General features: G+C 47.3%; 50 protein-coding genes, 1 tRNA gene, 1 rRNA gene, 1 other RNA gene and 2 riboswitches (1 of these 55 running past the window's edge). Of the genes, 39 read left to right on the plus strand and 14 right to left on the minus strand.

The genetic code is table 11. The features are described 5' to 3' along the window. The first annotated feature begins 101 nt into the window (after nt 1-101). The 11 genes from rrf (at nt 102) to DMN77_RS21955 (ending at nt 9,890) form a co-directional block, all read left to right on the plus strand. A 5S ribosomal RNA gene (gene rrf / locus DMN77_RS21905) occupies nt 102-218 on the plus strand. Nucleotides 219-400: 182 nt separating this feature from the next. After that, the gene (locus DMN77_RS21910) at nt 401-1,201 is read left to right on the plus strand and encodes an RNA polymerase sigma factor (protein ID WP_179016306.1); all 801 of its coding nucleotides are present in this window, start codon (nt 401-403) and stop codon (nt 1,199-1,201) included. 66 nt (nt 1,202-1,267) lie between these two features. After that, nucleotides 1,268-1,861: an ATP-dependent Clp endopeptidase proteolytic subunit ClpP gene (gene clpP / locus DMN77_RS21915; RefSeq protein ID WP_068778053.1), complete on the plus strand. Its 594-nt coding sequence runs from the start codon at nt 1,268-1,270 to the stop codon at nt 1,859-1,861. Nucleotides 1,862-2,215: 354 nt separating this feature from the next. Next, nucleotides 2,216-3,676: an IMP dehydrogenase gene (gene guaB, locus DMN77_RS21920; protein WP_068778054.1), complete on the plus strand. Its 1,461-nt coding sequence runs from the start codon at nt 2,216-2,218 to the stop codon at nt 3,674-3,676. 173 nt (nt 3,677-3,849) lie between these two features. Further along, a complete protein-coding gene (locus DMN77_RS21925; RefSeq protein WP_068778100.1) occupies nt 3,850-5,232 on the plus strand; it encodes a D-alanyl-D-alanine carboxypeptidase family protein in 1,383 nt (460 codons plus the stop codon). 89 nt (nt 5,233-5,321) lie between these two features. After that, nucleotides 5,322-6,203 carry a pyridoxal 5'-phosphate synthase lyase subunit PdxS gene (gene pdxS, locus DMN77_RS21930; protein ID WP_068778055.1) on the plus strand — a complete coding sequence of 294 codons (882 nt, stop codon included), beginning with the start codon at nt 5,322-5,324 and terminating at the stop codon, nt 6,201-6,203. Between the two features lie 78 nt (nt 6,204-6,281). Beyond that, nucleotides 6,282-6,866 carry a pyridoxal 5'-phosphate synthase glutaminase subunit PdxT gene (gene pdxT, locus DMN77_RS21935; RefSeq protein WP_179016307.1) on the plus strand — a complete coding sequence of 195 codons (585 nt, stop codon included), beginning with the start codon at nt 6,282-6,284 and terminating at the stop codon, nt 6,864-6,866. A 175-nt stretch (nt 6,867-7,041) separates the two neighbouring features. Next, nucleotides 7,042-8,325 (plus strand): serine--tRNA ligase, encoded by a 1,284-nt coding sequence (serS, locus tag DMN77_RS21940; protein ID WP_179016308.1) that lies wholly within the window; start codon nt 7,042-7,044, stop codon nt 8,323-8,325. A gap of 61 nt (nt 8,326-8,386) precedes the next feature. Continuing rightward, nucleotides 8,387-8,475 (plus strand) — tRNA-Ser (locus DMN77_RS21945). Between the two features lie 147 nt (nt 8,476-8,622). Further along, nucleotides 8,623-8,778, plus strand: coding sequence for a small acid-soluble spore protein P (locus DMN77_RS21950; protein WP_082789891.1), 156 nt, complete (start codon nt 8,623-8,625; stop codon nt 8,776-8,778). 245 nt (nt 8,779-9,023) lie between these two features. Further along, entirely contained in the window at nt 9,024-9,890 is an 867-nt protein-coding gene (locus DMN77_RS21955; protein WP_068778101.1) for a YitT family protein, read from the plus strand. Between the two features lie 118 nt (nt 9,891-10,008). Here the strand turns inward: DMN77_RS21955 and tadA are convergent, their stop codons facing one another. Continuing rightward, nucleotides 10,009-10,506, minus strand: coding sequence for a tRNA adenosine(34) deaminase TadA (tadA, locus tag DMN77_RS21960; RefSeq protein WP_179016309.1), 498 nt, complete (start codon nt 10,504-10,506; stop codon nt 10,009-10,011). 344 nt (nt 10,507-10,850) lie between these two features. On the opposite strand from tadA, the gene DMN77_RS21965 reads away from it, so the two are divergent. Both DMN77_RS21965 and rluF read left to right on the plus strand, forming a co-directional pair. Next, a complete protein-coding gene (locus DMN77_RS21965) occupies nt 10,851-12,755 on the plus strand; it encodes a HAMP domain-containing sensor histidine kinase (RefSeq protein WP_179016310.1) in 1,905 nt (634 codons plus the stop codon). An 18-nt stretch (nt 12,756-12,773) separates the two neighbouring features. Next, complete coding sequence (rluF, locus tag DMN77_RS21970; RefSeq protein WP_068778060.1) at nt 12,774-13,475, plus strand: 23S rRNA pseudouridine(2604) synthase RluF; 702 nt, start codon at nt 12,774-12,776, stop codon at nt 13,473-13,475. An 84-nt stretch (nt 13,476-13,559) separates the two neighbouring features. On the opposite strand, the gene motB is transcribed toward rluF, so the two are convergent. Together motB and motA are read right to left on the minus strand one after the other, a co-directional pair. After that, the gene (motB, locus tag DMN77_RS21975) at nt 13,560-14,357 is read right to left on the minus strand and encodes a flagellar motor protein MotB (RefSeq protein ID WP_068778061.1); all 798 of its coding nucleotides are present in this window, start codon (nt 14,355-14,357) and stop codon (nt 13,560-13,562) included. Beyond that, a complete protein-coding gene (gene motA, locus DMN77_RS21980; protein ID WP_068778062.1) occupies nt 14,341-15,144 on the minus strand; it encodes a flagellar motor stator protein MotA in 804 nt (267 codons plus the stop codon). The genes motB and motA overlap by 17 nt, the downstream gene beginning before the upstream one ends. A gap of 189 nt (nt 15,145-15,333) precedes the next feature. Between motA and DMN77_RS21985 the strand changes: the two genes are divergently transcribed. Both DMN77_RS21985 and DMN77_RS21990 read left to right on the plus strand, forming a co-directional pair. Next, nucleotides 15,334-15,627 (plus strand): hypothetical protein, encoded by a 294-nt coding sequence (locus DMN77_RS21985; RefSeq protein WP_068778063.1) that lies wholly within the window; start codon nt 15,334-15,336, stop codon nt 15,625-15,627. 163 nt (nt 15,628-15,790) lie between these two features. Further along, a complete protein-coding gene (locus DMN77_RS21990) occupies nt 15,791-16,090 on the plus strand; it encodes a 4a-hydroxytetrahydrobiopterin dehydratase (RefSeq protein ID WP_068778064.1) in 300 nt (99 codons plus the stop codon). A 112-nt stretch (nt 16,091-16,202) separates the two neighbouring features. On the opposite strand, the gene DMN77_RS21995 is transcribed toward DMN77_RS21990, so the two are convergent. The 6 genes from DMN77_RS21995 to DMN77_RS22020 form a co-directional block, all read right to left on the minus strand. Beyond that, a complete protein-coding gene (locus DMN77_RS21995; protein ID WP_068778065.1) occupies nt 16,203-16,559 on the minus strand; it encodes a c-type cytochrome in 357 nt (118 codons plus the stop codon). Between the two features lie 135 nt (nt 16,560-16,694). After that, a complete protein-coding gene (locus DMN77_RS22000; protein WP_179016311.1) occupies nt 16,695-17,219 on the minus strand; it encodes a GNAT family N-acetyltransferase in 525 nt (174 codons plus the stop codon). 240 nt (nt 17,220-17,459) lie between these two features. Next, complete coding sequence (locus tag DMN77_RS22005; RefSeq protein WP_068778067.1) at nt 17,460-17,930, minus strand: C40 family peptidase; 471 nt, start codon at nt 17,928-17,930, stop codon at nt 17,460-17,462. 3 nt (nt 17,931-17,933) lie between these two features. Next, a riboswitch (cyclic di-AMP (ydaO/yuaA leader) is annotated at nt 17,934-18,069 on the minus strand. 242 nt (nt 18,070-18,311) lie between these two features. After that, on the minus strand, nt 18,312-18,803 hold the full coding sequence (locus tag DMN77_RS22010; protein WP_068778069.1) for a C40 family peptidase: 492 nt from the start codon (nt 18,801-18,803) through the stop codon (nt 18,312-18,314). 3 nt (nt 18,804-18,806) lie between these two features. Further along, a riboswitch (cyclic di-AMP (ydaO/yuaA leader) is annotated at nt 18,807-18,942 on the minus strand. Between the two features lie 220 nt (nt 18,943-19,162). Further along, nucleotides 19,163-19,996: a hypothetical protein gene (locus tag DMN77_RS22015; protein WP_068778070.1), complete on the minus strand. Its 834-nt coding sequence runs from the start codon at nt 19,994-19,996 to the stop codon at nt 19,163-19,165. Between the two features lie 102 nt (nt 19,997-20,098). Beyond that, complete coding sequence (locus tag DMN77_RS22020; RefSeq protein ID WP_179016312.1) at nt 20,099-22,105, minus strand: M1 family metallopeptidase; 2,007 nt, start codon at nt 22,103-22,105, stop codon at nt 20,099-20,101. A gap of 170 nt (nt 22,106-22,275) precedes the next feature. On the opposite strand from DMN77_RS22020, the gene DMN77_RS22025 reads away from it, so the two are divergent. Further along, on the plus strand, nt 22,276-22,788 hold the full coding sequence (locus DMN77_RS22025; protein WP_068778102.1) for a YwhD family protein: 513 nt from the start codon (nt 22,276-22,278) through the stop codon (nt 22,786-22,788). Nucleotides 22,789-23,188: 400 nt separating this feature from the next. Here DMN77_RS22025 and DMN77_RS22030 read toward each other — a convergent pair whose 3' ends face one another. The 3 genes from DMN77_RS22030 to DMN77_RS22040 all read right to left on the minus strand — a co-directional run bounded on the left by DMN77_RS22030 (nt 23,189) and on the right by DMN77_RS22040 (nt 28,124). After that, nucleotides 23,189-25,471 carry a heavy metal translocating P-type ATPase gene (locus tag DMN77_RS22030; RefSeq protein ID WP_179016313.1) on the minus strand — a complete coding sequence of 761 codons (2,283 nt, stop codon included), beginning with the start codon at nt 25,469-25,471 and terminating at the stop codon, nt 23,189-23,191. Beyond that, nucleotides 25,464-25,838, minus strand: a complete 375-nt coding sequence (locus tag DMN77_RS22035) for an ArsR/SmtB family transcription factor (protein WP_068778073.1) — start codon at nt 25,836-25,838, stop codon at nt 25,464-25,466. Before DMN77_RS22035 ends, DMN77_RS22030 begins: the two co-directional genes overlap by 8 nt. A 210-nt stretch (nt 25,839-26,048) precedes the next feature. Next, entirely contained in the window at nt 26,049-28,124 is a 2,076-nt protein-coding gene (locus tag DMN77_RS22040) for a transglycosylase domain-containing protein (RefSeq protein WP_068778074.1), read from the minus strand. A 633-nt stretch (nt 28,125-28,757) separates the two neighbouring features. Between DMN77_RS22040 and speE the strand changes: the two genes are divergently transcribed. From speE to argS, 4 genes are all read left to right on the plus strand, one after another. Beyond that, entirely contained in the window at nt 28,758-29,585 is an 828-nt protein-coding gene (speE, locus tag DMN77_RS22045; protein ID WP_068778075.1) for a polyamine aminopropyltransferase, read from the plus strand. A 13-nt stretch (nt 29,586-29,598) separates the two neighbouring features. Continuing rightward, on the plus strand, nt 29,599-30,468 hold the full coding sequence (gene speB, locus DMN77_RS22050) for an agmatinase (protein WP_068778076.1): 870 nt from the start codon (nt 29,599-29,601) through the stop codon (nt 30,466-30,468). Nucleotides 30,469-30,694: 226 nt separating this feature from the next. Next, nucleotides 30,695-31,114: a YwiB family protein gene (locus DMN77_RS22055; RefSeq protein WP_068778077.1), complete on the plus strand. Its 420-nt coding sequence runs from the start codon at nt 30,695-30,697 to the stop codon at nt 31,112-31,114. A gap of 1 nt (nt 31,115) precedes the next feature. Then, nucleotides 31,116-32,795 carry an arginine--tRNA ligase gene (gene argS / locus DMN77_RS22060; protein ID WP_179016314.1) on the plus strand — a complete coding sequence of 560 codons (1,680 nt, stop codon included), beginning with the start codon at nt 31,116-31,118 and terminating at the stop codon, nt 32,793-32,795. Nucleotides 32,796-32,868: 73 nt separating this feature from the next. Here argS and DMN77_RS22065 read toward each other — a convergent pair whose 3' ends face one another. After that, a complete protein-coding gene (locus DMN77_RS22065; protein ID WP_068778079.1) occupies nt 32,869-34,014 on the minus strand; it encodes a S8 family peptidase in 1,146 nt (381 codons plus the stop codon). A gap of 441 nt (nt 34,015-34,455) precedes the next feature. Here DMN77_RS22065 and rpoE point away from each other — a divergent pair, with 441 nt between their 5' ends. The 8 genes from rpoE (at nt 34,456) to rpmE (ending at nt 43,327) form a co-directional block, all read left to right on the plus strand. Continuing rightward, nucleotides 34,456-35,022 (plus strand): DNA-directed RNA polymerase subunit delta, encoded by a 567-nt coding sequence (rpoE, locus tag DMN77_RS22070; RefSeq protein ID WP_068778080.1) that lies wholly within the window; start codon nt 34,456-34,458, stop codon nt 35,020-35,022. Nucleotides 35,023-35,430: 408 nt separating this feature from the next. Continuing rightward, nucleotides 35,431-37,032 (plus strand): CTP synthase, encoded by a 1,602-nt coding sequence (locus tag DMN77_RS22075; RefSeq protein WP_068778081.1) that lies wholly within the window; start codon nt 35,431-35,433, stop codon nt 37,030-37,032. A 162-nt stretch (nt 37,033-37,194) separates the two neighbouring features. Further along, nucleotides 37,195-37,572, plus strand: a complete 378-nt coding sequence (locus tag DMN77_RS22080; RefSeq protein WP_068778082.1) for a response regulator — start codon at nt 37,195-37,197, stop codon at nt 37,570-37,572. A gap of 199 nt (nt 37,573-37,771) precedes the next feature. Then, a complete protein-coding gene (gene fba / locus DMN77_RS22085; RefSeq protein ID WP_068778083.1) occupies nt 37,772-38,626 on the plus strand; it encodes a class II fructose-1,6-bisphosphate aldolase in 855 nt (284 codons plus the stop codon). A gap of 210 nt (nt 38,627-38,836) precedes the next feature. Then, nucleotides 38,837-40,090 (plus strand): UDP-N-acetylglucosamine 1-carboxyvinyltransferase, encoded by a 1,254-nt coding sequence (locus DMN77_RS22090; RefSeq protein ID WP_179016315.1) that lies wholly within the window; start codon nt 38,837-38,839, stop codon nt 40,088-40,090. A gap of 128 nt (nt 40,091-40,218) precedes the next feature. Continuing rightward, nucleotides 40,219-41,559, plus strand: a complete 1,341-nt coding sequence (gene rho, locus DMN77_RS22095) for a transcription termination factor Rho (RefSeq protein ID WP_068778085.1) — start codon at nt 40,219-40,221, stop codon at nt 41,557-41,559. A gap of 193 nt (nt 41,560-41,752) precedes the next feature. Beyond that, nucleotides 41,753-43,021 carry a radical SAM family protein gene (locus tag DMN77_RS22100; RefSeq protein ID WP_179016316.1) on the plus strand — a complete coding sequence of 423 codons (1,269 nt, stop codon included), beginning with the start codon at nt 41,753-41,755 and terminating at the stop codon, nt 43,019-43,021. Between the two features lie 108 nt (nt 43,022-43,129). Next, a complete protein-coding gene (rpmE, locus tag DMN77_RS22105) occupies nt 43,130-43,327 on the plus strand; it encodes a 50S ribosomal protein L31 (RefSeq protein WP_068778087.1) in 198 nt (65 codons plus the stop codon). A gap of 116 nt (nt 43,328-43,443) precedes the next feature. On the opposite strand, the gene DMN77_RS22110 is transcribed toward rpmE, so the two are convergent. Continuing rightward, on the minus strand, nt 43,444-44,697 hold the full coding sequence (locus DMN77_RS22110; protein ID WP_179016323.1) for a stalk domain-containing protein: 1,254 nt from the start codon (nt 44,695-44,697) through the stop codon (nt 43,444-43,446). Nucleotides 44,698-44,906: 209 nt separating this feature from the next. Between DMN77_RS22110 and fdrA the strand changes: the two genes are divergently transcribed. The 11 genes from fdrA to DMN77_RS22165 all read left to right on the plus strand — a co-directional run. After that, the gene (gene fdrA / locus DMN77_RS22115; RefSeq protein ID WP_179016317.1) at nt 44,907-46,658 is read left to right on the plus strand and encodes an acyl-CoA synthetase FdrA; all 1,752 of its coding nucleotides are present in this window, start codon (nt 44,907-44,909) and stop codon (nt 46,656-46,658) included. Nucleotides 46,659-46,681: 23 nt separating this feature from the next. Next, entirely contained in the window at nt 46,682-47,941 is a 1,260-nt protein-coding gene (locus DMN77_RS22120; protein ID WP_068778089.1) for a YlbE family protein, read from the plus strand. Between the two features lie 47 nt (nt 47,942-47,988). Beyond that, on the plus strand, nt 47,989-48,843 hold the full coding sequence (locus tag DMN77_RS22125) for an oxamate carbamoyltransferase subunit AllH family protein (RefSeq protein WP_179016318.1): 855 nt from the start codon (nt 47,989-47,991) through the stop codon (nt 48,841-48,843). 274 nt (nt 48,844-49,117) lie between these two features. After that, the gene (gene arcC, locus DMN77_RS22130) at nt 49,118-50,086 is read left to right on the plus strand and encodes a carbamate kinase (RefSeq protein ID WP_068778091.1); all 969 of its coding nucleotides are present in this window, start codon (nt 49,118-49,120) and stop codon (nt 50,084-50,086) included. 13 nt (nt 50,087-50,099) lie between these two features. Continuing rightward, entirely contained in the window at nt 50,100-51,467 is a 1,368-nt protein-coding gene (locus DMN77_RS22135) for a citrate transporter (RefSeq protein ID WP_179016319.1), read from the plus strand. Nucleotides 51,468-51,524: 57 nt separating this feature from the next. Then, a complete protein-coding gene (locus DMN77_RS22140; protein ID WP_179016320.1) occupies nt 51,525-52,748 on the plus strand; it encodes an amidohydrolase family protein in 1,224 nt (407 codons plus the stop codon). 131 nt (nt 52,749-52,879) lie between these two features. After that, the gene (locus DMN77_RS22145) at nt 52,880-54,343 is read left to right on the plus strand and encodes a sensor histidine kinase (RefSeq protein ID WP_179016321.1); all 1,464 of its coding nucleotides are present in this window, start codon (nt 52,880-52,882) and stop codon (nt 54,341-54,343) included. A gap of 9 nt (nt 54,344-54,352) precedes the next feature. Beyond that, complete coding sequence (locus DMN77_RS22150) at nt 54,353-55,117, plus strand: response regulator transcription factor (protein WP_069188262.1); 765 nt, start codon at nt 54,353-54,355, stop codon at nt 55,115-55,117. 81 nt (nt 55,118-55,198) lie between these two features. Continuing rightward, nucleotides 55,199-55,466, plus strand: an RNA gene (gene ffs / locus DMN77_RS22155) — signal recognition particle sRNA large type. 190 nt (nt 55,467-55,656) lie between these two features. Further along, nucleotides 55,657-57,408 carry a DNA polymerase III subunit gamma/tau gene (gene dnaX, locus DMN77_RS22160; protein WP_068778095.1) on the plus strand — a complete coding sequence of 584 codons (1,752 nt, stop codon included), beginning with the start codon at nt 55,657-55,659 and terminating at the stop codon, nt 57,406-57,408. 64 nt (nt 57,409-57,472) lie between these two features. After that, nucleotides 57,473-57,671, plus strand: the 5' portion of a protein-coding gene (locus DMN77_RS22165) for a YbaB/EbfC family nucleoid-associated protein (RefSeq protein ID WP_068778096.1). The gene runs 113 nt beyond the window's last position; only the first 199 of its 312 coding nucleotides appear in the window; its start codon is at nt 57,473-57,475; the stop codon falls past the right edge of the window.

Here is a 57,671-nt window from a genome sequence, read left to right on the forward strand (position 1 = left end):
TATGGAGCTGACAGGTACTAATCGGTCGAGGGCTTATCCAAAAAACATCTAAATATGCAAAATGAGTTTCGTATCCAGTTTTCAAGGATTAACCTTGAACGTTTGGTGGCGATGGCGGAGGGGTTCCACACGTACCCATCCCGAACACGACCGTTAAGCCCTCTAGCGCCGATGGTACTTGGACCGAAGGGTCCTGGGAGAGTAGGAAGCCGCCAAGCGATAAGAACCACTGCCGTTAATCGGTGGTGGTTCTTTTGTATATGGAATACAATAAGAACAGAATAACTTACGATAAAATTTATATCACCGTATCGATTGCGGTGATTTTTTCGTTTATTACAGTGAAGGCTCTGTAAGGAGCGAACAGAAAGATCATCAGATGGTAAGGAGGTATGGCCGAGTGGATCGAATTATTCCCATGAACCCAAAGGTTGAGGATACAGAAGCTTCTCCCGAATGGATCGAGGAGCATCATCGGGTGCTGCAGAAATATTGCCGTTCTCTGACAGGCTCGGTCTGGGAAGGGGATGATCTGGCTCAGGAGACTTGGATGAAGGTATGGGTCTATGTGCAGGAGAGGCCATTGGCACAGGCTCATATAACCCGGGCCTTCTTATATCGCGCTGCTCGTAATGCATGGATTGACCAGGGACGACGGAAGCGCCTGGATACGGTATCGTTGCCTGTGGAACCTGAGCAATTAGAAGCGCCGTTGAGTTCGTACCCGCCTTATGATCCTTCTGCTTTCCATCACATCATGGAGTTGATGATTCAGAGGTTCAATCCGGAGCAGAGGACGGTCCTTCTATTAATCGACGGCCTGAAGTTCACAGCTAGAGAAGTATCGGGGATGTTGAATATGACCGAGGGTGCGGTGAAGGCCCTGCTGCATCGTGTCCGGACCAAGCTAAAGGCCTTGGTAGACCCTAAGAGGCAGGCTGATGACTCAGGCAAGGTAAAGAGACTGTTCAGCTCTTACCCTGCCTCGCAAGTGGATGAGAGCACGGTCTATGCCTATATTAAGGCATTCCATGAACAGGATGCTGCAGCATTGCTCCTGTTAATGAACGAAGGAAGCAGGGATGTTCTTCCTGCGGTGCAATACGTGCATAAGGATAGATCCAGACAGAAGACCCATGCTGAGATGAAACCGTTTAGCCTGCTGCTCGGTCACGACCTATTCCGGAGCATGGCAGCTTAAGCTGTGGATTGAACGGTGTAGATTGACAACGCAGTTAACCAACCTTTTTAAAGGAGGCAATACAAGATGAGTACAGTGATTCCTTATGTTATTGACCAGACCTCCCATGGAGAACGATCGTATGATATTTACTCCAGACTACTGAAGGACCGGATTATCTTCTTAGGCTCGGAGATTAATGATACCGTTGCGAACAGTATTGTGGCGCAAATGCTATTTCTAGCGGCGGAGGACCCGGAGAAGGATATTCACTTCTATATCAATAGTCCCGGTGGCGCGACCTCAGCTGGCTTTGCCATCTATGACACGATGCAATATGTTAAGCCGGATGTGCAGACGATTTGTTCGGGGATGGCAGCTTCATTTGCGGCCATTTTGCTGTTAGCTGGTACAAAGGGGAAGCGGTTTGCGCTTCCGAATAGCGAGGTTATGATTCATCAGCCTCATGGTGGTGTGCAAGGGCAGGCAAGCGACATCGCGATTAGTGCCAGACGGATTATTAGCATTCGCAGTCGACTTAATGAAATTGCAGCGGAGCGAACGGGGCAGCCGCTGGAGCGGATTGAGAAGGATATGGACCGTGACTTCTTCATGACCGCGGAGGAAGCGAAGCAATATGGGGTTATCGATGAAATCATTCAAGGGCAGCATCATATATAGTTCTGAGGCAGATAATTTGCATACTTAAAATTGAGGGATTGTTCTAATGTAGCTTTCGCTGCAGAGGGGCAGTCCCTGTTTCGTCTAAAGCTATCCATCCAATAATCGGAATCAAAATGAAGCGTTTGGGGCAGTATTATGATCATAAAATGTTCGAAATTGCAGATATGTACACCGCTGATGGACAGTCGTGTGTGCTGAGGAGCCTAACCTTTTTTCCTGACACATTTTCTTGACAGCCTATAGGGGCTTTGCTAAGATTGCAATTAATATATTTTCGTAAGTAAGGAATTGGCCTTGATTTATACGGGAATCGGTCGAATGGTAGTTCAAACTAAAGGAGGAAATTTCAAGGTGTGGGAAAGCAAATTTAACAAAGAAGGCTTAACATTTGATGATGTACTACTAATCCCTCGCAAATCAGAAACATTGCCTAAGGAAGTTGATGTATCGACTAAGCTCAGCGATCGTGTGAAGTTGAATGTGCCTTTGATCAGTGCGGGCATGGATACGGTAACTGAATCAGCTCTGGCAATTGCAATTGCTCGCGAAGGCGGTATTGGTATTATTCATAAAAACATGCCAATTGAACAGCAGGCAGAGGAAGTGGACCGGGTTAAACGTTCGGAAAGTGGTGTAATTACGAACCCGTTCTCCTTGACGGCTGATCATCTTGTCTCTGATGCAGAGACAGTAATGGGTAAATTCCGGATTTCCGGCGTACCGATCGTAGATGAGAATAATAAGCTAATTGGCATTTTGACGAACCGTGACTTGCGTTTCGTGCATGATTACAGCATCAAGATCAGTGAAGTTATGACTCATGAGAATTTGGTGACTGCACCTGTAGGTACAACCCTCCAACAGGCAGAGGTTATTCTGCAGAAACACAAAATTGAGAAGCTGCCATTAGTGGATGACAATAATATTCTCAAAGGACTTATTACAATTAAAGATATTGAGAAGGCGATCCAATTCCCGAATGCGGCTAAGGATTCCCAAGGTAGGCTGCTGGTTGGAGCGGCTGTAGGTATTTCCAAGGATATGTTTGAACGGACTGAGGCATTGGTGGGTGCTGGTGCGGATGTCATCGTGCTCGACTCTGCACATGGTCATCATATTAATATTATTGAAGCGGTGTCTGATATCCGTAAAAAATATCCTGAGTTGACGATTATCGCAGGTAATGTGGCAACAGGTGAAGCTACGCGTGAACTGATTAAGGCGGGCGCTTCAGTCGTTAAGGTGGGTATCGGGCCAGGTTCGATTTGTACGACCCGGGTAATTGCCGGAATCGGTGTACCGCAAATCACAGCGATCTATGACTGTGCTACGGTAGCTCGTGAATACGGCATTCCGATTATTGCCGATGGCGGTATCAAATATTCTGGCGAGATTACCAAGGCCTTGGCTGCAGGTGGACATGCTGTAATGTTGGGAAGCATGTTTGCAGGTACCGAAGAGAGCCCTGGCGAGTCTGAAATTTACCAAGGGCGCCGCTACAAAGTATACAGAGGTATGGGTTCTATGGCTGCGATGAAGCAAGGCAGCAAGGACCGCTACTTCCAGGACGATGACAAGAAGCTGGTTCCCGAGGGAATTGAAGGCCGCGTAGCTTATAAAGGGCCGCTTGCCGATACGATTCACCAGTTGCTTGGCGGACTTCGCTCAGGTATGGGCTACTGTGGAGCCAAGAATCTGGACGAGCTTCGTAACGATACAGAATTTGTACGAATTACAGGCGCGGGACTTCGTGAGAGTCATCCGCATGATATCCAAATTACGAAGGAAGCACCTAACTATTCTATTAGTTAATAGAAGAAAGAGATTGGAGAAAGACAGGCCAGGCGGAAATCGCTGGGCCTGTCTTTTTTTGCAGGGTGCCCTGTGATAGAATAGACTAAGCAATAATCGAGAATATGAGGGGAGCTTAAGGAACATTGAAACTGAAAAGAAAACAACGCGCAATTCCGACTTCCAAGCAAACTATGAAACCGCATTTTATTCGTAAAAGTGCTGCTTCTATATTGGTTTTGAATATGTTGTGCTTCTCTCTGGTTCCAGCGATGGCGCTGGCTGAGACTGGAACGCAGCAAACGACGCAAAAAGAATCGACAACAACGACGAAATCAACCACTCCTGCAAAAGGAGCGGCTATACCATCCGTAGAATCTCTCGATTTGAAGGTAGGATCGGCTATTCTGATGGATGCGGAGACCGGGCAAGTTCTGCTTGACGTAAATGGTGAAGAAGCATTGCCACCTGCAAGCATGACCAAGATGATGTCTGAGTACATCGTGGCGGAGTATGTGAAGCAAGGTAAGACCAGTTGGGATACCGTAGTAACTACAGGTAAAAATGCTTCTTTGACTAAAGGATCACGGATTTTCCTGGCTGAAGGGGATCAGCATACAGTTAAGGACCTCTATGCCGCCATGGCAATTGGCTCAGCCAACGATGCAACGGTTGCTTTGGCCGAATTTGTGGCCGGCTCCGAGCAGGAATTCGTGCAATTAATGAATGATGAAGCGAAGCGTATGGGGATGACTACAGCTCATTTCGCCAATTCTACAGGTCTTGATATTAAGGATATGCCGGAGGAGTTTCGTACTCCTGGGGATCAGGAGACAGTGATGTCGGCCAAGGATGCGGCTATTTTGGCTCGATATATTGTAACTGACCATCCGGATTTTAACCAATTTACTTCGCTGCAGACATACCAATTCAGAGAGCGCGATAAGACACCAATCGTCAATTTGAACTGGATGCTTGAAGCTAATAAGAACATAACCAATTTCAAAAAATATGCTTATGAAGGTCTTGACGGCCTGAAGACAGGCCATACGCAAAATGCAGGCAACTGCTTTACGGGAACCGCCGTTCGTGATGGTCATCGTCTGATCAGCGTCGTGATGGGCACCTCCAGTGATTCGGCGCGCTTTGTTGAAACGCGCAAAGTGCTCGACTACGGCTTTAACAACTTCGAGACCAAACAGGTCGTTGCTCCTAATGCGACGGTAACTGGATCTGAGACAATTACGGTGAAGAAGGCGAAGAACACTGAGGTTCCGCTTGTAAGCAGCCAAGAAGTGGCCTTTGTTATTCCAAAGGGTGCGGACATCAGTAAGGTGGAGTCCAAAGTCACGATGACGCCGGAAAGCGCATCTCTGACAGCTCCGCTTCCAAAGGGAACCAAGGTTGGAACAGTGACTTACACCTTGAAGCCAGATGGAATGAATCAGACATTGGAGAAGACGGTTGACCTAATTACTTCCCAGGATGCAGAGAAGGCCAACTGGTTCAAGCTTTTCATGCGGGCAATCGGTGACTTCTTTAGCGATTTGTTCAACGGCATTAAGAATTTGTTCTAGAACGAATAAATTCCGAGTGAATGGGTTGTATATTTTAGGCGACTGATGTAAAATATCAAGTTAGATTATTATCGGGAGGCGTGGAATTTATGGAAACTGGAACATCGAGAGTTAAAAGAGGTATGGCTGAGATGCAAAAAGGCGGCGTCATTATGGACGTTATGAATGCCGAGCAAGCTAAGATCGCTGAAGCAGCTGGTGCGACCGCTGTTATGGCTTTGGAGCGGGTTCCTTCCGATATTCGTGCAGCTGGCGGCGTAGCCCGCATGGCTGACCCAACCATCGTTGAAGAAGTCATGAAAGTAGTATCTATTCCGGTTATGGCCAAAGCACGGATCGGTCATTATGTGGAAGCTAAAGTTTTGGAATCGCTTGGGGTAGACTATCTGGATGAGAGTGAAGTTCTGACTCCGGCAGATGAAGTCTTCCATATTGATAAACGTGATTTTACCGTTCCGTTTGTCTGCGGTGCGAAGGATCTGGGTGAAGCGCTTCGCCGTATTAGCGAAGGCGCATCGATGATTCGTACAAAAGGTGAACCAGGAACGGGGAACATTGTTGAAGCTGTGCGTCATATGCGTCTGATCAATAGCCAAATTCGCAAAGTACAGAACATGTCCAAGGACGAATTGTATGCTGAAGCCAAAAATCTGGGCGTGGCTTATGATCTGCTGTTTGAAGTCCATGAGGCTGGCAAGCTTCCGGTTGTAAACTTTGCCGCTGGCGGAGTGGCTACTCCTGCAGACGCTGCCCTGATGATGCATTTGGGTGCTGACGGCGTATTCGTCGGTTCCGGGATTTTCAAATCGGATAGTCCTGAGAAGTTCGCTCGGGCGATTGTAGAAGCGACTACCCATTATACAGATTACAAATTGATTGCGGAAGTATCCAAGAACCTGGGTACGCCGATGAAAGGTATCGAAATTTCGAAATTGTCCGCCGCTGAGCGTATGTCCGATCGCGGTTGGTAAGATGACTCCGAGGCGCGCTTCATGGTTCATGAATCGCGTCTTAAGTCGATAGCTTGGATAGAGAAAGAAGGTTTGGCCATGAAGGTAGGAGTATTGGCGTTGCAAGGTGCTGTAACAGAGCATATCCGCAGCATAGAGCTAGCGGGAGCAGAGGGCGTCGCTGTGAAGCATACTGAGCAGCTTGAAGAGCTGGATGGATTGATTATTCCGGGCGGCGAGAGTACAACGATCGGCAAATTGATGCGGAAATACGAATTTATTGAAGCTATTCGGGCGTTCTCGGAGCAAGGAAAGCCGATATTTGGCACTTGTGCCGGACTGATCGTAATGGCCAAAGAAATAGAAAGCGGAGAAGAAGCGCATCTCGGGCTGATGGATATCAAAGTCTCCCGAAATGCCTTTGGGCGCCAGCGTGAGAGCTTCGAGACGAATCTTGATGTGAAGGGACTTCAAGAGCCGCTCAGAGCTGTATTTATTCGCGCACCCTTAATTACAGCGGTGGGAAATGAAGTTGATATTCTGTCGACCTACAATGATGAGATTGTAGCGGCCCGGCAAGGACATCTTCTCGTTTCTTCCTTCCATCCGGAGCTTACGGATGATTATTCCCTGCATACTTATTTTACAGAGATGATTAAGACTTACCAAGCGGCCGTACAATAAGTTTGAGTTCATTTGAACAACTTCTATAAAGCTGATATTAAAGACACCTTTGACTCTTACCAAGGGTCAAGGTTGTTTTTTTGATTGATTCTTGTCGTTTAAGCGATCCCGGCGTCTATTGTTCAGCTTGTAATCGGCACGGCCTGCTACGGGATGATTCTAGGAGGGACTATCCATGTTAGATGTAAAAATATTAAGAAATGACTACGCTCGTGTCGAACAAGCTCTTCAGAACCGGGGTAAATCATTGGAGATGATCTCGGATTTTTTACCGCTTGATGAGAAGCGCCGGGAGCTGCTCCAGGAGAGTGAAGCGCTGAAGAACCGTCGTAACACAGTATCTGCTGAGGTGGCCAAGCGTAAGAAGAACAAAGAGGATGCGGATGATCTCATTACGGAAATGCGCGAGGTTGGTGATCGTATCAAGGCTCTGGATGAAGAAGTTCGTGAGCTCGAAGTGAAGATCGACAATCTAACGATGAGCATTCCGAACATTCCGCATAGCAGCGTACCGATCGGGGCTTCTGAGGATGATAATGTGGAGGTGCGCCGTATTGGCGAGCCGCGTTCGTTCTCATTCGAGCCGAAGGCGCATTGGGATATCGCGACGGACCTGGACATTCTTGATTTCGAAGCAGGTGCCAAAGTAACCGGATCGCGCTTCACTTTCTATAAGGGTCTGGGAGCGCGCCTGGAACGGGCCTTGATTAACTTTATGATGGATTTGCACAGCAATGAACACGGCTATGTAGAAATGCTGCCCCCATATATCGTTAATCGCGACAGTTTGTACGGCACAGGACAGCTTCCGAAGTTTGAAGAGGATGTATTCAAGCTGACGGAGGAAGGTTATTACTTGATTCCGACCGCAGAGGTTCCTGTAACGAACTATCATCGGGAAGAAATTCTGAATGCTGAGGATCTGCCGAAGAAATATGTGGCATACAGTTCTTGCTTCCGTTCTGAGGCAGGTGCGTCTGGACGGGATACGCGCGGATTGATCCGCCAGCATCAATTCAACAAGGTAGAGATGATCAAGGTTGTCCATCCGGAGACATCCTATGACGAATTGGAGCAAATGACGGCGAATGCAGAGCGCGTGCTGCAGCTCCTGGACCTGCCTTACCGCGTATTGGCTCTATGTACGGCTGATCTTGGCTTTACAGCGGCTAAGACGTATGATCTTGAGGTCTGGCTGCCACAGAGCAATATGTACCGTGAGATTTCCTCCTGCTCGAATGTAGAGGATTTCCAGGCACGTCGGGCTAATATTCGTTTCCGTCCGGAACCAAAGGCAAAACCGGAATTTGTCCACACCTTGAACGGCTCTGGTTTGGCTGTAGGGCGTACTGTTGCTGCTATTCTGGAGAATTATCAGCAAGAGGATGGCAATGTGGTCATTCCTGAGGTGCTTCGTCCATATATGGGCGGCGTAGAAAAGATCACAACAAAAAAATAACTTGATCATGCAAAAAAAATATGTTAGAATCTGATTTGTTACGCGAATCAGATTCATACTTGGAGAGGTACCGAAGCGGTCATAACGGGGCGGTCTTGAAAACCGTTAGGGTGCAAGCCCACATGGGTTCGAATCCCATCCTCTCCGCCAGATTATTTTTCATTAACCTTGATCAAGGCAGTATATAGAAGCAAACCGAAATGAGGATGAGAATCCTCATTTTTTTGTTGTATAAAGCGGGTCGTTTCTTCACAAGTTACAGGGGGATATATCAATGGAATTGGAGGGAATTACGACATGACCAAGCCTAAAGGATATACAACCCCAGGAACGCAGACAGACCAGAATAACCGTCGTAGGGATGACAGGGAACATGATGGTCCAGAGCCGCTGTCTGGCTCTAAGAAGGTCAAGAACCGCAACCATGTGAGTCATCATAATCCACAGGGCTAATGTATCAAAATAAGATGGATTGGATGCTTCAAACTTCCGGCAAATCGCCGGATTTTTTTTATCTTAAATTGAAATAAACAAGACATGAGACAAAGAAAATGTCATAATATAAGTAGGGCCTTGACCATGCGAGACGCTCACGAGTGGGAGAGAAACTCTAAAATTATACTAAAGAAAATGAAAGGAACGTGATGCGTTTGAACTCTGTCAACTTGGATACGATCTCTGAGGCAGCGAAATCCCAAATGATTAGACAGCATAAGCAGAAGTCTATAGGGAATATCCTGATGAGATCCATCTTTATTGTTGTAGGTGCCATTATTGTCTCAGTAGCGCTGGAGCTATTCCTAGTCCCGAACAAGATTACGGACGGCGGAATTACCGGTATCTCCGTAATGTCCTCTTATTTATCTGAATTACCGCTTGGTATCTTTTTGTTCCTTTTTAACCTTCCATTCCTGATTGTTGGCTATAAGCAAATTGGCAAGACCTTTGCGATTTCTACCTTGCTAGGAATCTCGGTTATGTCTCTTGGTACGACATTGCTTCACCCGGTTGACCCCTTTGTCAGCGACACGCTGCTTGCTTTTGTATTCGGTGGAATTTTGCTCGGTTTAGGGACAGGTATGGTTATTCGGTTTGGGGGATCATTGGACGGAACAGAGATTGTAGCTATTCTGATTTCACGCAGAACGCCATTTTCCGTGGGCGAGATTATTATGTTCTTTAACTTCTTCATACTGTTAAGTGCAGGGTTTGTATTCAGCTGGGAGCGTGCTTTGTTCTCATTGTTAGCTTATTATATCGCTTATAAATCAATTGATATCGTAGTGGATGGTCTCAATGAATCCAAATCGGTTTGGATCATTAGCGATCAAATCGATGAGATCGGATCTGCTATATTGAGCCGCTTGGGTCGTGGCGTTACTTATTTGTCCGGTGAGGGCGGATTTTCGGGTGATCCGAAACGGGTTATATTTTGTGTAATTACTCGCTTGGAAGAAGCCAAGCTTAAAGAAATCGTTAATCATTACGATGAGAATGCTTTTATGGCTGTAGGAAATATCCATGACGTAAAAGGCGGGCGCTTCAAGAAAAAAGCTATTCATTAGTAGCTTTGAAGACGGTCTTACTGCGTTGGTTAATAATATGTTTAAATAGGCTGGCTCGGATCAATTCCGAGCCAGCCTAGCTATATAAGGGGGGTGAACTTTCCTCTCTTATGCTGCGTCATTTTTGGCGCAATTGCTTGAAAAATTGCTTGAGCAGGTCCGCACACTCTTCTTCCAGCACACCTGCAGTTAATTCTGTGCGGTGATTAAACCTCGGTTCCTGCAGCAGATTCATAATGGTTCCACCACAGCCTGCCTTCGGATCTGCGGCACCGTAGATGACATGCGGCACTCGGCATTGGACGATAGCTCCCGCACACATCGGGCAGGGCTCGAGGGTTACATATAGACGGCAATGCAACAGCCGCCAAGCATCCAGATATACACTAGCCTCACGAATCGCGATCATTTCAGCATGGGCTGTTCCATCCCGTGAACTTTCTCTTAGATTATATCCTCGTCCTATAATTTCATCTCCACGAACAATAACAGCACCGATAGGCACTTCGCTAATCGCTTCGGCTTTACGCGCTTCGGCGATCGCTTCACGCATCCAGTAGTCGTGGGGAAAAGTTGATGCAGGGGGTTCGTGCATTAAGGGTAATGACATGACCATTCAGCTCCATTCGCGGTTGTTCAGATCAAAAATTCAGTATTTTGTCCAACGAACAAATATTCGTTGTTAACATGTTGTGGATAACACTGTTCATAACTGCTTATTTATCCCCATTATTATACACATATTAGACTTTTTCCTTGTGTATATGTTCATAACTTGTGCATAACTTTTGCGGTTTCGGGAAATAAAACGCAGAAAATAGATATTTTTTCTTAATTGTAGATAAAGGAAATAGGAATTTCAACGTCTTTGCAAAATCTTACAATACGGTTATGATGAGGGTAGTATCAAAGCAAGATTCGACATTAACCTCAATGTCCTGCAAGAGGTGAGAAGATCATTTGTCCATTAAATTCAAATTATCTATAGTGATGTCTCTTTTTGCTCTGGCCCTATTAACGGTTAACATTGTTCTTAGTTTTCTGTCAACTCGTGACAATCTTCGCAGAGACAGTGAAGCTAATATGATGTTAATCGCTAAGCAAATTGCTCTGGCAGTGGAACAATCCCGTTCCATATATGATTATGTGAAGAGAAATGAAATCGGCCAACAAATGGGGAACGGCTCTTCTTTTGGCGGAATGTTAGACATGACAAGTCCGGAAAGAATTGTGAATGAATCTCTCCGGTCCAACCAGCATCTATTGGAGATCACAGGTTTCTTCCCCGATGAACTTCGTGATCATCGCAGCATCCTATTTGGCACGTATAAGTATAAGAATGAGACTGATATCTTTGAGAAATCCGCAGAATCCGCCGAGAAGGGGACAAGCCTACTCAAGGATACAATCATTAACGGCAAACGCGTACTAGAGTGTCTTATCCCCATTCAACCGAGCAATCAACAGCCTTACATGATTCGAATTATCTCCAGCTATGAACCTATTTCAGCAGCGATCACCAAGCAGGTGATTAACGAAATTTCAATCTCCATTATATTGTTGCAAATCGTCGTGTTCTCAAGTTATATTCTTGCCGGAGAACTGATTCGGCCGATTCAAGACATTTTGTATAAGGTGAACCGGTTATCCTCGGGAGATTTCCAGGCCAAAATCGAGATAAAGCGCCAAGATGAGCTTGGTCTTCTGGGACAACAGATCAACAGGATGGCGGATTATATGGGGCATCATACAGAAGAGCTGAAGCTGAAGAACGACGAGAACCAGGTAATCAAGGAACGGCTGGAGTCGATTATTAATCAGATGGCGGATGCGATTCATGTAACAGATCTAAGCGACAGGATATTGGAAGTAAATCGGGCGTTCGAACAGCTGTATGGCTGGAATAGCGAGGAGATCGTCGGCACCAGGCTTGATTTTGTGCCCTATTCTTATCAAGAGGAGAGAGAATCCTGGCTGAAGGAGCTTAGGGAGGGGCGTCCTTATGTCCTGGCTGAGACAACTCGCATTTGCAAGGATGGGCGATTAGTTAATGTAAGCATTAGCGTCTCTCCGATATTCGATGAAGACGGTGAGATCGTATCACTGATCAACATCTCAAGGGATATGACGGAGCATAATAAAATGGAGGAACTGCTCAGGCGCGCGGAGAAGCTGCGGACGGTGGGGCAGCTGGCGGCTGGTGTAGCGCATGAGATACGCAATCCGTTGACTACGCTCAGAGGATTCCTGCAATTGCAGCAGCGCACGCGCACCGTCAATGACACACATACAGATATCATGCTCTCTGAACTGGAGCGGATTAATATGATTGTGAGTGAATTTCTAATTCTAGCTAAGCCGCAGGCAGTTCAGTTCGAAATTAAGGATGTCAGATATACCGTCGGCGATGTGATATCGCTGCTGGATAGTGAAGCGCATTTACATAATATTGTGTTCGAGCACCATTTCTCTACTTCCCCTCTTCTGGTACACTGTGAAGAGAATCAATTAAAGCAGGTGTTCATTAATGTGTTGAAGAATGCAATGGAGGCGATGCCCGGAGGAGGAAGGATCACGCTCCAGGTCGCTGACAATGACGAGCATTACATTGCGATTCGGTTCATTGATGAAGGGGAAGGGATATCGAAGGAACGGCTGGATAAGCTGGGAGAACCTTTCTATACGAGCAAGGAGAAGGGGACAGGCCTCGGACTAATGATCAGTCAGCGTATCATAGAAGGCCATAAGGGAATGTTTGAAATCGATAGTGAGCTGGGTAAGGGAACGACCGTGACGATTACCCTGCCGCGAATCAAGGAAGTTCAAGAGCCAGTTGCGACCACAACGGGCGAAGAAATAGCATAACGGGGTGACCATACAACGGTGAGAATCAATAAATTTATCAGCGAGACAGGCTATTGCTCCAGACGGGAGGCAGACAAGCTGGTCGAGTCCGGCAAGGTAACGATTAACGGTGTAACCGCTCAGCTGGGAAGTCAGGCCGAGCCAGGAGATGATGTGAGGATTAATGGGGCTCCTCTTCAGGAGAAGCCGTCTAAGCACGTCTACATCGCTCTGAATAAGCCTGTCGGGATTACGAGTACGACAGAGCATCATATCAAAGGCAACATCGTCGATTTTATTGGACATGAAGAACGTATTTTCCCAATCGGACGCTTGGATAAGGATTCCGAAGGATTGATTCTGCTAACCAGCGATGGCGACATAGTCAACAAGATCCTGCGGTCTGAAGGCAAGCATGAGAAGGAATATATCGTTACAGTAAACCGCCCGATTACGCCTTCGTTCCTGAAAGCGATGGGGGAGGGCGTTAGAATCCTGGGCGCCATGACCTTGCCTTGCCAAATTACAAGAATCTCTGATCGAACCTTCCGGATTATACTTGTCGAGGGCAAGAATCGCCAGATTCGCCGTATGTGCAGTGCGCTTGGGTATGAAGTACAGAAGCTGCAGCGGATTCGTATTATGAATATCCAGCTTGGATCATTGAAGGTTGGAACGTGGCGGGATTTGAACGAGCAGGAGAAAAGAGAGCTTGGTGGGATGTTGAATTATAAGCTGTAACAAGCTTGGTAATTATATGAGACCTTCATGAACAGCACGAGGTAATAAAAAAGATGGAGCCAGAGTTCTGGTCTCCATCTTTTTTTATTCATGAGCCGTGGTTACACCTAGCTTCTGATCCGGATCGACATACTTGCGAATAATCGATACTTCGACGCGGCGGTTCTGTGCTCTGCCGACTGCTGAGTCGTTGGTGGATACCGGATGATACTCGCCGTATCCAATCGCACTGAACTTCTGTGGATCAAGCTGTGTATTCAGCATCAATATCTTCATAAAATTCAATGCCCGGGCGGAGCTAAGATCCCAGTTTGAAGGGAATTCTTTATTGGATATCGGTACATTGTCAGTATGACCGGAGACGATAACCTCATAGTCCGGGAACTGCTCTAGCATGTCCGAGATGGCTTTGGCCAGCTTACGGGCATCCGGCTTCACCTCGGCTTCTCCTGAAGGGAACAGCGCTTTGTCGCTGATCGTAATCATCAGCTGGGACTGATTGAGCTTCGTATCAAGATCATTGGTCAGCCCATTCTGCTTAATATAGTTATCCAATTGTTTCTTAAGCCCTTCCAGGTTTTCCTGCTCCCTACGCTTAAGCTCGTTTACACTCGCTTTTACTTCGTCCGGCTTAGGCTGTGCTTTGAAGGATTGCATGTCGTTACTATTGAATGAGCTCTGATCCAGAATCCCCGATCCGCCGCTGAGCACGTTGTTAAAGGCATCGCTGACCGCTTTGAATTTCTCCGCGTTCACGGAGCTCATTCCGAACAGGACGATGAACATGGCAAGCAGAAGGGTCATAAGGTCAGAATAAGGGAGCAGCCAGCTCTCGTCTGCATGCTCTTCATGCTCTTGATTGCGTTTATTCCGTTTGCGCACCTTCACCCGCCCCCTTTTCTAGGATTTGAGCGCGTTCGGCAGGGGTTAAGAATACAGCAAGCTTTTGTTGAATTGCGATTGTAGACACCCCGGATTGAATGGATAACAGGCCTTCTACCATCATGAGTCGAATCTCTATTTCTTTCTTTGAGAGACGTTTAAGTTTATTGGCAATGGGATGCCACAGTACGTAACCGGTGAAAATACCGAACACGGTTGCGATAAATGCACCTGAGATCGCATGGGAGAGAACATCGACATCGCTCATATCTGACAATGCTGCAATCAGACCGACAACGGCACCGAGTACACCGAGCGTAGGAGCATACATTCCGGCTTGTGAGAAGATCTGCGCCCCTGCCTTGTGTCTTTCTTCCGTAGCGGCGATGTCCTCTGTCAGGACATCCTGTACAAATTCCTGATCATTGCCGTCAATGATCATCCGCATTCCGTTCCGCAAGAAATCGTCATTAATTTCTTCTACCTTGGCTTCCAGAGCGAGCAGCCCTTCACGGCGGGTAATTGTGGCCCACTCCGCAAACAGCGCAATCAGTTCACCCTTCGTAATAATTTTTGGCTTGACGACCGTCATTTTGAGCAATTTCGGAAATTTCTTCAGCTCAGATAGCGGGAACGCCATGAATAGAGTCGCAGCGGTACCCACGAAGATAATGACAAAGGCCGCGGGGTTGGAGACCAAGCTTTCGATCGGCGCACCTTTTAGGAACATTCCCCAAATGAGTGCTACGAGTCCAAGAATAAGTCCAATAATCGTTGAGATTTCCATTGCACACCTCGTCCTTGAGATAATTATTCCATAATTCTGCCACCCGCATCCTTGCAGAACGGCATTTCTGATTTTATGGAAATGGCTTATCTTTTTTATCGACAGAATTCCCTTTTTTTTTAAGGGCGATTTTCCGGTATAATGGGACTACGATTGAATATTCGTTAGAGTGAAGGGAGAAGAATCATCGTGGGCGTAAAGCATGGCAGAGATTATGAATATATTTTGGCAGATCTCACGAAGGCGGTAGGCCAGATATCTGATAGCTATATTTTCTTTGAGATGGAGGCTTCTGAATGGGAGATCCTCTCGAAGGAGGAGAAGCTGGAGGTCCAGGAGGCGCTGGCCGAGGACTTGTTCTTTGCGTTAGGCACGGAGCCGGTTATTTCCGTTGGCAGCGCAGTAGTGATTTATGATGCGGACAACCATCGCATCAATTTCCTAATCGGAGAGGATGAACTGGATTTCGTTGCATTGATTTAATATTTATTCCCTTATTTTGTTTATACAGTAAACGCTATGGTAATATATTGGATAGCATGATCGTTGAATAGAAGAATATAATGAATTAATATCTCATGTACGGTTCAGATGCAAGAATGATATGGGGATATTTTTTGAGAACGAACGGGAGGTAGAAATAAAAATGCCGTTTACACCGCAGGAAATAGAAGCGCATTTAGAGAGACTGGAAGGATGGGAGCTAGAGGAAGGACGATGGATCGTTCGCAAATATACCTTCTCTAATTATATGAAGGGAATCGCTTTTGTCGATGAGGTTGCAGCCATATCAGAGGCGTTCAATCATCACCCTTTTATAACCATTGACCATAAAACAGTGACGCTTCGGCTGACATCATGGGAGGAAGGCGGTATAACGGCCGTTGATATTAAGGAAGCACAGCAGTACAACGAGGCTTTCGAGAAGGCGCGTTCTGTAGGCTGATGCATCGATAGGCTTCTACCCCGGCTGGAAGTGGAACTCAATGTTATACAGCCGGCTCGTATAGAAGAACGCCCACCAGGGATCCCCTTGGCGGGCGTTCTTTGTGCTGCGATTATTTTTGCTCCGCAAGCCAGAGGGCTACGTTCGCAATTTCTTCGTCCTTCAGCCTATCCTTAAAGGTCGGCATTTGTCCTTTGCCTTTCTTGATGATGCCGTAGAGCTGATCCGCTGTTAATTGAGCTCCGATTTTCTGCAAATTCGGACCAACTTGACCTTGCAGTTGATCGCCATGGCAACTGATACAGTTTGCCTTGATCGTAGCATCGGCCTGATCAACATTGAGAGTAATTTCAGGCATGGTTGGCTTGGCCTCTTTGGCCACTTCCTCTTTACCAGGTAAGGTGAAAATTAACACGATGGCCATAATGAATGCCACGCCGAGTAATCCGCTCATGATCCATTTCTGCACACGAATCGCCCCTTTTATGTAAGCTATCCATTCCATTATACCGGAACATTGCAGTGGATCATAGCGTTTGTGACAAAAAAAGTAATGATAATTTAGTGTTTTCTTGAAAATATATGCAAATCATCACAGACAACATTAAAGTTCAATATGACCAGACTCTCCCTCTTTAGGGAATCCGCGAAATACCATACAATAGTATGGTTTGGAAATGCCGCCGGGCGTCATCTTCTCATATAGATCAGTAATCACGAAGCCCGATTTCTGGTAGGCTCGGATCGCTCTTTTGTTCCAGGTCAGAACCTCAAGATCCACCTCATTATCAGGCTTACGACGCAGCGCTTCCTCCACGATCGCGATGACAAATGATTTACCGTAACCATGGCCGCATAAATCAGGTCTCATCCCGACCCCAATACGGGTTACTCCTTTGAGGGGAAAGTATTGGGCAAAGCCCGCGAGCCCGCCGTTTTCATCCAATAGGGAGGCGTATTGTTCGGCCCGTAGTGCAGGATTGCCGAATTCTACATCGAGCGCCTTCATCTGCTCCCAAGGGAGCCAGCTATATACGTCATAGGGAGAATCGTAGCGCCAGGTGCAGATGTCTGCGCCATGGTCTTCTTCCATAGGTACAATAAGAAATTTCGGAATATACTTTTCCATATTTACGCCTCCTTGCTTATTGCATGATACGATGCTAGATACCTTTTTAAACTCACTCTAACGGGAATTCTATTCCTTGTAAAGGTGTTAGTGCGATTTTAGAATATTTTGCTTGCACGATGCGCTACAGGATCGGAGATAAAAAAATGCAATTGATTCCGGGCGTGGAATCAATTGCATTATATAGTTATAAATGATGATAAATGAATGAATGAAAGTTAAATGGTTGAACGCTGAAGATTAGGCTTGGGCATACAGAGAATAAGTATATTGGCTAAGGATACGCTTGGCGCCTACATAACGCGTTTTGTAGTAGCTATTGCTCAAGCTGTCGATCCGAACGCCTTTAGAGGAGGAAGAATGTGCAAATTCTCCATTACCCACATAAATGCCTACATGGGAGACGCCTTTACCCGTCGTATTGAAGAAGACGAGATCGCCAGGCTTCAGCTGGCTCTTGCTTACTGCAGTGCCTTGCTTGAACTGATCTGTTGATACGCGAGGTAGGGTTACGCCCATTTTCTGATATACGTATTTGGTGAAGCCTGAGCAGTCAAAGCCGCTGCTGGCGCTAATTCCACCAAGTCTGTAAGGTGTACCGTATACCGAGTCAACAACATTAGTAAGAGTGGTACTCGCAAAAGCATTGCCGCTTTGCATGGTGAAGAAGATGGCTAGGCTTGCAGCGGCTGCGATGATTGTTTTTCTCAAGATGTAAGCTCCTTCCAAGGCCTGCGAGGTTAGCTTGCGGATTCGGTTGAAGGTTCCCTATGGCGGCAGGATTGCGGCCAATTCACCCTAAATGGTTCTCCCGTTTCCCGGGTGCTGGGGAATTCGGCTGTTCTTAGTTGATGCACCCAAAAGTTACGATAGTTACAACAAAGATTACAAACTTGTTACTATTACATTGGTCATTTTACCAAACCCGCCCAGGTTTGACAAGCTTGTCGATAGATTTGATCTGCAAGTCGGTGTTTCTATCCAGGCAGATAGGCATAAAGGGCCAGAAGCGGGGAAAAAGCAGGCCCTTAGACAAATAAAAAACCCACGGTTATGATTCCAAATGAATCTCCGTGGGTTTAAAATTCGTTATTATTCTACATCATCGTGGTCTGTAACTTCTCCAGTAACATCTTCGTACTTATCAGAACTCATAACGCGCTTAGCTCCAACATAACGATCTACATAATATTTCTCGCTCAATTTGCTGATTACAACGCCCTTGGAAGAGGATGCATGAGCAAATTTGCCTTCACCTACATAAATACCTACATGGGATATGCCTTTGCCTGAAGTGTTAAAGAACACCAGGTCGCCAGCGATTAGTTCATCCTTGGATACGGATTCGCCCATTTTATATTGCGATCCCGATTGGTGAGGAAGCTTGACCCCGATCTTGGAGAATACATACATCGTGAACCCTGAGCAGTCAAACCCGGAAGTCGTTGTCCCACCGGATACATATTTCGTTCCTAACGCTCCATCAATAGCAGAGTCTAATTTGGAATCAGCGAAAGCGCTACCAGTTCCGATGGAGAAAAGCAATGTAACACCAAGAGCTAATGTAGTTAACTGTTTCTTCAAGAAAAATACTCCTTCCGATTGCCTACGAGGTTAGCTTAAGGATTCGGTTGAAGGTTCCCTATGATCCCTCTCTAGCGAGATCAATTCACCCAAAGTGGTTCCCCCGTTCCCCGTGGAGGGAATTCGGCCATGATTTCGTAAATAATTGTTATAATTACACTCGCAATTGCTATTACTTGACTTATTATGACAAGAATGATTACAAAACTGTTACTGAATTTCTGCTGTTGTTATTGTAACAAAGAGAAGTATATTTTGGCAATGCCTAATTCACAAGATTCAGAGACAAAAACAAAGAACAAGACCTCCGATTCTGGCGGAGGCCTTGTGGTATAAGGGATTATAATGGTAAAAATAATTTAACTTTTCTGTGACTTCATTTCCCATAGTTGATATTGAGAGGTTACCTCCCAAACTCGGAACAAACTTCGTATGAAAGGATAGCTTTGCTGCAGAATAAGAGCGAGTATTCCGGTCCAAATCCACGATACTGAACCAAAGATGAAGAACAGGATCAGGGCAAAAATGCCGAGTAAGAGAGAGATGCCCGCTCCAGGAAGCACATATCGAACACCTATCAGAATAGAACCCCATAGCCCCTTTTTGAAAAGATAGCCAAATTGTGCGAACAGCAAGCATTGGTCAATAAGCCAGCAATAGATCAACCAAGCGAGCAGAACGGCCGACATCTTCAGCATGGGAGCAATCTGTACCGAGCCTGAGCGAAGCAGGTCTGGCAGAATTCCCTGGACGTGAGGGAGAATCCATAATAGCGGCAGACTGATTAATATAAGCTCAATAAATAGGAACAAGAATACCGGCTTTCCAAACTCCTTCATGCCGCGGAATAGCGGAAGTCCGCTCTTTCGCTCCTCCTTGGGCATTAAGCCATACAGGACTCCCGCCTGGAGCAGAGGCGTCACTAGTAGTCGGATGAGAGCCATACCGAGCAGCAACCCCAGATAGAGACGGATGTCGGGGCTATGCTTGAGCTCGTATTGGCCTTCCAGGAGGAATAGAGCCTGGCTGAGCATGTTGGGCGGGGGATCTGGGTATCTAACCAGGACCTCCGTAACTACTGAATTGACGAGCCTGTATAAAAATAGTCCCCATAGCAGCTGATATAGAAACAGGATGATAATAGAGGGAAGCTGGTTTTTTATAAGACTCCATCCACTACGTATATAGATCATACTTTTCCCCCTCAAAGTTTTGTTAAGGTATGCCTCCGTAGAATAAGCCGCGGACAAAAACTTGCTACGGAAGCATATACAGCATTTATAAAGGTTGGGTACCTACCATAATAACGAGCCGAGTACGGTTTCCAGCAATTTGACAATCGTTAAGGTGGAGCGGGTTCCCACAGGCTCCTGAATCTCCGCCTTCAGGTAGTTGTTAATGTGTTTATTCTCAAGAACGAGCGCATAATCAGGATCGATTTGTACCCAATCCACAGGCTCTTTGTATTGAACCTTGATCTGGAGGGTGTCGTTATCCACTTTCCAAGTCTTGCGCAGAGTATGTCCATCCTTGAACGAGAGCAATATGGTTACCTCTGGATAGTCGGCGCCCTTACGGCTTATATCAATGATGGACTCATAGATCGATCCGTTGCCGCTGCTTGAATCGGAGGGATGAATTTGAATTCGATCCACTGAAAAATCAGCCATTTTGTCGCTATATACGTATTGGTTGAAGTAATCCTTCCACGATCGGCCCGTGATTTGCTCGACGGTCCGCTGGAAATCTTTTGTTGTCGGATGCTTGAAGCGGTATTTTAGGCTGTAGCTGGACATAATTCGCTTCATCGTCTTGGCGCCTACTTGCTTCTCAATATCAAGCAGGACCAGCTTTCCTCTATAATAAGCATTCTGTGCGTATACATCGCTATCCCCATATTTCCAGGCATTCTGGGTTAGGGAAGCTGGAGAAGTGATGATGGCGGATTGGACCGGAAGCGGAAGGTTAGTAGCGAATTCTTGCTCCATCAGCTTATCCTCGGCATAGGAGGCGAATCCTTCATCCAGCCAGGCCTCTTCGAACTCATTACTTGCGATCATTCCGTAGAAATACTGGTGAGCGATCTCATGGATAACGGTACGTTCCAGCTCATTGTAATCCGGGGAATCGCTCTTTGCTCCGAAGGAGGTGACCAGCGTTGGATACTCCATGCCCCCCGCGCCGTTTGCCTCGGCAGGCGGGACTACAATCGATAACGTAGAGTATGGGTATCGTCCATACCACTTGCTGAAGTTGGCTAAGGCTACCTTGGCGGCATAGAAATAACGCTCCTTCAAATCCTTATGGGCAGGATCAAGATATAGCTTAATCCTTACGCCAGGAATCGTGTCAGAAGAGAAGGGCTCTTCTGCATAGATGAAGTCTGGTGAAGCAGCCCAAGCGAAATCATGCACATCATCGGCATAGTAATGGACGAGCTTCCGTCCGTTCTGGATGTTAGCTGCTTTGGTCGGGAAGCCGGTGGCGGCAACGGTATAGTTGTCGGGGACATCGATCTCCACACTGTATATACTGAAATTGGAATAGAATTCTGAATTGCCATGGTATTGATGCAGATTCCAACCTTCAGTGGCTCGTCCCCTGGTTCCGGCAGGCTCGTACACGCTGATCTTGGGGAACCATTGGCCAGCCATAACAAAATCGCCAGCGGCGCCCATGCGGGCAAAGATCTTCGGCAGCTTCACGGTGAAGCTGATCTTTAGGGTAATGCTCTCCCCGCCTTGGACGGAGACAGGCAGACGAACTCTAACCAGCGTCTTGTCCTTGGCATTGCCGTCATCGGGTTGGACATATTGAATCCGATGAAGCAGGGAGATCCCATCGGTTGTCCGAATTTCGGTCAGCTCCATCGATCCCCAGCCATCCTTGGGCATGGCGTCGTTTCGCAGCTTGCCGCCCGATTCCTTCATAAATGTACTGTCTGCCGAGGCAAAGGCATTCGGATATAAATGAAAGTAGAGCTCGTTGACCGATTTCTTGCCAGGATGCGTCCAGGTAATCGTCTCAGAACCTGTCAGCGTATTCTCTTGTTCATCCAGCTTAACGTTGATATGATATTCCGTTACACGGTTGCTGAGCACCTCAGCGGTTGGCTGCTGGATGCTCTCGCTCTGAGGCGCGGAGGATACATGCTCTATCCCAGCTATTTGCCCAGGCTTGTTCTTATCTAAGGTGAAGGCAGCCTGATGAGTTTGGCTCTGTTGGTAGAAATACAGGGCCGTTCCGGCGACGAGGCATAGAGCGACGAAGGAAAGGCCAAAGATCAAAATTCTTCGGGTCATACAATGGATACCTCCCGTTGACAAGCATCTACAGCATGTATATGTTTGCATTTGGAAGATTATTAGCTAAAATTAAATTAAGTTGAGGAAACCGTTCCGACTGCAGCTTGATGGCGTTGTTCGCTTTGAAATACACAGAGTATGAACGAAAAGGGGAATTGGAGGATAATATGGACCAATCACAGAAGACGGGGAAGAAGATTTTCGCCCTTAATATTATTAGTAATGAAGAGAAGAGCAAGCATAAGGGTTTTGGGGCGGGTTCAATTGATCTGAACAGTATGTCCCCGGTTATTATCGATGTTGATGAGACGTATATTGATATCGGAGCCATGCATGCGAAGAGTAAAGTGGAGAAGGGGATTAAATTCTCTGTAAATCGGGAGGACGTACCAAATGGTCGTCAGGTTTGGATCGTTTGGGTAGCGGTTGACCGAACTCCGGAGGGGCAATTTTACGGCGGGATGACGGCTTGTGAAATGCTTATTGATAAGGAAGCGCGCCGTGGCTGGAAGATTCTCGCTGATCACGTGAACAAGATGGATTATGCTCTGAAGCGAAAAGTAATTCTCGACGGCTTGTCGCCGGAACAGAAAGCTTCGCTTAAGCAATTGCTGATAGACACGAATGCAGAATGGTGGGAGAATTCTCCGGAAGAGCTGAAGGCGGCGCTGGAAGCATAGGCACGGACCATTCGAATAAATAATGAATAAGCACCCCATAGAGTTATGAGCAGGTCATACCTGTTTGCTCTCTATGGGGTGCTTATTTGCATTATATTAGTTCGTCTTCAGATCATCCGGCTTACAGTACCGTGGAAGGTTGAACGGAGCTAGGACTGAGGAGCGAAGCGTATATTAGTTTGCGTATGAGTATCTGAGACGTTTCCGAAGGAAACCTGACTTCATAAGCATCCACTTAGGCCGGTGTTCAAGACTCAATGTCGATACAACTCCCAGTGTTACTATTATAAGTTGTCAACGAAGTTGATGAAATTCTATTTTTGCAAGAAAACCACCCGTTGAATCGCGGTCGCTCAGGCCTTCAACTGGCCTTGATTGGTTTCCTTATCCAAGGCGGGCTTTATTCGTCCTTACCTAACAGGACGGTGAGGCCTAGCAAGGTTACGACGATGGTTGCTCCCATATCGGACAAGACAGCGATCCAGAGGGTCAACCAGCCCGGTATCGTAAGCAAGAGAGCAATTAACTTCAAGCTAAGGGAGATGCCGATATTCCACTTGATGATTCGGCTCGCCTGTCTGGCGATCTTGATCGCACCCGGCAATTTGCCCAGATGATCCTGCATCAGTACGATATCGGCTGTCTCAACCGCGCTGTCGGTTCCTTTGCCCATAGCGATGCCAAGCCGCGAAGCTGCCAGTGCCGGTGCGTCGTTAATGCCATCGCCAACCATCGCGACATTCCAGCGAGTGGCCATTTCCTTCACTTGTTCAACCTTTTGTTCCGGAAGCAGTCCAGCGTGCCAATCGGTGACCCCTGTCTTCATGGCAACCGAACGAGCTGAATAAGAGTGGTCTCCGGTAAGCATAACGGTATGTTCGATGCCGTAACGATGGAGCTGGGCGATGACGTCCGGACTTTCCGCTCTGAGTTGGTCGGCGAGTCCAAACAATCCGAGTACCTGGTGTTCGGCGGCAATGATTACAACCGTTAGTCCTTCTTGCTTAAGTTGATTCAGCTCTGCTTTGACTTGCTTGCGGGTCTCTTCACGAATTGAGATTTGCTCAAGTATTTCTTCACTGCCAGCCCAGTAGCGGGCCCCATCGACATCGGCAGCAAGCCCTACACCCGGCAAGGTAACCATTCCGGAGACGGAAGGAAGTCTTGATTTGTCGATGCCTTGGCTAGCAACCTGCCGGACGATAGCTTGCGCGAGCGGATGCAGCGACCCGGCTTCGAGAGCCCCGGCAATAGCATGGAAGCGCTCGGGTTCATAGACAACCTCGCGAATAACAGCAGGACGGCCTTCGGTTAAAGTTCCGGTCTTGTCAAAAGCGATAGCATTGATCTTGCCAAGCTGTTCCAGATGCACACCGCCTTTGACCAGGACACCGTTGCGGGCACTTCTTGTCATGCCGCTAACAAGGGCAATTGGCGATGACAGCACAAGCGCACATGGACAACCTACAATCAGAATGGCCAAACCTTCGTAGACCCATTTCATCCATGGCTGACCTAACAGCAGTGGCGGGATCAGTACGACTAGCGCGGCGATGATCATGATAGCCGGTGTGTAGTATTTAGCGAATTTATCAATAAATAATTCAGTTGGCGTCTTCGTATCTTGAGCCTCTTGCACCAGATGCATGATCTTGGCCAAGGACGAATCTTCATAGGCTTTGCTGATCTTGATCTTCAATAAGCCTTCACTATTCACACTGCCTCCAAATACATTGGAGCCAGGCTTTTTCGTCACAGGGATCGACTCGCCGGTTATCGCCGCTTCATTCACAGCACTATGGCCTTCAGCGACTACACCATCGGAAGGGATCTTCTCACCAGGGCGAACAAGCACGGTGTCGCCGACCTGCAGGCTGGCGATCGGTACGATAATTTCCTCTGTTCCACGAATCAGGACGGCTTGCTTTGGTGCTGCATCAAGCAGCGCCTCCATGGATTTCCGCGCACGGCTCATGCCATAGCCTTCCAGAATTTCGTTAAGCCCGAACAGGATAGCGACCAGGGTAGCTTCCTTCCATTCGCCGATAATAACGGCTCCTGCCAAAGCGACGGTCATCAGGGTATCCATATTAAACCGGAAACGCGTCAGGTTCCGCAGACCACGCAGGAAGGTCGGGTATCCGCTGAGTACGATAGCGACCAGATACATCCCTACGAGGACGCTCTTGGGAAGTACACTCCCCAATACAAAAGTTAAAATATATATAATGGCGGAAATACTGAGGAACCATTTCTCCCGCTTGCTTTCGCCTTCACCATGACTATGTCCGTGACTGTGATCATGACCATGGCTATGGCCTTCCGCATGATTATGGTCCTTGGAATGGCCGTGGTCGTGGGAGTGAGAATGATGCTTGCCAGGATTTATGATGATAGTGGAGTCCAGAGCGGTGGACGCCTCTGCCTCGGCTCGGCTGGCCTCCGGATGAATGAGTGAGGCGCCGTCGCTTTTCAGGATTTTCTCTACCTTTTGGACATTAATCCCAGGCTGCATGAGCAGGCGACCGCTATTGTACATTAGGGCGGCATCATGCCCGTACTCCAGCTTGCGGATTTGATCCTGCATCTCGCGTGCACAGTTGGCGCAGGACAATCCTTGAACGCGATATTCAACTCTTGTGTCAGAAGCAGCTGCTTGGTGACGATCGTCGGATCTACTCATGATCGTTCCTCTCCTTATGATGCTCCAGAGTCATAGTAATCAGCGTCTGGATATGATGGTCTTTCAAGGAATAGAAGACATGCTTGCCGTCCTTGCGGGACTTTGTGATGTTCATTAACTTTAATTGCCGCAGGTGATGGGATGCGGTGGCTACGGAGGTTCCGAGGATAACAGAGATGTCATACACACATAACTCCTGATTCTGTAGCAGATAAGCGATTTTCATTCGATTTGAATCGGATAAGGCTTTGAAAATTTGCGTCATGCCCTCAATATCCTCTTCACATAACGTGTGCCGCAGAACCTCGGCTCTAGTGGGGTCGCCGCACACATGCTCATAAGTCTCTTTGGCTAATTGGTCTCCCATCGTATCCCCTCCATTAAACTCATAATGATTAAGATATATATTCAAACGTTTATTTGATTGTTTGAGTATAGTATATACCCTCTCCAAAGAATATTCAAATGAACATTTGAATGAATGGGCCGTTTCTTCATTTTATTAATGTAAAAATCAAAGCCAGCCGGATTATCCGGCCGGCTTGAGCTTTGCTGAAATAGGGACGGGTGCTTCTTGTCAATCTTGCTTCGAGTTCATCCACCAGTTCTTCAGGTCCTTCCACCATGATTTGCTCTCAGGTTTGTCTGAGGTAGGTATTGGCTCTGGAGGAGGCTCGTTGCTGTTATGGGCAGAACAGAACTCCGTCGGTTCAGTGCCTTGAATAAATACTTCCAGCTTCTTATTAGGGCAATCAGCCGTGGCTAATTTACCGGAAACGGGATCAATATAGACGCTGACGACACTGTCGGGAATCGGGAATATTTTTGGCGGGACCTTTTCCAGCGCCTTCTCTGTGAACTTGGCGAAGATCGGGGCTGCTTTTCGCGATTCGGTGGTATCCAGCGTCTTGCCTTTGTCATACCCCACCCAGACAGCCGTGGATAATTCGGGCGTGAAGCCGACAAGCCAAGCGTCAGTACTTGTTGTGCCTGTCTTTCCGGCGACCGGACGCTTAATATCAGAGGATACCCGGTTACCCGTTCCGCCTGTCTCAAATACGCTCTCCATTAACTGGGTCAGGACGTAGGCTGCAGCGGGCTCCACGATGGTCTCTTCTTTAGCCGGCGGCGCTTCATACAGTACTTTTCCGTCTTCATCAGTGATGCGAAGTACGGCGACTGGCTTAACGCTTCGTCCCTGATTGCTGATAACCGCAAAGGCAGTTGCCATTTCAAAGGGACTGATGGGAGAGGTCCCCAGTGCAAGGGAAGGCACGGCTTGCATCGGGCTGGTAATGCCCATTTTCCGAGCCATCTCTATGACTTGATCGGCGCCGATCTTGAGTATGGTATTCACGGCATAAATATTATCCGAAGCAGCGATAGCCTGACGCATATCAATTTCTCCCAAATATTTGCCCCCGAAGTTTTTAGGACTATAGGTCTTGCGATTATCGTCATAATGGAACAAGGTCGGCTGGCTGTTGAACTGGCTGGCGCTAGTCATCTTCGCTGAAGCCAGCGCTGACAAGTACATAATCGGTTTGAAGCTTGATCCGGGCTGACGGGTTGTAGCGAATACATGATTATATTGGCTCTTGGTATAGTCCGTCCCACCGACGAGCGCTCTAATCTGGCCGTTGCGTGGATCGATGGAGACAAGCGCGGCCTCCAGATCCCCGGAATTGCTCAGTTCAGACTTAACTGCATTTTCTGCCGCCTGCTGGGCCCCTAGATCAAGGGTTGTGTAGATTTTAAGTCCGCCATGCTCCAATTCGTTCTCATCAAAGCCCAATTCATTAACGACGATACTCCGTACGTAATCGCGGAAATAAGGGGCAATGCTTAAGGCAGCACGCTCCTGGCGCGTCTGGAAGGACAGCATCTCTTCATAGGCCTGATCGGCTTGCTGCTGCGTAATATCACCGGTAACCACCATCGCGGAGAGTACGGTCTTCTGTCTGTCCTTGGCGTTCTTCATGTGATTATACGGGGAGTAATAGGTAGGACCCTTGGGCACGCCAGCCAGCATAGCGCTCTCCGCCAGATCGAGATCTTTAGCATGCTTGCCGAAGTACATCTGCGCGGCTGTCTCAATTCCATATGCCCCGTGGCCATAGTAAATTTCGTTCAGATACATCTGCAGAATATCTTCTTTGCTGTACTTCATTTCCAGTTGTGCCGTGTACATAGCCTCTTTGATTTTTCGTGACCAGGTGCGTTCATGAGAGAGATAGAGATTACGGGCGAGCTGTTGCGTCAGTGTGCTTGCTCCCTGCACTTTTTCCATCTCTTTTAAATTTACGAACATGGCTCGGGCCATTCCTTTGACATCAAAGCCGAAATGATCATAAAATTGCCGGTCTTCCGTTGCAAGCGTAGCCTGGATCAGCCATGGCGAGATCTCGGCCAGCTTAACGCTGGCACGGTTCTTTCCCCCATCGGAGAAGACGGCGATGGTCTCGCCGTTTCGACTGAAGAGCTCGGAGCCCTGTTCGGAATAGGATAGCGGAAGATTGGTTTGATATAGGTAGATCAGCAGGATACCGGCAGCAAGCACGCCAAGCAGTCCGGTGGATATGATGAGCTTAAGAAACAACCGCCTTTTGCGCGGTGATTTGCGTTGATTGCCGCTGCGTACGAGCCTTTGCATGACTGTACGCCTCCCTCCTGTGAATGTATCAAATGTTTGTTTTAATGCCGCGAAAGGCCATTAGTTCGTATAGGTCCTTGTAATAAATAACGATTAATTTGCAGAGCAATTTTCATAGCCTATGGGCACTGGTGAACACTGGCGGGCATAGGTTATGTACTCTTAGTATGGGAAAGTTTGGAGGAGATATTCACAGGTGAAACAGCAAAGCGGGGAGTTTACATTTTTGCAGAATAGAGACTGTTGCAATTTTACCTTGTTTTAATATAATCTTTCTTATGTTTGGTGCAATATATTAGGAAGTGAAACTTTGCGAGAAGTCGAGAAGTGAAGCTGGAGGCCCCGAAAATCCGCTCGTGGGTGTAATATGGCGGCTAGACAACTATTCTATTGGAGAAGGTAATTCAAAAAGACCGCATTCGGTAAGAAAACCGATCGAGAGTCTTGCTTTCTGCGGAAACATATCAGGTGCTAGCATGTACCCACTACAAACGAATGCTTACCAGGTTTGTTTTCTATGGAAATGTGCAGCAGCGCTGCTGCATCCAACTGAAGTATTTTAGAAAGGAAGTATAAGCTTCGGCGCTGAAAAGCAGGCCCTTTTTGAATATTTACTGGAAGGAATGATGTACGATGGAATTGTGGTTTACGGAGAAGCAAACTCCCGTCTTTGGCATTACCGCAAAAATAAAGGAAACGTTAGTTACAGAGAAGACGGATTTTCAGGATTTGTCGATCATTGATACGGAAGAGTTCGGGCGAATGCTCGTCTTGGATGGAATGGTCATGACAACGGTTAAGGATGAGTTTGTGTATCATGAGATGGTTGCTCATCCAGCTCTCTTTACGCACCCGAATCCGAAGCATGTGTTGGTGGTAGGAGGCGGTGATGGCGGTGTGATTCGCGAGGTGCTGAAGCATCCTGAAGTGGAGAAGGCGATCCTCGTCGATATCGATGGCAAAGTTATAGAATATTCGAAGAAGTTCTTGCCGGAGATTGCCGGAGAATTGGACAATCCCCGCGTTGAGGTTCAAGTGAATGACGGGTACATGCATATTGTCGAGAGCAAGAATAAATATGATGTGATCATGGTCGATTCCACAGAACCGGTGGGTCCCGCTGTACAATTGTTCGAACGTGGATTCTATCAAGGTATTTATGAAGCGTTAAAGGAAGATGGTATCTTCGTTGCGCAGACGGACAACCCTTGGTTCAAGGCGGATTTGATCCAGAAGGTGAATCAGGACGTGAAGGAGATCTTCCCGATCGTACGCGTATATGGGGCTAACATTCCAACCTATCCAAGCGGTCTTTGGACATTTACGCTAGGCAGCAAAACCTATGATCCGCTTCAAGTCGATGAGGCGAAAATACCTGAGATCGCTACGAAATATTATACGCCGCGCCTGCACAAGGCCGCATTCGTACTACCCAAGTTCGTAGAAGACCTTGTAAAATAGGAGGAAAAGCAAAATGAAATTAGATCAGGCTTATTCGGGTAATGTATTTATTTGTAGTTCGGAGGATTATGCTGCTTCGAAAGCGGTCATTTACGGGATGCCAATGGATTATACGGTTAGCTTCCGTCCAGGCTCTCGCTTTGGTCCGGGACGAATTCGCGAGGCCTCCGTTGGTCTAGAGGAATACAGCCCTTATTTGGATAAAAGTATTTTGGACCTCGATTATTTTGATGCTGGAGATTTGCTGCTCCCCTTCGGGAACGCATCCCGCAGTCTTGAAGTGATTGGCGAATATGTACGCGGCCTGCTGGCTGACGGTAAATTCCCGATCGGTCTGGGTGGGGAGCATCTTGTCACTTGGCCTGTAATCCAGGCAATGTATGAGAAGTATCCTGATCTGGCCCTCATTCATATCGATGCACATGCAGATTTGCGCGAGCAGTATGAAGGCGAGGTTCTCTCGCACTCGACTCCGGTTCGTAAAGCGGCCGCTCTGATGGGCGGAGAGAATGTATATCAATTTGGCATTCGATCAGGCTCCAAGGAGGAGTTCCTGTTCGGACGCGAGAATACGAATTTCTACCCATTTGATGTTGCTGCTCCGCTCAAGAGCGCTCTGCCGAAGCTGGGAAGCCGTCCGGTATATGTGACGATCGATATCGATGTGCTCGATCCTTCATGTGCGCCAGGAACAGGAACTGCCGAAGCTGGTGGCATCACTTCTAGAGAATTGCTGGAAGCGATTCATATGATCGCTGGCTCTGATGTTCATGTTGTGGGCTGTGACCTGGTTGAAGTGGCGCCGATCTATGATCCAACAGAACAGACGCCTATCGTGGCTGCCAAGCTGATTCGTGAAATGCTGCTCGGTTTTGTAAAATAATATAGCTATAGTCGAAGCCGCCGGTATTTTTACCCGGCGGTTTTTGCTTGGATATTTTGTTAGCATCCCAAGGGAAGGGAATGCTAGGGCTGGTGAATGTTTGCCAATACCGATTGAATTGCGGGAATGAACTGGATATAGTAGTACAGTGGGATACAATGTAATATTATAGAGGTTGTTCGACCGGACTTGTTGAACACTCATATATAGAATGGAGATTTGCGTTATGTCCGATAAGAACGGAGCCAAAATTGTAATCAGGAGCCGTCAGGGGCAAGAGGAGACGCTCCAGGAGCTGACTGGCGAAGTTATGATGCGTGGCGACGTTATCTATATTCGCTATGAAGAAGCGGAGAAAGGGCCGACCGGCGGAATAACCCGGGCGCTTGTTAAAATCTCGGGAGATGAGGTTAAAATTATGCGCCACGGTGAGGTGGAATCCGAGCAAACCTTCCGCGCCGGACATAAATTACCCGGATTTTATTTCTCTCCGTTCACGAAATTCCATTTGTCCACGGTAACCCATCGGCTGGAATCCAAGCTTTCAGGTGCTTTTGGACAAGTCGCCTGGAATTACGATCTGTATGTTTACGATGAGCTATCAGGGAATTTTAATATTAGTCTACTTATTCAGGAGGAAGCGTAAGATGACACTCAATCCATTAGAACAGGTGAATCAGAATTTAAAAGAAGCCATATTCGAGGCGATTAGCGCCGCTGGTCTGGCAGCGGGGGAGGATATTCCGGCAATTGTACTGGAAGTTCCGAAGGATAAGGCCCATGGCGATCTGGCAACGAATGCTGCGATGCAATTGACTCGAATTGCCAAGCGGAACCCTCGCCAAATTGCTGAGGCAATTATCGAGCATTTGGATCATGACAAGGCGGGAATTGTCAAGGCAGATATTGCGGGCCCGGGCTTTATCAATTTCACGTTGAGCAAGAGCTATCTGTTCCCGATTATTGAACAGGTCTACCGTCAAGGTGAGGGTTATGGTCGTACGGATAAAGGGGTGGGGCAGAACATTCAAATGGAGTTTGTCAGCGCCAATCCGACAGGCAGTTTGCATCTGGGACATGCCCGCGGAGCTGCTGTAGGCGATGCGCTCTGTAATGTACTCGATTTCGCCGGATATAGGGTGACTCGGGAATATTATATTAATGATGCCGGGAACCAGGTTGTTAATCTGTGCAAGTCGATCGAAGCAAGATATCTGCAGGAGCTTGGACAGGATGCAGAAATGCCGGAGGACGGCTATTATGGTGAGGATATTAAGGGTTTCGCTAAAGAGCTGGTTGCCGAACAAGGTGATGCCTTAATGTCGATGTCCGCGGAGGAACGTACGCAGTTCTTGCGCAAATATGGCTTAAATAAAGAGTTGGACAAGATCAAGCGCGACCTGGAGCGCTTCCGCGTCAGCTTCGATGAGTGGTTCAGCGAGACTTCGCTCTATGCGGACGGACAGGTTGAAGCTGCGCTGGATGAACTTCGCTCCAAAGGCATGACATATGAGCAGGAAGGTGCTACATGGCTGAAGACGACGCCATATGGCGACGATAAGGATCGCGTGCTTGTGAAGAATGACGGCACCTATACCTACCTGACTCCTGATATCGCCTACCATCGCAACAAGTATGATCGCGGCTACGACCGGATGATTAATATTTGGGGCGCCGATCACCATGGTTATATTCCGCGGGTCAAAGCGGCTATGCAGGCGCTGGGCAAGGACCCTGAGAAGCTGACGGTGTTGATTGCCCAGATGGTCAGCCTGTTCCAGGACGGCGAGAAAGTGAAGATGTCCAAGCGGACCGGCAAAGCGGTCACTATGGTTGACCTGATGGATGAAGTGGGCGTAGATGCAATACGTTACTTCTTTACTATGCGCAGTATGGATTCCCATCTCGATTTTGATATGGATCTGGCTATTTCCACCTCCAATGAGAATCCGGTGTATTATGTGCAATACGCTCATGCGCGGATTTGCAGCATCTTCCGCCAGGCTGAAGAGCAGGGGATTGCGCTTCCGACACCAGATTCGGCAAATCTGAACAAGCTGACGTCGGAGCATGAGTATGATTTGCTGCGGAAGATTGGCGAATTGCCAGAGGAGATCGGAATCGCTGCCGATAATTTCGCCCCGCACCGTCTCGTTCGCTACGTGTACGAGCTCGCTGCGCAGCTTCACAGCTATTACAGAGCGGAACGCGTAATTACGGAGGACGGCGAGCAAACAGCAGCACGGCTTGCCCTGCTCGGCGCTGTACGGACAACGCTGGCTAATGTGCTTCGTCTGCTCGGTGTGTCCGCGCCGGAACGGATGTAATATAGAAGGCGATGCTGACTTTGATTGGGAGTCAGTATCGCCTTTTTTTAGATTTTAACGGGAATCACAGTCTTCAGGAAGACTTGCTGCGACTCTTATTGCGAAGCATTCGCGCTGCGTTGAGCTCCCCGGCAGCGGGCTTCGCCCTGGACGCCGTGGCAGGGATCGGACGCGCGGTGCGGCGCAGCCTTCTCTTAATCTCCGACAGCTTCAGTCCGGGACGGGCCGCAAGCAGCAGGGCAACAGCACCGCTGACATGAGAAGTGGCCATAGAAGTCCCATTCATCTCATGATAGCCTCCGCCCAGCCAGCATGAGCTAACCTTCTCCCCGGGAGCATAGATGTCAATATAAGGGCCGTGATTGCTGAAGGAAGCGATGCGTCCGTCCTTTCCGGTTGCTCCAACGGAGATGGTATTTGGATACCGCGCCGGATAATCGATCCTGCGAGTTTTCTTGTCATTGCCTGAAGAGGCAACGACGATGATGCCTGACGCGTGGGCTTTGCTAATAATATTTTGTAAGGATTGACTCTTATTCTTCATTCCAAAGCTCATGTTTATAATGTGCATGCGGTTTCTGATGCACCAGTCGATTCCGAGGATAATATCGGAGACGTAGGCGGAGCCGTTATGGTCGAATGCTTTCACGGGATAGACGAGCGAGCGTGGGGCCACGCCCATCATTCCTCTCGAGCCGCCGGAAGCGGCGATCGTGCCGGCGATGTGGGTGCCATGTCCATTATCATCGTAAGGAAGCATTCCACGGTTGAACAGATTAATTCCTCTGCCCAGGCTGTATCTGAGATCGGGGTGGCTGAAGTCAGCACCTGTATCAATGACCCCAATGCGGATTTGATTACCGGTGGAGACAGACCAGGCGTCTTGCGCACCGATACGCTTCACCCCCCAGGGCTGGGGAATTTTCTTGTCTTTGTCCGTGGAAGCAGAATGAACGCGAATTCGGGTGTCTTCTTCTAGCATCAAACCGAATCTCGTGTCGACGCTTCCACTATTATGGGATAAAGGGCAGAAAAAGGCCTGCAGTAGCGGTGAGACGCGAACTCTCCGCAAGGCCGGGAATTGACGTTTGTAATCCTGCAGCTGGCGCAAGCATTCTTTATACTGCAATTTCTGGGCAAAGCGGAGAATGTACCGCCCGCCTGTTCCAGAGGTGTCCAGGTGTTCGCTCAGATATCGCAGGAATTTGGAGTAGTCCATTAGTTAGCCCCTCCTGACGAAGCGTGTTGCAGTATATTATGACAACGCATCAGGACTCGAATGGGGAAGGGGCCCTGTTTCCAGGAAATGGGCAGCTGAATGAAAAATGAGTCAAGTTAAGATGATTTTTCTAACTTAGGCGTAGGTGCGGCGTGTCAATGCAGCAATCTGGACATAGGATAAAGTGAAGGCCCTCTGCGGCCTTCAGGGCCATCGGGGAGGAGATAAGGGTCTCCTTTTCGAACGGATACAGTCAATTGGCAGGGTAATCGCCCTGCCTCTTTTTATGTTTGGGTGGTCACTTTATGAACACATTTTAAAACTTGCAATTTGACATTAAATAAGGTTTACTATTTTGTGATATGGATAAGTTAGATTAAGAAATCGATAATTTAAGCTCGATTTTTTGGTGAACATTGCGTGAGAGGATGTGTCCGTAACGTGAGTAATTCGCTCAATTTGAAAATTGACCCGGAGAAAGCTCAGGAAATCCCGATGGTGGACCTGGCTTTTATGGTACTGAAGGCGGCAAATACGCCGTATTATTATCGTGACCTGATGAAAGAGGTTGCTAAGATTCGTGGGATGTCTGAGGACGAAATTAGCGACGTTATTGCACAACTGTATACGGAGATTAATATCGATGGCCGTTTCGCTTGTGTTGGCACCAATCTGTGGGGTCTGAAGCGCTGGTATCCGCTTGAGAAGTCCGAGGATGCAGTTAGCAGCGGCAAACGCCCTCGTATCATCAATGACGAAGATGACGATCTGGATGACGACTTCGTTGAAGAGGAAGAGGATAGCTACAGCTCCGAGGATGACGAAGATTATGATGCAGTTGACGAGGATTCTGACGATGACTTGTTTGCAGATGATGATGAGGAAGAAGAAGTCGAGGGTGTAGAAGATGACTCGCTTCTGGATGAGGAAGATCTGGATGAAGAAGAAGAAGAGGACGATCTTGCGGATGACGAGTCTGAGGAAGAAGAATATAGCGACGAAGACTAAGAGCGCGTGATCCAGAGGAGTTTTTTGAACTACCTCCTACAGAGAGAGAAACTTCAAATATTTTACCTTCCTCCTTCTCTTGACAGGGGCTATGGTAACGAGTAAACTATTGCATGGGCTTATGATTCAACCATAAATAATGTATTTTATATAAAAGTGCCCCGACGTTGTTCGGGTGTCACTTTTTTGTTTTTTTATGCCCATTTGGCTATGTTTTTACGCTAAATGGGTTACGCTATATTGATCTATAGTCGCCAGGGATTGTGAGTAAATGTTCAAAGGTTGTTCAAAGGTCATTTTCATCGTTATACGTACCTGGTCGCTGATTTCCAATCATCATGAATTCAGCCCGGACTTCTAATATGACTGACTTTTTGAACCCGTACAAATTTAGGAGGTTTTTGGACTGTGACAAAATATATTTTCGTGACAGGTGGGGTCGTTTCTTCATTAGGTAAAGGGATTACGGCTGCATCATTGGGAAGACTGCTCAAGAACAGAGGATTGAAAGTAACGATTCAGAAATTTGACCCTTATATCAACGTGGACCCGGGAACAATGAGCCCATATCAGCACGGTGAAGTATTCGTTACCGATGACGGCGCCGAGACCGACCTTGATCTGGGCCATTATGAACGGTTTATTGATATTAACCTGTCGAAGAACAGCAATGTTACGACCGGTAAAATCTATTCTTCTGTTATTGGTAAGGAACGCCGCGGCGAATATTTGGGCGGCACGGTACAGGTCATCCCACACATCACGAATGAGATCAAAGAACGGGTATTCCGCGCTGGACGTGAAGCGGGCTCGGACGTAGTTATTACCGAAATCGGGGGTACAGTAGGCGATATCGAGAGTCTGCCATTCCTGGAGGCGATTCGTCAGATTAAGAGTGAAATCGGCCGTGAGAATGTGATGTATATCCATGTTACGCTGATTCCTTATATCAAAGCTGCCGGTGAAGTGAAGACCAAGCCAACTCAGCATAGTGTAAAAGAATTGCGCAGCATCGGCATTCAGCCTAATGTGATCGTATGCCGTACTGAGCATGAGCTGTCCGAAGATATGAAGGCGAAGATCGCCCTGTTCTGCGATATTGATGCTAGCGCCGTGGTAGAATGCCGCGATGCAAATACTTTGTACGAAGTGCCTTTGAATTTGCGTGAGGAAGGCCTAGATGAGATTGTCGTTAATCATCTGAAGCTGACCACTCCTGCACCGGATATGAGCGAATGGGAGCATCTGGTTGACCGTATCAGCAAGCTGGAGAAGAAGGTAGAGATCGCGATTGTAGGGAAATATGTTGCTCTGCATGATGCTTATTTGAGCGTTGTAGAATCCCTCTCCCATGCCGGATTTGATGCGAATGCTGATGTATCGATTCGTTGGGTCAATGCTGAGGAAGTCACTGAAGACAATGTTGAGCAAATGCTGAAAGGCATAGGCGGGATTCTCGTACCGGGCGGCTTCGGCGATCGGGGAATCGAAGGCAAGATTACGACGATCCGTTATGCGCGTGAGAACAACATTCCGTTCTTTGGAATTTGCTTGGGCATGCAGGTTGCTGTTATCGAATATGCACGTGCACTTGCCGGCCTTGAAGGAGCTAACAGTTCTGAGATCAATCCATCTACTGAATTCCCTGTAATCGATCTGCTTCCGGAGCAGAAGGATATTGAAGATCTGGGCGGCACGATGCGTCTTGGTCTGTATCCTTGTAAGCTGCAAGAGGGTTCTTTGGCTATGCTATGCTATAATGATGAACTGGTCTATGAAAGACACCGTCATCGTTATGAATTCAATAATACTTACCGCGAGGCTATTGAAGCAGCCGGCCTGAAAATTTCCGGTTCTTCGCCAGACGGCAGATTGGTCGAGATCGTGGAGCTTCCGAGCCACCCTTGGTTCCTGGCTGTACAATTCCATCCGGAATTCACGTCCCGTCCGAATCGTCCACAGCCATTGTTCCGCGAGTTCGTGAAGGCGGCAATCACTCATATATCCTAAATTGAACGTTTAGCTTAGGCAGTACGAACCATACGATCTATCCCAAATATTCGCCTCAAATGATTTTTATAGTATCTTTTTTCCATTTTAGAAGGGATATACAAATTTGAAGCGAATATAGTCATTCAGTATGAAATGGGTGGATCGTAGGAGGTCTGTTTTGTGGATGAGAAGAAGGTATTGATTGTTGATGATCAGAATGGTATCCGCATCTTACTGATGGAAGTATTCAGCAGTGAGGGATACATGACGTTTCAAGCACCGAATGGCAAAATTGCCTTGGAGATTGTACGTGCGGAGTCGCCGGATCTAGTTCTGCTTGATATGAAGATTCCGGGAATGGACGGACTTGAGATTCTGAAGCATATCAAGGAAGTGAATCCCGAGATCAAAGTGATCATGATGACGGCTTATGGCGAGCTGGACATGATTAAGGAAGCGACCGAGCTCGGAGCACTGATGCACTTCACCAAACCTTTCGACATCGATGAGATTCGCACAGCGGTAAATATGCACTTAAAGGGCGGGGCCGTCCTTTAAGAGTCAGAAGGAACCTCGGCAAGCAATCGGCGGGGTTCCTTCTTCCATTTAGCTGATTTCACCATTATTTACATGATATTTTGTGTATTTTGTATACAAAAGCATGAATAGTATTTTTGCCTCGATGTGGTATAATAAAACATGTGTGAATGTCGGCTAGAAATCTAGATAATCCAACATCCTTAGGAGGATTGAAACCATGCCATTAGTATCCATGACTGACATGTTGAACAAAGCGCTTGAGGGGAAATACGCCGTAGGTCAATTTAACATTAACAACCTCGAGTGGACTCAAGGAATTCTTGCTGCTGCTGAAGAAGAGAAATCCCCAGTAATTCTGGGCGTATCCGAAGGCGCAGCGCGTCACATGAGCGGCTTCTATACCGTTGTTAAGATGGTAGAAGGTCTTATTCATGACATGAAAATTACGGTTCCAGTTGCGATCCATCTGGACCATGGTTCCAGCTTCGAAAAATGTAAAGAAGCCATCGATGCTGGCTTTACTTCCGTGATGATCGACGGTTCCCATCATCCAATCGATGAGAACATCGAAATGACGAAGAAAGTAGTAGAATATGCTCACGCTAAAGGCGTCTCCGTTGAAGCTGAAGTAGGAACAGTAGGCGGACAAGAAGACGACGTGATCGGTGGCATCCAATATGCTGACCTTCAAGAGTGCGTGCGCATCGTTAACGAATCAGGTATCGATACTCTTGCTCCTGCGCTTGGTTCTGTTCATGGACCTTATCATGGTGAGCCTAACCTTGGATTCAAGGAAATGGAAGAAATTCGTGATGCAGTGAAGCTTCCGCTCGTTCTTCATGGCGGCACAGGCATCCCTACACACGACATTCAAAAGGCCATCTCCCTGGGTACTTCGAAGATCAACGTAAATACGGAGAACCAAATCTCCTTCACGAAGAAGGTTCGCGAAGTTTTGGCAGCAAAACCAAACGAATATGATCCTCGTAAATATATCGTTCCAGGCCGTGACGAGATCAAAGCTACCGTTGTTGGCAAGATCCGTGAATTCGGTTCTAGCAACAAAGCGTAACTAACGGTTAAGTTAGTCTGGCTTGATGCTGTGATGATAGATAACCTTTGTTAACAAATAGGACAGCCTTTGACAAGAAGGCTGTCCGGTTATATATATGGAAACGATGAGTACACCGCGCTTGCCGGTGTCTTTCCATTTCCATTACTTTATTATGTGGGGCGCTCATGTCGTCCCGCCTGCAAAATACGTGGGGGGACCCTTAAACTTATGGAGAAATTAATGATTAGCGGCGGACGCCCGTTGCGCGGTACGGTTTCGATCAGCGGTGCCAAGAACAGTGCGATTGCCCTGATTCCGGCTGCGTTGTTGGCGGAGTCCGAAGTCGTGTTGGACAACTTGCCGCATTTGAGTGATGTTGCGGTCTATTCAGAAATTTTGGAGGAGCTGGGGGCCCGCGTATCGTGGGAAGGCAATTATATGAAGATTGACCCTTCCAATGTAGTATCTATCCCAATGCCTAACGGGCCTGTGAAGAAGCTGCGCGCTTCCTATTATTTAATGGGGGCTCTGCTAGGCCGGTTTAATGAAGCAACGATCGGTTTGCCAGGGGGCTGCAATTTCGAGCCTCGTCCAATTGACCAGCATATCAAAGGATTCGAAGCGCTCGGCGCTACTGTAACGAATGAACACGGTTCCATACATTTATATGCCAAAGAGCTGCGGGGAGCCAAGATTTACTTGGATGTCAGCAGCGTAGGCGCAACTATTAATATTATGCTGGCGGCCACACGGGCCAAAGGCTCCACAATTATTGAAAATGCGGCTAAAGAGCCTGAAATTATAGATGTAGCTACATTATTGAACTCCATGGGTGCGAGTATTAAGGGAGCCGGCACGGAGACGATTCGGATTGAAGGCGTGTCCAAGCTGAAAGGTTGCCGGCATTCTATCATTCCTGACCGTATTCAAGCAGGTACCTATATGATCGCCGCGGCAGCGACTCGTGGTGATGTAGTGATAGATGGCGTTATTCCTAAGCACCTTGAGGCACTTACTGCTAAATTGCTAGAAATGGGCGTAACTGTGGAGGAATTGGATGAATCCATTCGCGTCATCGGTTCCGATAAATATGAGCATGTTGACGTCAAAGCGCTCGTATACCCCGGATTCCCGACAGATTTGCAGTCGCCTATGACTAGTCTGCTTACGCAGGCCGAAGGGGTTAGTGTATTGAGTGATTTCGTATACAGCAACCGTTTCAAGCATGTTCCGGAGCTGGTACGAATGGGAGCCAAAATCCGTGTAGAGGGCCGATCGGCTGTCATCGAAGGCGGGGCGCTCAATGCAGCTAAGGTGAAGGCATCCGATTTGCGCGCTGGCGCTGCCCTGGTCATTGCCGGATTAACGGTGAAAGAAGGAATTACCGAAGTATCTGGAGTAGAATATATTGACCGCGGATATGATAATTTGGTTACGAATCTCAGGTCCTTGGGGGCCGATGTATGGCGGCAGGTGGAATAACATCCCTGCTGCCCGCATAAGTTGCCTGAGAACAGGAGATAATATAGTATGGTGTCAACAAAATATGCTCTCATAGATTTCAAAATTATATGATAGTAAATGATTAAAATTGAATAGGTGGTTTTTACATGGATCTTCAAATTGCCGACTTGGAAGGGATGAAGCTGACGGAGCTGTACAAGCTGGCCAAACAGTATCAGATTCCATATTACGGCCAATTAAAAAAGAAAGAACTGATTTTTGCGATTCTAAGAGCTCAGGCAGAGCAGAGCGGACTTATGTTTATGGAAGGCGTTCTAGAGATCTTGCCGGAGGGCTACGGCTTCCTCAGGCCGATCAACTATTTACCTAGCACGGAGGACATTTACATCTCCGCCTCGCAGATTCGCAAGTTTGACCTTAGAACCGGCGATCTGGTCTCAGGTAAATGCAGAGCGCCGAAGGAGAATGAACGCTACTTTGGACTTCTGCAAGTAAATGCCGTAAATGGAGAGAACCCTAATATTGCTGCAGAACGTTTGCATTTCCCGGCACTTACTCCACTTTACCCACAAGAAAAAGTCGTACTAGAAACATCCCCAACACATTTATCCACGCGAATTATGGATTTGCTAGCTCCCGTTGGACTAGGACAGCGCGGTCTGATCGTCGCGCCGCCTAAAGCGGGAAAGACGCTGCTGCTTAAAGAAATTGCCCACAGCATATCCACTAATTATCCAGAGGTTGAGCTATTCGTATTGTTGATTGATGAACGTCCTGAAGAAGTAACGGACATGCAACGCTCCGTGAAGGGGGAAGTTATCGCTTCAACTTTTGATGAGCTGCCGGAGAATCATATCAAAGTAGCTGAGCTTGTATTGCAGCGTGCTTTACGTTTGGTGGAGCACAAGAAGGATGTTGTTATTTTATTGGACAGTATCACCCGTCTGGCACGGGCATATAATCTGGTTGTACCACCATCAGGTCGAACTCTAAGCGGGGGGATTGACCCGGCGGCTTTCCATCGTCCTAAGCGATTCTTCGGCTCAGCCCGGAATGTGGAGGAAGGCGGAAGCTTGACGATTCTGGCGACTGCGCTGGTGGACACCGGTTCTCGTATGGACGATATTATTTATGAGGAATTTAAGGGTACTGGCAATATGGAGCTGCATCTTGATCGTAAATTGGCGGAGAGAAGAATTTTCCCGGCTATCGATATCCGTCGTTCCGGTACACGGCGTGAAGAAGTTCTGCTGAATAAAGAGGAGCTGGATACCATCTGGGCGATCCGTAAAAGCATGAATGATTCCTATGATTTTGTCGAAGGTTTCTTGAAGAAGCTGCGCGATTCTAAGACAAATCAAGAGTTTCTCGCTTCTTTTGATACATCGGCATCGGGAAATAACACTTCGTCTGGTGGAACCAGCGCACGCCGTTCTGTACGCAACGGGACGCAAGCCTCTGGTTCAGGGTCCAATTCCGGGTCTTAATAAACGCGGTTGCGTGATGCCCTAATCCTTGATAAATAATCAACAGGTCTGAACCAAAGTTTATGTTTATGATATGTTTTTTTATGGCGCTTTAGTTGAATAAAGCTGAGAAGCGGAGCTATATATTATCATTGAAAACAGCCTCGTAAGCATTGAACTTCCCCAAGAGAGATATTCTGAAGAGGAGAACAACATGTATTTAGTATATGCTGATGCGCAAGGACAGGTTTACGATCACCCGTCATTGTATGGCTTGGCCCGCAGTGCTGATATGATCGTAGAGATCATGGAGGATGAGTTGATTCCACTGCCGGAAGGGGCTACACTAGTAGGTCTTCCTTGTACTCGTCCGATCGGAATGGACCCGGATACGGGTGAGATGCTTCCGCTCCAGGGAGATGTTCAAGCCGTGGGGGCGTTGCTTCCCCAGGGATATACAAGGCTATGTCTTCCCGGTTATGTGAAGACAGACAAAGAATACAAGCTGCCGCTATTTGGCTATTCGGCTGTAGTGTGGAATGATGGGCAGTTTTATGTAACGGCTCGGCGATCAGATGATCCTGAGAAATGGAATCCACTGAATTGTGATCCGCTGGAGTTAAAACAGAATGTGAAGGCGCTGCAAGCGAAGTATCCGGATAATCGTCTCTACGAGCATCTCTCAAATTGCGCTTTAGGATATGAGTGTTTGACTGCTTCCAATACTTTTCTGAATCGTTGGGAGGGGGCAGTTCCTGTCTCTTATTCTTGCAATGCTGGCTGCTTTGGCTGCATTTCGGAGCAACCGGATGATAGCGGATTTGTCTCCCCGCAGACGCGAATGAATTTCCGTCCGCGTGTGGATGAATTGGTAGAAATTATGCTAGAACATTTAAAGACGCCGGAATCGATTATTAGCTTTGGACAGGGCTGCGAAGGAGAACCATCCACACAGGCTAAGCTGATTATTGAAGCCATCCGTGAAGTGCGGCGCCAGACCGATATGGGCTATATTAATATTAATACGAACGCAGGGTTGTCCGACCATATTCGTGGTATTGTTGATGCTGGATTGGACCTGATGCGAGTCAGTACCATTAGCGCTCTGGACGATCATTACAATGCATACTATAAGCCGCGGGGCTACACACTAGCCAATGTAGAGAAATCGCTGAAATATGCAGCCAGTCAAGGGGTCTATACTTCCATCAACTATTTGATTTTCCCCGGGGTAACTGACCGGGAGGAAGAGATTGAGGCGATGGTTGAACTTGCCCGCCGTACGGATTTGAAGCTGATTCAACTGCGGAATTTAAACATTGATCCGGAGAGTTATCTGGAGCTTATCCCTAAGGCACAAGGCGATATCCTTAGTATGAAGCAGGCCATCGAGATATTCCAGGCGGAGCTGCCCGATGTGGTCATCGGATCTTATACGCATGTACCCCCTGCTGAACTAACAAGGGCAAAGGTAAGATGGTAATTCACATTTATTGTGATTGCATAGTGAACAGCAGCATGCTATAATTTTTTTTGTTGCCATTATAACTCTGTACACGCATGAGGTGCAGGGCGGAAAGAGGTGAAAGTCATGAACGAAGCAATTCAACCCAAATACCACGTGACTACGGTAACTTGCGCTTGCGGCAATACCTTTGAAACTGGTTCCGTAAAACAAGATCTGCGCGTTGAAATTTGCTCCAACTGCCATCCATTCTTCACAGGTAAGCAAAAATTTGTGGATGCTGGTGGTCGTGTGGATAAATTCAAAAAGAAATACGGCTTGTAAGAGTAAAGCTGCTTAGCAGCGAATTGCATAAATGCAAATCCCCTGTCCATAATATAGGACAGGGGATTTTTCTTTAACAAAGAAATGAAATAAGTGCCCGAATAGATATGTATTTCCTACGATTTAAATTCAACTGTGTTATAAATGGAGTTCCACTCATTCTTATTAACAATACCGAGCCGCCAAATGGCGATGCCCTTCAGATCATAACGTTTGGCAAGTCCAATCAAAGTGTTGACGGAGTTCTCATCCTCATTATCCATATTCAGTCCAAGGATCAGTTTGGATTTATCGGTCTCTTTCAGAGCCAACGTAACCGCCTCGTTCACTTTATCAACCGGCTCTGGCTTCTTGGAGCTGCCGCCTTCATAATTGTACGCCATAATAACCAGTTCATCCGCCAATTGACCCAGTGTCTTATAGTCATATCCCTTATAGGAAGAATTGAGTGGATGGAGGGCCAGCGATAACTTCAAGTTAGCCGCTTTTGTTGCTGTGGCAAGCTGCTTGACGAAGGCGTTGAAGGAGGAGCGGGTTAATTCTTTGTCTGTGGTTAGTCCTAAACCCTCAAAATCAAGCATGATTCCTTGGAAATTGTAATCGGCAGCCGCTTGAACCATATCTGCTATCGCTTGTTCTCTGTAGGTCTGATCCTCAATGATCTTTGTTAACTCCCCTTTGACATCACTCGAGTAGACCATCAGATAAGGAATTGTATCTGCCTGGGCTGCATCGTTAACCAGAACTTCAGGGGTGATATCACCGGCTGCCGAAGGGATTTGAAATACATTTCCTTTCGTAGTAAACTTCCCGTTCTCATCGATTCTGCTCCATCCATAAGATACAGCGCTAAAGTCAGGAACTGTATTTATATCGGAGAAGGAAGAGATTGCATAGAAGCCAAGCGTATACATCTTCTTTGGTGGTGAAATGATTGAGACGGTACGGCTGGCCTGATTCCAGCCTACTTTGGCGCCAAATTGTTGGCTGAAGAAGCTAAGCGGAATCAATGTAGTGCCGTTTTGCGATATAGGGCCTACAGCCAGTTTGACGGAAGAGTCGTTCACGATGGCTTCCTGATTGTTCAGTGTAAGTACAACCTGAACTGAATTATCTCCCGCCCCTTTTATTGCTGTAATGGTTTTTTGTGCCTGATTCCAGGTCACCTCGATACCCAACGCTTCGGAGATCGAGCGGAAAGGCACCATAGTGGTTCCCTTCACGACTAAAGGTTCTCCAGAGAAAGACAATGGATAGCCGTCAAGCAGAATTTGAACCGATGATGCCGCCTCTGCTCTTGTTGGATAAGCACCTGACAGGGTAGCAGCGAATAAGGATACTCCCAATATTAGCGTCCCAAGTTTTTTCATTTTCAAAATTAAAATTCCTCCCTATAACCAGTTCATTCAAAACTATACTCTATAAATATATCAATATTTTCCTGTTATTAATAGTTTCAGAGAAATGACAGCGGTTTATCTATTTTTAATGTCCTGCTCTTAGAATTTATGCGATTGTTATGGCCCTACAGGTACAATGAGTTTGTAATTGCCAACTACATGAATTAGGAGGGATTGGCTTGCTGCACATTATCATTAAGCCAAACTTATATCAAGACTCCGTAAGTCTGATGCTTATGTCCAATAAGTTGTCTGGTATTGAAGGTGTTAATCAAGTTTCTGTTATGATGGGAACCCCGGCTAACATTGATATTATGAAAAATACGGGGATGTACGCGCCTGATCTCGACAAGGCCGCACCTAGTGATCTATGCATCGCCATCGATGCTGAAAATGGAGAGATTGTCAGCACCGTTCTTGAAGAAGTAGAACAATTTTTGAAGAATCAAGCGACTGCGTCTGCTAGCAATAAAGTAGAAAAAGTTAGAACATGGGATCGTGCTGTGAAGGCGATGCCGGATGCTAATCTGGCCGTCATTTCGATTCCGGGTAAATATGCTGCTGAGGAAGCGATGAGCGCGCTGGAGAACGGGCTCCATGTCTTCATGTTCAGCGACAACGTAGCGATTGAAGATGAGAAGCGTGTCAAGGATTCTGCCAAGGAAAAGGGCCTGATCGTAATGGGACCGGATTGTGGTACCGCTGTTATAGGCGGAGTACCGATCGCCTTCTCCAACGTTGTAAATAAAGGGAATATCGGTGTTGTTGGTGCTTCTGGTACAGGAATTCAAGAAGTAATTACGCTGATTGACAAGATGGGTGCAGGTATCAGCCATGCGCTTGGAACTGGTGGCCGCGACTTGTCTGAGGAGATTGAAGCGACTACTATGCTGGATGGAATCCGTGCTCTCGCTAACAATGCGGATACAGAAGTAGTGGTTGTTATTTCTAAGCCACCGGCACCGAAAGTACGCGAACAAGTTGTAGCGTTGTTGGCGAATATCGGTAAGCCAGCTGTAGCGATCTTTATGGGCGAGAAGCCTGAATCGTATTTGCCAACCATTAAATTTGCTCATACGCTTGAAGAAGCGGCGATTATGGCGGTTGAATTGGCAAAAGGCTCCAAGCTGGAAGTGGCGCCTGAAGCTGCATTGCCTGCTGATCTTGGACTGGCAGCAGGTCAGACAAAAATCCGTGGTCTGTATACGGGCGGTACGCTTGCTTATGAAGCCGCTACGATCATGAAGGAATCCCTTCATGCAGCCAAGGACAATAAACATGATGAAGGCTATTTGCTGCAATATGATGGTCATGAAGTCATTGACCTTGGTGATGATATGTATACGCAAGGCCGTCCTCACCCTATGATCGATGGAACTACTCGCTTCCAATTCATTGAGAAGGCTGCGAAGCAATCCGATGTTGCGGTTATTCTATTTGATCTCGTGCTGGGTTATGGCTCGCATGAAGATATGGCTACTCCTTTGTCCAAAGTGGTGAAAAGAGCCGTTGCGGAAGCGGCCAACGAAGGCCGTAAGCTGTATTTTGTGGGCTCTATTTGCGGAACGAAAAACGATCCTCAGGGATATGATGCGCAATTGAAGCTGATGCAAGAAGCTGGCGCAATTATTACTGATAGCAACTTCAGTGCTGTACGTACAGCTCTTCGCATTATTGGCCATGAAGTTCAAGTGGGCTCCAGAGAGCTTCCGGTTCAAGAGGCAAATCTGCCTAACGTAACTGTTGCTGCACCGTCCGAAGAATTGAAGCAACTGCTCGAATCCAAACCTCGTGTTATCAATATTGGTCTGAGCAGCTTTGCGGACAATCTGGAGACAGAAGGCAGCCGCGTGGTCCAGTTCGATTGGAGACCTGTAGCTGGCGGCAACGAAAAGCTTAGAAAGATTTTAAGCATCCTCAATAAAATGTAAAAATATAACATGGGGTGATGAGAATGTATTCAACCATTGATGAGGCTAATCAAGCGGTCATTGAGAAAATAAAAAATTCACAACCATTCCTACTGGACGTTGTTCCGGCGAAATCGGTCATTCCGGAACTGAACGGGAAAGTCTTGCTTCATGCAGGACCGCCAATGAAATGGGAGAATATGACGGATCCGATGAAGGGATCATGTGTGGGCGCGGTCTTGTTCGAAGGCTGGGCTGCTGATGAGACCGGGGCACGTAAAATGCTGGAGGGTGGAGAGGTTCAATTCATTCCTTGCCATCACGTCTCTGCTGTAGGGCCGATGGGTGGAATCACGTCTGCTAATATGCCGGTGTTGGTTGTTGAAAACAAAGAGCATGGCAACCGTGCTTACTGCACGATGAACGAAGGTATCGGTAAAGTGCTTCGTTTCGGCGCTTATAGCGAAGAAGTCATCAACCGTTTGAACTGGATGAGAGACGTACTTGCCCCAACGTTGTCCAAGGTTCTGAAACTGATGGATGGCGGATTAAACGTGAATGTTATTATCGGTAAGGCAATTACGATGGGGGATGAATTCCACCAACGCAATATTGCCGCATCGCTTGTTTTCCTTAAAGAGGTCGCCCCTTACCTGACGATCGTTGATTTGGACGAGAAGACAAAACATGATGTTATGAAGTTCCTTGCCGATACCGATCAGTTCTTCCTGAATATTATGATGGCTTCGGCAAAAGCGGCTATGGATGCTTCCCGTACCATTGAATACGGCACGATCGTGACCGCGATGACTCGTAATGGTCATGAGTTCGGAATCCGCGTGGCAGGACTTGGTGACCAATGGTTCACAGCGCCTGTTAATACACCGGAAGGTCTGTTCTTTACTGGCTATACTCAAGATGATGCGAACCCGGATATGGGTGACTCCGCAATCACTGAGACATTTGGGGTTGGCGCCATGGCGATGGTAGCAGCTCCTGGGGTAACCCGTTTTGTAGGTGCAGGCGGATTTGATGACGCGCTGGCCATCAGCAATGAGATGAGCGAAATTTGTATTGCTTACAACTCTAACTATGCAATTCCTACATGGAACTTCCAAGGTACTTGTCTGGGCATCGACATCCGCAAAGTCGTAGAGACGGGAATTACACCGATTATCAATACCGGTATTGCGCATAAACAAGCAGGCGTAGGTCAGGTTGGCGCAGGTACAGTTCGCGTTCCGTTCGGTTGTTTCGAGAAGGCTTTGATGGCTTATGCGGAGAAAATGGGAATTGAAGTTTAATGCTCTATCCAGCTACGTTCATATCTAGAGGGCGGTATAGCGCATCGGTGTTTTTCCTGAGCCAGATAAGGAGCTTTGGAGTTGTTCAGAGCATATTTACCAATGGGCTTAATATAGCCTTCGGTAAATATCTTGTCTTTGTAGGAACGGAATATGGAAATGGAGTACCATTTGGCATTCACATCGAGTCGTATTTATACGATCGTCTGCTTGCCGAGACATTTATCGGCGAGGAGGTTGTGTGGAACCGCGAGCAGCAGCAGCTCACATTTACGAACTGCAATGTTCACATTCACATCTCATTGATGGATTCCTTCGATTGTTCTTTGAAGCTGCGGGCACAACCGGACCTTTGGTTATCCGAATGGGCTCCGAAGATGCGTGATTTAGCCACAAGCATGAACAAAGAGCTGGGACTGGGTTTAACCTTAAATGATGCGTTGGCACTGCTTGAGACCCGGGAGGCCAATTCGGAGCTGGAGCACCGTTTATTGGATTTATCACAGGCCATCAAAAAACCGGGTCATGAGATAAACCTCGACTTGATCAAATATTTTATCGGTCGGGGGCAAGGGTTGACGCCAAGCGGCGATGACTTCCTCGTGGGGATTATGGCCATCGAGCGAATACTCGGCAAAGCAGACTCCGGGGTATCCTGGGCGATAAGTCGAATTATGGGCAAGCTGCCCAGCTTAACGACACAGGTTAGTGTCAACTATTATTACAGCGCATGCGAGGGCTACTTCAGCACAGTAATACTGGATATACTTGCCGCGCTGCTGAATGAACCGGATTACGATTTCGAAGAATGTGCAACAGCTTTGCTGGATGTAGGCAGCAGTTCTGGGATGGATACGTATTTCGGACTCTTATTTGCCATCATGTCATGTGGATTGTTATAGATTTGTAATGCACTTCTTGGGCGGGTTACAGGGAAAATTGTTCAGCTGCAACTTGGGAATTCTCATAACTCGCCCTATATATCGTTGCTGTGCCCTTCATTGACACTAAGGGAAAACGGCCGTTTTATAACTGCCTTTGTTATGTTTATTTTATTTTTTTGAAGCTGAATTGCCGATTATTTTAATGAACTTTTGATTAGATTTAAGGGATTACCCTACGTATGATTAAGGTATAGATAGCTATCTTATTTAGTTTCAATATGGAGAGGTTATTATGAGTAAAATGCTTATTGCAATTGGTGGAAACGCCATCATCCAAGAGGGTCAAAAAGGCACGATTGCCGAACAGAAAGTGAATATCTTAACAAGTTGTCAACCCATTGTTGATATGATCGCACAAGGGCATCAAGTTGTTGTCACCCATGGCAATGGGCCGCAAGTAGGTAATTCACTAGTTAAGGCGAAATTGTCCGCTGATGTTATTCCAATGTTTCCTCTCGATGTATATGGGGCTGAATCGCAAGGGAATTTAGGTTATTTAATTCAGCAAACGATTACAAACATGCTGGCTAGCCGTGGATTGGACAAGAAGGCTGTATCATTGGTAACGCAGGTGCAAGTGGATGCGAACGATCCGGCATTCAATAATCCAACCAAGCCAATCGGTCCTTTCTATACGAAGGAAAGTTTGGATAAGGCTTTCGCCGAAGGGGGGGCTTTCCCTTACGTGGAAGACAGCGGCCGCGGTTACAGGCATGTTGTTCCATCACCGATTCCTTCCAAGATTGTTGAGAAGGAAGCCATTGACGCGCTGCTGTCCAAGGACTTGACAGTCATTACTGTGGGCGGGGGAGGAATCCCTGTCGTAGAGGAGAACGGACAGCTTAAAGGTGTGGAAGCGGTTGTGGACAAGGACTTTGCCAGCGCTTTACTCGCTGCAGAGATCGGAGCTGATTATTTGTTCATTCTGACAGGTGTTGCTCAAGTGGCAATTAACTTCGGCAAGCCGAACCAGAAGAACCTGGATCGTATTACGCTGGATGAGGCTATTGCTTACCTGAATGAGGGGCAGTTCCCGAAAGGAAGCATGGGGCCTAAGATCGAAGCGGCGATTCTCTTCTTGAAGAATGGGGGCAGAAATGTCATCATTACTTCAATTGATAAATTGCAAGATGCACTGGAAGGCAAATCAGGTACTTGGTTAGTTCCAAATGCAGATTCAATGAATCACAAACTCGCATAGAAAGGTGCATACCATGAAGACGAAAAAATATCTTTTAACGTCAATGTTTACTTTGGCCATGTTCTTGCTCATGCTACCTATGCAAGCCTTCGCGGCAGATTCCATTGGTGCTGATGTACCGACTCCTACCGGATGGTACGCGCTATTAACGATTCTGCCCCTGATTGTCATTCTGGTCCTGCTGTTCATGAAAGTGGATATGATTGCAGCTGGTCTGGTCGGCGGCGTGATGGCTATGATCATCGGCGGCATATCTTTGACTGAGGCCAACCAGGCCTTCCTGGACTCGATTCCGGGTATGCTCTCGATTACCGTACCGATTATTAACTCGGCGGTAGCGATGGCTGTATTTAAATCAGGTGGATACACCTCAGCCTTGACCCTGGTTCGTAGAGGGATTAAGGGACGCGTTGAAATTTTCGCAGCATTTATCGTTTTGCTGCAAGCTGCAGCAACTTATATGTCAGGCATCGGCGGCGGAAGCGCGATGGTTATCGCACCATTGGCGATGGCGGCATTGGGCGCTATTCCAGAAGTTATTGCAGCGATGTCTATCGTATCTGCAGTCAGCTTTACAACATCTCCTGCATCGCTGGAGTCGGGGATCGTCTCGAAGTTGTCCGGCATTCCAGTAGCCGACTATGTAGCTGAAATGCGTCTGTTCACTTTGGGCTTTGTTATTCTTGGTATCGCTATTGCATTCTGGGGAGCTAAACGCAGAAAGGCGCTCTTCGTAGGTGAAGAGAGCAGCGAGTTTGCTGGAATGAACAACAAACAGCTGTTTAAAATGACAATCCCGGCAATCTTCTTGCTCGGATCGGTTATTCTCGGACCTATCATTAATAAAGCAATTAGCTATAGCTTGTTTACACCGCTCGTGTACACCATGTTGACCGTGTTCTTGATTTTCCTTTGCACGAAATTCACACTTAACAAATCGCTGGAAGCGATGGTTGATGGTTCAACTTATATTTTGACACGTCTGTTCAGCGTAGGTATTTTCCTGGCCTTCATTAATATGATCGGTCAGACCGGCGCATTTGCAGCGATCTCGAACGTAGCAAGTCAGGCTCCTACAGCTATCGTGGTTCCTGTAGCCGTACTGGCAGGTATATTGGTTGGTATTCCAGCCGGAGCATACGTGGGTTCCATTCTGACCCTGGTACTGCCGATTGCCGTAACTCTCGGATTCTCGCCTGTTGCCTTTGGTTTTGTAGCGATGGGTGTAGGTCTTGGAAGTCAGCTCAGCTTCGTTAATATTACGATGCAAGCTCTTTCGTCCGGGTTCCAGATTCCAATTTTGCAAGTCGTTAAAGGTAATGCGAAGTGGGTTGGACTCTCGATGGCCATCCTGTTGGTACTTTCGTTGATCTTCGGATAAGTCACAGTCGTTCGGATTTACGCAAATCATTAATTATTCAACCGGGAGGAACAAACAATGGATATCTTGATTAAGAAGGCAAGAATTGCTGAGGGCGCGGAGCTTCGTGATATTGCAATCGACAATGGGAAAATTGTTGGCATAGAAGCGAATATCGAAGCGGAAGCAGGCCGTGTTATCGAAGCGAACGGTAAGGTGTTAATCCCAGGCCTAGTAGAGAGCCATCTTCATTTGGATAAAGCGCTCATTGCAGACCGTCTGCCGAACAAATCAGGTACATTGCAGGAGGCCATTCGGGTTACAGGCCAATTGAAGCCTACGTTTACGAAGCAGGATATTCGCGATCGTGCCACCAGAACATTGGACATGCTCATTAAGAACGGTACGACTCATTTGCGGACTCATTCTGAATTCGATCCATCCCAGGGCTTCACAGGACTTGAAGTAATTCTTGAGCTCCGTGAAGAGTATAAGAACCTGATCGACATTCAAGTTGTTGCCTTCCCTCAAGAGGGAATCTTCAAAGCCCCAGGCACGGATAAAATGATGTACGAGGCTATGGAGATGGGCTGCGATATCGTTGGTGGAGTTCCATACAATGACATCTCAGCTAAAGAGCATATCGACTTTGTGTTCGAGCTTGCTAAGAAATACAATAAGCCAATCGACCTTCATCAGGACTTCAAGGATGATGCAGAAGGCACCACGATTGACTATGTTGCTGAGAAGACTATTGCTGAAGGCTTCGTAGGCAGAGTATCGGTAGGTCACTTGACCAGCATCGCCGCTATGCCTCGTGAGCAATTGCTGCCAATTATCGAGAAGATGAATGAAGCAAAAATCAGCGTAATGAGCCTTCCATGCACAGACTTGCATCTTGGAGCGCGTAATGATGCTTATAACGTTCGCCGTACAGTTACTCCTATCCGCGCACTTCGCGACGGCGGTGTAAACATATGTATTGCGACGAATAATATTCGCAACGCATTCACACCATATGGTAACGGCGACTTGATGCTGACAGCTATGATCGCGATTCCTGTAGGCCATTTAGGCGGTGCAGATGACTTGCATACGGTTCTGCCAATGATCACTACGAATCCGGCGAAGGCTCTCGACTTGAAGGGCTATGGAATCGCTGTGGGCAATAATGCAGACCTCGTATTGCTCGACTCTGAATCAGTTACAAATGCGATCATTGATGTACCGACGAGATTGTTCGTTATCAAGAGCGGTAAAGTAACAGTTGAGACGGTACGCACTGTTAAAGTCAACGCATAGTTTATCGAAACGGATATTATAGGATTACTCCATATTCTTCGCTGAGAATATGGAGTTTTTCCATTTCTGTTGCTCTTCACATCATTTCTAATTAGAATGATTACAACAGTCTTAAGAATGGAGACCCACGAATGACTCAAAAGAAGACGGCGAGCGAAGAATTTGATACGGATGATCGATTTAATCCCAATGCGCAGATAGTTGGCAAGGAGTTCTTCTTGAAAGAATGCCTGAAGGAACTGCAGAACTTAACAAGTTATCAAGTAAGCTGCTGGTTCCCGAATTATTCGATTACCGCTAGCGGTGCTGTTCATCAAGGGGAGGAGTGGGAGGATTTCCTTCATGAACGAATCCCAAACCGGAACCCGGTTGTTCATTCGATTCAAATTCATGAGGTCGAGAACGGAAAGATTGTATTTGATGACGGAGGCAGCGAGGAAGCGAAGAATGAACCGCCGGAGCGCTTAATCACTCTTGCCAACCTGTTTAGCTCCTTATATCAAGCGAAGTTGAATTCGGATCTATACAGAGACTGGCTGTACAAGTTGGACAATTTGCTGAAAAGTATGTCTGATGGGATTGTTTTGTTGAACTTGCAAAGGAATGTGATTCATCAAAACGATGCTTTCGTTCAATTCATTAAGACCTATAATGACGGTAAAATGATAATTAATGAGAACCAGCTCATTAAGATGTTCATACAGATTAACGAGCTCGAGTCGGTTGATATTGAGGAGTTTGCAGCCCAGAATGAAGCTTCGATCCGAATCAAGGCGCAGCTTCCCGGCAAAATCCGTTACTTTGAAATTAAGAAATTCGCGGTGTATGAGAATAGTGAGCCCTTGGGCAATGTGTATAGCATCCGGGATATTACGAAGGAATATGAGGTTGACCAGATCAAGAGCAACCTGATCTCGATCGCCAGTCATGAATTCAAGACCCCACTGACCAATATCAGGGGAAGCGTGGAGACTCTCTTGAGAGGGGCAGCCAATAAATGGGACGAGTCCTTCTCTCATGATCTACTGTTAGGAATCCATGAGGATGTGCTTCATTTACAGGAGCTGATTGACGTCTGGATGGACGTGAAGAAAATTGAAACCGGCACTCTGCTATTGCATCAGGATTTCTTCCCGCTGTTCCAACTGATCAAGGGAACATTAAATCAGCTGCCTGAGAAGGTAGTGAGCCAAGGCGAGATCGTGTTCAATTATGATACGATGTCCAACTTCCCGTTATTATACGGAGATGAAGCTCGTGTGAGGCAGGTTCTGATCAATCTGATTATTAATGGGCTTACTTATAATGATGCGAAGGAAAAGAAGATTGTCGTCAATATTTATCATGATGATCAATTTATTTATATAGAAGTAACAGATAATGGGATCGGTATCTCAGAGAAATATCAGAAGAAAATATTCGAGCGATTCTATAGAGCTGATATTTCAGCGGCACGAAAAAGCGGAGGGTCCGGCCTGGGTCTGTCGATCAGTGAGGGCTTGATCCGCGAGCATGGCGGCGAGATATATGTGAAGAGCCAATTAAATGAAGGAAGCACCTTTACCGTTAAACTGCCGATTATTCATGTTCCATAGGAGGTAAAGATGAAGAATAACTATAAAATAGCAATCGTGGACGATGAACCAAAGATCGTGCGATTCATTAAAGCGAATTTGCTGTCTTTTAACTATCAAGTCTGCACATTCTCCAACGGCGAGCAGTTTCTGGAGCAATTCGACTTGCATGAGCCTGACCTGGTTTTACTTGATGTGATGATGCCTGATATGGATGGCTTCACGGTTTTGAAGCAGCTCCGCAAATTTAGCAAGGTCCCGGTAATCTTCCTGACGGCGCGTAGCGCATCCGACGATATGCTTCAAGCCTTCGATTTGGAGGCGGATGACTATTTGACGAAGCCCTTCTCCTTGGATGAGCTGTTCGCCAGAGTGAAGGCTGTGCTGCGCAGAACAAAGGTGAATTATGAGCTCGGACGGGAGGAAAGCCGGATTACTACCTTTAACCTCGAGATCAACATCGCTCAGAAGCGCGTCTATGTCAAAGGGAATGAAGTGAAGCTGACCAATATTGAATATTTGATTCTGGAGCTTCTAGGGATGCACATGGACAAGATTATTAGTCATGAGCAGATATTGACGACGGTATGGGGACCGGACTATAGCAACGAAATCGAGTACCTGAGAGTAGCGGTAGCCCGGGTTCGCAAGAAGCTGAAGCAAGCGGGCTGTGATCACTATCAGGAAGTGATTAAGACCTACTCCGGCATAGGCTATTCATTGATATCCAGCAAGGGGGATTATGAATCGGAGAACAAGCCAGCCAGCGAAGAGAACCCACCATTAGAAGACTAGATTTGTTGCCGCAATTGGTTGGGCAGCCAAGTTTTTCTCCCAGGTTGCAATTTGGATAGGCATGAGATATACTTAATCTCACCGTGCTAGATGGGGAGGTAGCGGTGCCCTGTAACTCGCAATCCGCTATAGCGAGGTTGAATTCCTGTTAGAGGTCTTGTCGATGTGAGGTCCGGTCTTTATGACAGACGTTGACGGATGGGTCCTCCGCAATGAGTAACTGTGAACCTGGTCAGGTCCGGAAGGAAGCAGCCATAAGCAGTCCCGCTCATGTGCCGGAGGAGTGCCTGTCCCGAGTTGAGCCATAAGGGTGCCGCTTGGATCGCAACGATCGATAACAGGTGCACGGCTACATAGTTGGATAAGAACACATCTTTGTCTTGGGACAGAGATGTTTTTTTATGGGGATGGGGCTACTCTGGTAGTTACTTCTTCTTTGCTAACTGATGGGTAACAATAGAAGTTTTTCTGTTCACCTGAGTATAGTATAATAAGAAGGCGGCGACTGAGCCGCCTAGGGATAGAAAGAAGGTGCCGCAATGGAGCATATTGCGTTGTACCGTGCTTGGCGGCCGCAGTCGTTTCAAGACATGGTAGGACAACAGCATATTATCCGTACACTGCAGAATGCGATTCGTGAGCAGCGCTTATCGCATGCGTATTTATTTAGCGGACCGCGCGGGACGGGGAAGACGACTACTGCCAAGGTCTTGGCCAAAGCAGTCAACTGCGAGAAGGGTCCTGCTGCAGAGCCTTGCAATGAGTGTGAAGCATGCCGGAGGATTACCGCAGGCGCTGTGATGGATGTGCTTGAAATTGACGCCGCTTCCAACCGGGGGGTCGAGGAAATCCGCGATCTTCGTGAGAAGGTGAAGTACGCCCCTACGGAAGTGCGGCAAAAGGTTTATATTATCGATGAAGTTCATATGTTAACAACCGAAGCTTTCAATGCGCTCCTCAAGACGCTTGAGGAGCCTCCTCCACATGTGATGTTCATTCTGGCTACAACTGAGCCGCACCGGCTTCCGGCGACGGTAATCTCACGCTGTCAGCGCTTTGACTTCCGTCGTGTCTCCTTGGAAGAGCAAGCCGGTCGTCTGAAGATGATATGCGAGCAAGAAGGGATCACCGCCGAAGATGATGCTATTCAGTATATTTGCAGGCTGTCCGACGGGGGGATGCGGGATGCCCTCAGCATTCTCGATCAGATCGCCTCATTTACGAATGGACATGTCTCTTATGAGCAAGTGATGAGTTTGACCGGGGGGATTCCGTCCAAGCAGTTCGCACAGCTGGCTCAGACCCTTATTGAAGGCGATGTCGGCGGCATGATGCAAATTATTGAACAGCTCATGCAGGAGGGCAAGAGCGCCGATAAGTGCATGGAGAACTTGATGTATTATTTCCGCGATCTGCTAATGATCAAGACCGTCCCTCAGGCGGACAAGCTGACCGAGCGTGTGCTTGACCCAGAGGATTACAGGGAGATGTCGCATGCTTTCTCACGGTCGCAATTGTTCCGGATTATTGAGACGTTGAATCACTATCAGACGGAGATGAAGTATTCCCAGCAGCCGCAGATGCTGTTTGAGGTTGCTTTATTGAAGCTCTGCAGCATTCCGCAGCAGGAATCCGCGCCGGGAGATGGGGCGGGAAGCGCTGCTCACGCGGCTGAAGCCTCGGAGATTAAGCAGCTCAAGCAGCAGTTGGCCGAGCTGGAGAAGAAGCTCGAGAAGGCGCTGCAGGGGGGTCTCGCTGCAGCTGGCGGGGGTGGAGCGCAGGCTTCTGGCCAAGCAAGCTCAGCCCGTTCATCCAGAGCTGCATCGCCACGTGTCTCCTCGGCAGCCAAAATACCATCCGGTATGGATCGGTACATCGCCGAGAAAGCTGGCTCGGATACCGCTATGGTTCAGAGCAAATGGCACCAGGTGCTGCAGGCTGTTAAGGATGAAAAGGTGACAATTCACGCCTGGTTCATGAACGGGGAGCCTGTCTCTGTACTGGAGGATGCTATTCTGGTTGCATTCAAGAATGAGATTCACCGCGAGACAACAGAGAAGCCGGCCCATAGAGGTGTTATCGAGCAGGTGCTCGAACGCCAATTCGGTAAGCCATACCGTCTGGTGACTATGATGCTGAAGGACTGGACTGAAGCGATTCAGAGCGGAGCAGCTGCTCCGGCCCAGCCTCTTGAGCTTCAACATGAGGAAGAGCAAGGCGGGAGCAAGGAGCCTTGGGTTGATGAAGCTCTGGAGATGTTCGGCGAGGATCTCGTCGTGATTAAAGAGTAACTTTTTGGTATGATTACAACACATAAAGAAATCACTTATTTGAATTGAAGGAGATGTGGCTTACGTGAATAATATGAACCAAATGATGAAGCAAGTGAAGAAAATGCAAGAGCAAATGCTGAAGGCACAAGAGGAACTTGCCACTAAAACAGTGGATGGCAGTGCAGGCGGCGGTGTTGTAACTGTAGAAGTAAATGGACATAAGAAGGTATTGTCCGTCAACATCAAGCCAGAAGCGGTTGATCCGGATGATGTGGAAATGC

Origin of the sequence: Paenibacillus sp. 79R4, assembly GCF_013393165.1 — a bacterium.
Taxonomy (GTDB): domain Bacteria; phylum Bacillota; class Bacilli; order Paenibacillales; family Paenibacillaceae; genus Fontibacillus.

Bases quoted from the DNA above. Each gene is read 5' to 3' on its own strand.
- rpmE (WP_068778087.1), top strand. From the start codon at position 43,130: ATGAACGAAGCAATTCAACCCAAATACCACGTGACTACGGTAACTTGC.
- DMN77_RS22035 (WP_068778073.1), bottom strand. From the start codon at position 25,838: ATGGGAGACCAATTAGCCAAAGAGACTTATGAGCATGTGTGCGGCGAC.
- DMN77_RS22150 (WP_069188262.1), top strand. From the start codon at position 54,353: ATGAAGAATAACTATAAAATAGCAATCGTGGACGATGAACCAAAGATC.
- DMN77_RS22135 (WP_179016319.1), top strand. From the start codon at position 50,100: ATGAAGACGAAAAAATATCTTTTAACGTCAATGTTTACTTTGGCCATG.
- DMN77_RS22040 (WP_068778074.1), bottom strand. From the start codon at position 28,124: ATGCAAAGGCTCGTACGCAGCGGCAATCAACGCAAATCACCGCGCAAA.
- rho (WP_068778085.1), top strand. From the start codon at position 40,219: ATGGATCTTCAAATTGCCGACTTGGAAGGGATGAAGCTGACGGAGCTG.
- DMN77_RS22065 (WP_068778079.1), bottom strand. From the start codon at position 34,014: ATGGACTACTCCAAATTCCTGCGATATCTGAGCGAACACCTGGACACC.
- fba (WP_068778083.1), top strand. From the start codon at position 37,772: ATGCCATTAGTATCCATGACTGACATGTTGAACAAAGCGCTTGAGGGG.
- DMN77_RS21950 (WP_082789891.1), top strand. From the start codon at position 8,623: ATGACCAAGCCTAAAGGATATACAACCCCAGGAACGCAGACAGACCAG.
- DMN77_RS22025 (WP_068778102.1), top strand. From the start codon at position 22,276: ATGGACCAATCACAGAAGACGGGGAAGAAGATTTTCGCCCTTAATATT.
- DMN77_RS22000 (WP_179016311.1), bottom strand. From the start codon at position 17,219: ATGGAAAAGTATATTCCGAAATTTCTTATTGTACCTATGGAAGAAGAC.
- DMN77_RS22145 (WP_179016321.1), top strand. From the start codon at position 52,880: ATGACTCAAAAGAAGACGGCGAGCGAAGAATTTGATACGGATGATCGA.
- pdxT (WP_179016307.1), top strand. From the start codon at position 6,282: ATGAAGGTAGGAGTATTGGCGTTGCAAGGTGCTGTAACAGAGCATATC.
- DMN77_RS22030 (WP_179016313.1), bottom strand. From the start codon at position 25,471: ATGAGTAGATCCGACGATCGTCACCAAGCAGCTGCTTCTGACACAAGA.
- DMN77_RS21955 (WP_068778101.1), top strand. From the start codon at position 9,024: ATGATTAGACAGCATAAGCAGAAGTCTATAGGGAATATCCTGATGAGA.
- DMN77_RS21990 (WP_068778064.1), top strand. From the start codon at position 15,791: ATGCCGTTTACACCGCAGGAAATAGAAGCGCATTTAGAGAGACTGGAA.
- tadA (WP_179016309.1), bottom strand. From the start codon at position 10,506: ATGGTCATGTCATTACCCTTAATGCACGAACCCCCTGCATCAACTTTT.
- argS (WP_179016314.1), top strand. From the start codon at position 31,116: ATGACACTCAATCCATTAGAACAGGTGAATCAGAATTTAAAAGAAGCC.
- DMN77_RS22020 (WP_179016312.1), bottom strand. From the start codon at position 22,105: ATGACCCGAAGAATTTTGATCTTTGGCCTTTCCTTCGTCGCTCTATGC.
- dnaX (WP_068778095.1), top strand. From the start codon at position 55,657: ATGGAGCATATTGCGTTGTACCGTGCTTGGCGGCCGCAGTCGTTTCAA.
- DMN77_RS22120 (WP_068778089.1), top strand. From the start codon at position 46,682: ATGTATTCAACCATTGATGAGGCTAATCAAGCGGTCATTGAGAAAATA.
- motA (WP_068778062.1), bottom strand. From the start codon at position 15,144: ATGGAAATCTCAACGATTATTGGACTTATTCTTGGACTCGTAGCACTC.
- DMN77_RS21925 (WP_068778100.1), top strand. From the start codon at position 3,850: ATGAAACCGCATTTTATTCGTAAAAGTGCTGCTTCTATATTGGTTTTG.
- DMN77_RS22015 (WP_068778070.1), bottom strand. From the start codon at position 19,996: ATGATCTATATACGTAGTGGATGGAGTCTTATAAAAAACCAGCTTCCC.
- DMN77_RS22110 (WP_179016323.1), bottom strand. From the start codon at position 44,697: ATGAAAAAACTTGGGACGCTAATATTGGGAGTATCCTTATTCGCTGCT.
- DMN77_RS22100 (WP_179016316.1), top strand. From the start codon at position 41,753: ATGTATTTAGTATATGCTGATGCGCAAGGACAGGTTTACGATCACCCG.
- arcC (WP_068778091.1), top strand. From the start codon at position 49,118: ATGAGTAAAATGCTTATTGCAATTGGTGGAAACGCCATCATCCAAGAG.
- serS (WP_179016308.1), top strand. From the start codon at position 7,042: ATGTTAGATGTAAAAATATTAAGAAATGACTACGCTCGTGTCGAACAA.
- clpP (WP_068778053.1), top strand. From the start codon at position 1,268: ATGAGTACAGTGATTCCTTATGTTATTGACCAGACCTCCCATGGAGAA.
- speE (WP_068778075.1), top strand. From the start codon at position 28,758: ATGGAATTGTGGTTTACGGAGAAGCAAACTCCCGTCTTTGGCATTACC.
- speB (WP_068778076.1), top strand. From the start codon at position 29,599: ATGAAATTAGATCAGGCTTATTCGGGTAATGTATTTATTTGTAGTTCG.
- pdxS (WP_068778055.1), top strand. From the start codon at position 5,322: ATGGAAACTGGAACATCGAGAGTTAAAAGAGGTATGGCTGAGATGCAA.
- DMN77_RS22055 (WP_068778077.1), top strand. From the start codon at position 30,695: ATGTCCGATAAGAACGGAGCCAAAATTGTAATCAGGAGCCGTCAGGGG.
- DMN77_RS22090 (WP_179016315.1), top strand. From the start codon at position 38,837: ATGGAGAAATTAATGATTAGCGGCGGACGCCCGTTGCGCGGTACGGTT.
- DMN77_RS22140 (WP_179016320.1), top strand. From the start codon at position 51,525: ATGGATATCTTGATTAAGAAGGCAAGAATTGCTGAGGGCGCGGAGCTT.